51 protein-coding genes and 1 tRNA gene (1 of these 52 only partly in view) are annotated in these 57671 nt (G+C 68.9%); 29 read left to right on the forward strand and 23 right to left on the reverse strand.

Features of this window, described 5'->3' with window-relative positions; translation table 11 throughout:
* On the forward strand, positions 1 to 155 hold the 3' end of the coding sequence (locus tag G6N30_RS13535) for a DUF7715 family protein (RefSeq protein WP_134053574.1). The gene continues 220 nt to the left of window position 1, outside the view; only the last 155 of its 375 coding nucleotides appear in the window; the start codon falls outside the window, past its left edge; its stop codon occupies positions 153 to 155.
* A gap of 775 nt (positions 156 to 930) precedes the next feature.
* Here the strand turns inward: G6N30_RS13535 and G6N30_RS27455 are convergent.
* From G6N30_RS27455 to G6N30_RS13545, 3 genes are read right to left on the reverse strand one after another with little or no spacing between them, the layout of a single operon-like run.
* On the reverse strand, positions 931 to 1329 hold the full coding sequence (locus G6N30_RS27455; RefSeq protein WP_220097767.1) for a ubiquitination-like system serine protease family protein: 399 nt from the start codon (positions 1327 to 1329) through the stop codon (positions 931 to 933).
* Entirely contained in the window at positions 1326 to 2492 is a 1167-nt protein-coding gene (locus G6N30_RS13540) for a ThiF family adenylyltransferase (RefSeq protein ID WP_163687564.1), read from the reverse strand. Before G6N30_RS13540 ends, G6N30_RS27455 begins: the two co-directional genes overlap by 4 nt.
* Entirely contained in the window at positions 2467 to 2736 is a 270-nt protein-coding gene (locus tag G6N30_RS13545; RefSeq protein WP_134053578.1) for a multiubiquitin domain-containing protein, read from the reverse strand. Before G6N30_RS13545 ends, G6N30_RS13540 begins: the two co-directional genes overlap by 26 nt.
* Positions 2737 to 2881: 145 nt before the next feature.
* Between G6N30_RS13545 and G6N30_RS13550 the strand changes: the two genes are divergently transcribed.
* Both G6N30_RS13550 and G6N30_RS13555 read left to right on the forward strand, forming a co-directional pair.
* Entirely contained in the window at positions 2882 to 3259 is a 378-nt protein-coding gene (locus tag G6N30_RS13550; protein WP_134053580.1) for a helix-turn-helix domain-containing protein, read from the forward strand.
* A complete protein-coding gene (locus G6N30_RS13555; protein WP_197906142.1) occupies positions 3256 to 3837 on the forward strand; it encodes an ImmA/IrrE family metallo-endopeptidase in 582 nt (193 codons plus the stop codon). Before G6N30_RS13550 ends, G6N30_RS13555 begins: the two co-directional genes overlap by 4 nt.
* 616 nt (positions 3838 to 4453) lie before the next feature.
* On the opposite strand, the gene mobF is transcribed toward G6N30_RS13555, so the two are convergent.
* Positions 4454 to 7246 carry a MobF family relaxase gene (gene mobF / locus G6N30_RS13560; RefSeq protein WP_134055256.1) on the reverse strand — a complete coding sequence of 931 codons (2793 nt, stop codon included), beginning with the start codon at positions 7244 to 7246 and terminating at the stop codon, positions 4454 to 4456.
* Between the two features lie 476 nt (positions 7247 to 7722).
* On the opposite strand from mobF, the gene G6N30_RS13565 reads away from it, so the two are divergent.
* Genes G6N30_RS13565 through G6N30_RS13580 form a run of 4 tightly spaced genes read left to right on the forward strand, consistent with a single transcriptional unit; the run spans position 7723 to position 9957 of the window.
* Positions 7723 to 7902, forward strand: coding sequence for a helix-turn-helix domain-containing protein (locus G6N30_RS13565; RefSeq protein WP_134053582.1), 180 nt, complete (start codon positions 7723 to 7725; stop codon positions 7900 to 7902).
* Positions 7899 to 9245 (forward strand): site-specific integrase, encoded by a 1347-nt coding sequence (locus G6N30_RS13570; RefSeq protein WP_134053584.1) that lies wholly within the window; start codon positions 7899 to 7901, stop codon positions 9243 to 9245. The genes G6N30_RS13565 and G6N30_RS13570 overlap by 4 nt, the downstream gene beginning before the upstream one ends.
* Positions 9246 to 9280: 35 nt before the next feature.
* The gene (locus G6N30_RS13575) at positions 9281 to 9631 is read left to right on the forward strand and encodes a type II toxin-antitoxin system RelE/ParE family toxin (protein WP_134053586.1); all 351 of its coding nucleotides are present in this window, start codon (positions 9281 to 9283) and stop codon (positions 9629 to 9631) included.
* Between the two features lie 2 nt (positions 9632 to 9633).
* Positions 9634 to 9957 (forward strand): type II toxin-antitoxin system RelB family anti-toxin, encoded by a 324-nt coding sequence (locus G6N30_RS13580; protein WP_134053588.1) that lies wholly within the window; start codon positions 9634 to 9636, stop codon positions 9955 to 9957.
* Positions 9958 to 9994: 37 nt separating this feature from the next.
* On the opposite strand, the gene G6N30_RS13585 is transcribed toward G6N30_RS13580, so the two are convergent.
* The 6 genes from G6N30_RS13585 to G6N30_RS13610 form a co-directional block, all read right to left on the reverse strand.
* Positions 9995 to 11761 carry an AIPR family protein gene (locus G6N30_RS13585; RefSeq protein ID WP_163687567.1) on the reverse strand — a complete coding sequence of 589 codons (1767 nt, stop codon included), beginning with the start codon at positions 11759 to 11761 and terminating at the stop codon, positions 9995 to 9997.
* 543 nt (positions 11762 to 12304) lie between these two features.
* Positions 12305 to 12381: transfer RNA gene (locus G6N30_RS13590), tRNA-Met, on the reverse strand.
* Positions 12382 to 12566: 185 nt separating this feature from the next.
* Positions 12567 to 13955, reverse strand: coding sequence for an FAD-binding oxidoreductase (locus G6N30_RS13595; RefSeq protein ID WP_134053592.1), 1389 nt, complete (start codon positions 13953 to 13955; stop codon positions 12567 to 12569).
* Between the two features lie 103 nt (positions 13956 to 14058).
* The gene (locus tag G6N30_RS13600) at positions 14059 to 17496 is read right to left on the reverse strand and encodes an ATP-binding protein (protein WP_456093968.1); all 3438 of its coding nucleotides are present in this window, start codon (positions 17494 to 17496) and stop codon (positions 14059 to 14061) included.
* Positions 17497 to 17527: 31 nt separating this feature from the next.
* Positions 17528 to 20545 carry a UPF0182 family protein gene (locus G6N30_RS13605; RefSeq protein WP_134053594.1) on the reverse strand — a complete coding sequence of 1006 codons (3018 nt, stop codon included), beginning with the start codon at positions 20543 to 20545 and terminating at the stop codon, positions 17528 to 17530.
* A gap of 84 nt (positions 20546 to 20629) precedes the next feature.
* Positions 20630 to 21658 carry a YlbL family protein gene (locus G6N30_RS13610; RefSeq protein WP_163687570.1) on the reverse strand — a complete coding sequence of 343 codons (1029 nt, stop codon included), beginning with the start codon at positions 21656 to 21658 and terminating at the stop codon, positions 20630 to 20632.
* A gap of 91 nt (positions 21659 to 21749) precedes the next feature.
* On the opposite strand from G6N30_RS13610, the gene G6N30_RS13615 reads away from it, so the two are divergent.
* The 3 genes from G6N30_RS13615 (at position 21750) to G6N30_RS13625 (ending at position 25488) form a co-directional block, all read left to right on the forward strand.
* Positions 21750 to 23189, forward strand: coding sequence for a zinc-dependent metalloprotease (locus G6N30_RS13615; protein WP_163687573.1), 1440 nt, complete (start codon positions 21750 to 21752; stop codon positions 23187 to 23189).
* A 76-nt stretch (positions 23190 to 23265) separates the two neighbouring features.
* Positions 23266 to 24108 carry a bacteriocin biosynthesis cyclodehydratase domain-containing protein gene (locus G6N30_RS13620; protein WP_134055260.1) on the forward strand — a complete coding sequence of 281 codons (843 nt, stop codon included), beginning with the start codon at positions 23266 to 23268 and terminating at the stop codon, positions 24106 to 24108.
* 42 nt (positions 24109 to 24150) lie between these two features.
* Positions 24151 to 25488, forward strand: coding sequence for a macrolide-binding ATPase MABP-1 (locus G6N30_RS13625; RefSeq protein WP_134053598.1), 1338 nt, complete (start codon positions 24151 to 24153; stop codon positions 25486 to 25488).
* A 20-nt stretch (positions 25489 to 25508) separates the two neighbouring features.
* Here the strand turns inward: G6N30_RS13625 and G6N30_RS13630 are convergent, their stop codons facing one another.
* The gene (locus G6N30_RS13630; RefSeq protein ID WP_134053600.1) at positions 25509 to 25790 is read right to left on the reverse strand and encodes a WhiB family transcriptional regulator; all 282 of its coding nucleotides are present in this window, start codon (positions 25788 to 25790) and stop codon (positions 25509 to 25511) included.
* Positions 25791 to 26298: 508 nt separating this feature from the next.
* Entirely contained in the window at positions 26299 to 28422 is a 2124-nt protein-coding gene (locus tag G6N30_RS13635; protein WP_134053602.1) for an ATP-dependent DNA helicase UvrD2, read from the reverse strand.
* A gap of 73 nt (positions 28423 to 28495) precedes the next feature.
* Here G6N30_RS13635 and mrx1 point away from each other — a divergent pair, with 73 nt between their 5' ends.
* The gene (gene mrx1 / locus G6N30_RS13640) at positions 28496 to 28747 is read left to right on the forward strand and encodes a mycoredoxin Mrx1 (protein WP_134053604.1); all 252 of its coding nucleotides are present in this window, start codon (positions 28496 to 28498) and stop codon (positions 28745 to 28747) included.
* A gap of 15 nt (positions 28748 to 28762) precedes the next feature.
* Here the strand turns inward: mrx1 and nudC are convergent, their stop codons facing one another.
* Complete coding sequence (gene nudC / locus G6N30_RS13645; RefSeq protein ID WP_134053606.1) at positions 28763 to 29701, reverse strand: NAD(+) diphosphatase; 939 nt, start codon at positions 29699 to 29701, stop codon at positions 28763 to 28765.
* The gene (locus G6N30_RS13650; RefSeq protein ID WP_134053608.1) at positions 29698 to 30792 is read right to left on the reverse strand and encodes a potassium channel family protein; all 1095 of its coding nucleotides are present in this window, start codon (positions 30790 to 30792) and stop codon (positions 29698 to 29700) included. Before G6N30_RS13650 ends, nudC begins: the two co-directional genes overlap by 4 nt.
* A 46-nt stretch (positions 30793 to 30838) precedes the next feature.
* Between G6N30_RS13650 and G6N30_RS13655 the strand changes: the two genes are divergently transcribed.
* On the forward strand, positions 30839 to 31234 hold the full coding sequence (locus G6N30_RS13655) for a DoxX family protein (RefSeq protein ID WP_163687576.1): 396 nt from the start codon (positions 30839 to 30841) through the stop codon (positions 31232 to 31234).
* Here G6N30_RS13655 and G6N30_RS13660 read toward each other — a convergent pair.
* Complete coding sequence (locus tag G6N30_RS13660) at positions 31219 to 34494, reverse strand: ATP-dependent helicase (protein ID WP_134053612.1); 3276 nt, start codon at positions 34492 to 34494, stop codon at positions 31219 to 31221. The genes G6N30_RS13655 and G6N30_RS13660 overlap by 16 nt on opposite strands.
* Positions 34491 to 37631 (reverse strand): ATP-dependent helicase, encoded by a 3141-nt coding sequence (locus tag G6N30_RS13665; RefSeq protein WP_134053614.1) that lies wholly within the window; start codon positions 37629 to 37631, stop codon positions 34491 to 34493. Before G6N30_RS13665 ends, G6N30_RS13660 begins: the two co-directional genes overlap by 4 nt.
* 6 nt (positions 37632 to 37637) lie before the next feature.
* On the opposite strand from G6N30_RS13665, the gene G6N30_RS13670 reads away from it, so the two are divergent.
* Complete coding sequence (locus tag G6N30_RS13670) at positions 37638 to 38477, forward strand: alpha/beta fold hydrolase (protein WP_134053616.1); 840 nt, start codon at positions 37638 to 37640, stop codon at positions 38475 to 38477.
* 2 nt (positions 38478 to 38479) lie between these two features.
* A complete protein-coding gene (locus G6N30_RS13675) occupies positions 38480 to 38776 on the forward strand; it encodes an MGMT family protein (protein ID WP_134053618.1) in 297 nt (98 codons plus the stop codon).
* Here G6N30_RS13675 and G6N30_RS13680 read toward each other — a convergent pair whose 3' ends face one another.
* From G6N30_RS13680 to G6N30_RS13690, 3 genes are all read right to left on the reverse strand, one after another.
* The gene (locus G6N30_RS13680; protein WP_134053620.1) at positions 38777 to 39631 is read right to left on the reverse strand and encodes a TIGR02569 family protein; all 855 of its coding nucleotides are present in this window, start codon (positions 39629 to 39631) and stop codon (positions 38777 to 38779) included.
* 88 nt (positions 39632 to 39719) lie between these two features.
* Positions 39720 to 40901, reverse strand: a complete 1182-nt coding sequence (gene moeZ / locus G6N30_RS13685) for an adenylyltransferase/sulfurtransferase MoeZ (RefSeq protein WP_179965633.1) — start codon at positions 40899 to 40901, stop codon at positions 39720 to 39722.
* Between the two features lie 118 nt (positions 40902 to 41019).
* Positions 41020 to 42096, reverse strand: coding sequence for a DUF3152 domain-containing protein (locus G6N30_RS13690; protein WP_407664653.1), 1077 nt, complete (start codon positions 42094 to 42096; stop codon positions 41020 to 41022).
* Between the two features lie 165 nt (positions 42097 to 42261).
* Between G6N30_RS13690 and G6N30_RS13695 the strand changes: the two genes are divergently transcribed.
* Complete coding sequence (locus tag G6N30_RS13695) at positions 42262 to 42945, forward strand: HTH-type transcriptional activator FasR (protein WP_134053624.1); 684 nt, start codon at positions 42262 to 42264, stop codon at positions 42943 to 42945.
* On the opposite strand, the gene G6N30_RS13700 is transcribed toward G6N30_RS13695, so the two are convergent.
* Positions 42932 to 43186: a DUF3107 domain-containing protein gene (locus G6N30_RS13700; protein ID WP_134053626.1), complete on the reverse strand. Its 255-nt coding sequence runs from the start codon at positions 43184 to 43186 to the stop codon at positions 42932 to 42934. The genes G6N30_RS13695 and G6N30_RS13700 overlap by 14 nt on opposite strands.
* Before the next feature lie 263 nt (positions 43187 to 43449).
* Between G6N30_RS13700 and G6N30_RS13705 the strand changes: the two genes are divergently transcribed.
* Positions 43450 to 44373, forward strand: a complete 924-nt coding sequence (locus tag G6N30_RS13705) for a hypothetical protein (RefSeq protein WP_134053628.1) — start codon at positions 43450 to 43452, stop codon at positions 44371 to 44373.
* A 4-nt stretch (positions 44374 to 44377) separates the two neighbouring features.
* On the opposite strand, the gene G6N30_RS13710 is transcribed toward G6N30_RS13705, so the two are convergent.
* A complete protein-coding gene (locus tag G6N30_RS13710; protein WP_134053629.1) occupies positions 44378 to 45082 on the reverse strand; it encodes a ferritin-like fold-containing protein in 705 nt (234 codons plus the stop codon).
* A gap of 266 nt (positions 45083 to 45348) precedes the next feature.
* Between G6N30_RS13710 and G6N30_RS13715 the strand changes: the two genes are divergently transcribed.
* The 8 genes from G6N30_RS13715 to G6N30_RS13750 all read left to right on the forward strand — a co-directional run bounded on the left by G6N30_RS13715 (position 45349) and on the right by G6N30_RS13750 (position 52625).
* On the forward strand, positions 45349 to 46875 hold the full coding sequence (locus G6N30_RS13715; RefSeq protein ID WP_134053630.1) for a DEAD/DEAH box helicase: 1527 nt from the start codon (positions 45349 to 45351) through the stop codon (positions 46873 to 46875).
* A 21-nt stretch (positions 46876 to 46896) separates the two neighbouring features.
* Positions 46897 to 48108 carry an Rv3212 family protein gene (locus tag G6N30_RS13720; protein ID WP_134053631.1) on the forward strand — a complete coding sequence of 404 codons (1212 nt, stop codon included), beginning with the start codon at positions 46897 to 46899 and terminating at the stop codon, positions 48106 to 48108.
* A 71-nt stretch (positions 48109 to 48179) separates the two neighbouring features.
* Complete coding sequence (nthB, locus tag G6N30_RS13725) at positions 48180 to 48845, forward strand: nitrile hydratase subunit beta (RefSeq protein ID WP_134053633.1); 666 nt, start codon at positions 48180 to 48182, stop codon at positions 48843 to 48845.
* Positions 48842 to 49438 (forward strand): nitrile hydratase subunit alpha, encoded by a 597-nt coding sequence (gene nthA / locus G6N30_RS13730; protein ID WP_134053634.1) that lies wholly within the window; start codon positions 48842 to 48844, stop codon positions 49436 to 49438. The genes nthB and nthA overlap by 4 nt, the downstream gene beginning before the upstream one ends.
* Positions 49435 to 49773 carry a nitrile hydratase accessory protein gene (locus G6N30_RS13735; protein WP_134053636.1) on the forward strand — a complete coding sequence of 113 codons (339 nt, stop codon included), beginning with the start codon at positions 49435 to 49437 and terminating at the stop codon, positions 49771 to 49773. Before nthA ends, G6N30_RS13735 begins: the two co-directional genes overlap by 4 nt.
* The gene (gene pdxR, locus G6N30_RS13740) at positions 49751 to 51181 is read left to right on the forward strand and encodes a MocR-like pyridoxine biosynthesis transcription factor PdxR (RefSeq protein ID WP_134053638.1); all 1431 of its coding nucleotides are present in this window, start codon (positions 49751 to 49753) and stop codon (positions 51179 to 51181) included. The genes G6N30_RS13735 and pdxR overlap by 23 nt, the downstream gene beginning before the upstream one ends.
* 95 nt (positions 51182 to 51276) lie before the next feature.
* Positions 51277 to 51915, forward strand: coding sequence for an HD domain-containing protein (locus tag G6N30_RS13745; protein ID WP_134053640.1), 639 nt, complete (start codon positions 51277 to 51279; stop codon positions 51913 to 51915).
* A complete protein-coding gene (locus G6N30_RS13750) occupies positions 51912 to 52625 on the forward strand; it encodes an alpha/beta hydrolase (protein WP_134053642.1) in 714 nt (237 codons plus the stop codon). Before G6N30_RS13745 ends, G6N30_RS13750 begins: the two co-directional genes overlap by 4 nt.
* 3 nt (positions 52626 to 52628) lie before the next feature.
* Here G6N30_RS13750 and G6N30_RS13755 read toward each other — a convergent pair whose 3' ends face one another.
* Complete coding sequence (locus tag G6N30_RS13755) at positions 52629 to 53423, reverse strand: ParA family protein (protein WP_134053644.1); 795 nt, start codon at positions 53421 to 53423, stop codon at positions 52629 to 52631.
* 59 nt (positions 53424 to 53482) lie between these two features.
* On the opposite strand from G6N30_RS13755, the gene G6N30_RS13760 reads away from it, so the two are divergent.
* The 3 genes from G6N30_RS13760 to G6N30_RS13770 are packed head-to-tail and all read left to right on the forward strand — an operon-like array spanning position 53483 to position 55682.
* Positions 53483 to 54094 (forward strand): acid phosphatase, encoded by a 612-nt coding sequence (locus G6N30_RS13760; RefSeq protein WP_134053646.1) that lies wholly within the window; start codon positions 53483 to 53485, stop codon positions 54092 to 54094.
* A complete protein-coding gene (locus G6N30_RS13765) occupies positions 54079 to 55206 on the forward strand; it encodes an isochorismate synthase (protein ID WP_244964973.1) in 1128 nt (375 codons plus the stop codon). Before G6N30_RS13760 ends, G6N30_RS13765 begins: the two co-directional genes overlap by 16 nt.
* Positions 55203 to 55682, forward strand: coding sequence for a GNAT family N-acetyltransferase (locus G6N30_RS13770; RefSeq protein WP_134053650.1), 480 nt, complete (start codon positions 55203 to 55205; stop codon positions 55680 to 55682). The genes G6N30_RS13765 and G6N30_RS13770 overlap by 4 nt, the downstream gene beginning before the upstream one ends.
* Here the strand turns inward: G6N30_RS13770 and G6N30_RS13775 are convergent.
* Positions 55637 to 56059 (reverse strand): hypothetical protein, encoded by a 423-nt coding sequence (locus G6N30_RS13775; RefSeq protein WP_134053652.1) that lies wholly within the window; start codon positions 56057 to 56059, stop codon positions 55637 to 55639. The two genes, G6N30_RS13770 and G6N30_RS13775, sit on opposite strands and share 46 nt — an antisense overlap.
* 39 nt (positions 56060 to 56098) lie before the next feature.
* Here G6N30_RS13775 and G6N30_RS13780 point away from each other — a divergent pair, with 39 nt between their 5' ends.
* Together G6N30_RS13780 and whiB1 are read left to right on the forward strand one after the other, a co-directional pair.
* Complete coding sequence (locus G6N30_RS13780; protein WP_134053654.1) at positions 56099 to 57049, forward strand: diacylglycerol/lipid kinase family protein; 951 nt, start codon at positions 56099 to 56101, stop codon at positions 57047 to 57049.
* A 245-nt stretch (positions 57050 to 57294) separates the two neighbouring features.
* A complete protein-coding gene (gene whiB1, locus G6N30_RS13785) occupies positions 57295 to 57549 on the forward strand; it encodes a transcriptional regulator WhiB1 (protein ID WP_003893300.1) in 255 nt (84 codons plus the stop codon).
* Positions 57550 to 57671: the final 122 nt, after the last annotated feature.

A 57671-nucleotide genomic window follows, 5' to 3' on the forward strand; every position in this document is an offset into this window, starting at 1 on the left:
TGATCATCGCGATGCGTACAAGCCTGGCCGACGGCGGGTGGCCACAGGACTGGGCCTCAGACGTCGTCGACGACAACCTGACGATCGCTTCGGCGTTCCCAGCCGGGACGGTCATCGAGCGGCGACTGGAGGAGTTCCAAGCCCGGACTGCCTGAATGCCGGTACTACAGGGTGCCGACATCGGAGGCACGAGACCAAGATGTCGAAACGGCTCCCGGAGTGATTTCCGGGGGCCGTTTACCTGGTAGCGGGGACAGGAATCGAGCCTGCGACCTCTGGGTTATGAGCTGGCTTACGGGGATTTCTGGAGTGTCGCTAAGTCTCATATGCGCAGGTCAGAGGGGGTATGTGGTTCAGCCCGTATTGCCTCGTTGCACCGATTTCGGGGGGTTTCGTAGAGTTTTGTTCCCAAATCCGTTCCCAAATCGCGTTTGCTGGGGCGGTGTCGAGCCAGCAAACAAGTCGTCGCGGATGGTGGGGAAAGCGGGTCGGCAGAGCGTGACCGCGGCGGACAGGCTGAGACGTCGGCGCCGACCAGGTCTCACCGCGCAGCGCCTACGGAAATCGACGAATACGCCGCCATCACCACGCGGCTAGCGGCCTAGGGAACTCCGGGCTGCCGTGCGACCGGGACTCCGGAATTACTCACCGGTTGGTGGGACCGCATAGGACAATCCAGCGTTGAGGTCGCTCAGTTGCGGAGCCAGCCAGCTAGCCGAAGTACGGCACTGCGCGAACCCCCGACCGATCGATTCGGAACTGTGAGCTCAGACGTGTTCCGGAGACTGCTTGTTCTTGCTGCTCGCTGGTGGTATGAGCTCCGGGCTGATTCGTCCTCGGACTGGCCGGATCCGGTCGATTCTTGGTCTTGATCGCCGAACAAACGGAGACCGCGTCTGCGCTTCGGGCTGGTGTAGGCGACGCTAGGCGCTAGCCTCGGAACCGTCGCCAGATTCGCGCCCACCGATTGAGTCGCGCATTCTGAGTTGCCGCCCGCTGCGCCGCGGTTGCTCGTTGATCGGCCGATTGCGCTCGGGCGGTCTGAGTGGCGTCGAGCTTCTTGTGCCACTCGACTTGCCCCCGAGTGATGAAGTAGTGAGATTTGCACGGCAGCCCCGTGGCTGCGATCGACGGCTTCAGTGACACCTCTCCGTCAAAAATGATCTTGTATCGGGCAGGGGACAGCTTGGTGACCACCTCCCGACCGCAGCCGCAGGGACATATGTGCCCAGCGGTCGAATAGGCGGTCGAGATGTAGAGAACCCCCGGAGCCATCGACGCCGGGAAGGAGTCAACGAAGTGCGCAGTGTAATGATCGATAAGCCTCATTCGATGTCTTCATTACGCAGCTCGTTGAGGAACAACTTGTACACGCTCTGGTTATATGGCGTGTGCGTCGCGTAGAAGCCGATGTAACGCTTCCACCGGATGACCGCGAGTGTTGCGTTCAGCGCGTTAAGCTCGGCGACTTGGATGTTGCTGTTGTAGTCATCCTCGCCTGGCGGAAGCGCAGGCTTCGTCGGCAGTGTCATCTCGTCGCCCGGCAGGTATGCGGTGACCTTGGCCATGCCCGTAAGACCGCCCTCGCCTTCGCGAACGCTCATCCCGACGTCGATGAACGGTATTCCCCGGTCTCGGAGCGAGCGCATGATCTCCGGTCTCGCCTCAGCGTCGGCAGCGGCAAGAAATACGAAGGTTGCACCTTCGAGGAGGTTCAGGTTGTCGGCTGTCAGTGCGACGGGGTGGGCCGTGATCCCCGCGTGCATCCGGGAATATTCACGTGCGAAGTATTCAGCCTTGTTGTGTTTAGCCTCAAGTTCGTCATGCGCTACAGCGCCGGGGGCGCGGAACGCGTTGTGCGTCTCGAGTTGGTCACCGTCGATCAGGATGATCCGGTCGACCCAGGTCTTCGCGACGTGATCCAGGATGTAGCTCCCAGTGCCGCCGACACCCACGATGGCAATCGTGTGGCCCCGGAAGAGGTTGCTGAAATTCGCTAACCCTGCGCGGGTCGTGTTGGTATCCGCGTAGACCAGAGGCAGATCATCCGGCACGACTTGAAACGAGCCGCACGGTTTAGCGCGGACCGAAGCGTCGATCTGTCGGGCCGCATTAAGCAGGATGTGCGCGTAGTGCTGAATCTTTGCGTGTAGGTCGGTATAGGCGCCGCTGGGGGGCTTGAACGACAACATGTAGTCAGCCGCCTCGCCATTCCCGAAACCGCGCCCTTGGCCTCCACTTCCGAGCGGCTGACCTAGCCCGTCGCGCGGTTCCTCGCCGGCGAACCATATCCGGTGATCACCACTCGCATCGTTGACCACGCCGCCGGAGTAGGTCACCGGCAGAACGAGGCGGCCGTCCTTGCGGAGCCCGGAGGGTGCGGCGTACGGCAACTGGCGCACGACGAGGTGGCCGCTTGCGAGCACCATGTCGTAGCCGTCGGCCACCAACCGAGCGACCTGCTCGTCAGGAGCGGTTGGCGGGTTCGACATCGAAGACCATGCCCTCCTTGACCTCAACGTTCTTCCCCGGGCGCAGTGAGTGGTCTGGCCCGTGGCCGCGGCTGTACTCGACGAGCGTTCCCGCCGGGTCATAGGGCTGACCAGGGAAGGCGAGTTCAACAACCTGCTCGAAGCTGATCTTCTTCTCGGTCCACGACACCTCCCTGGTGTTGACGATGATCTTGAAGATCTTCGGTTTGTTCGCAACCGCGTCCGCAGCAGTCATGGTCTTCATCCAATCTCCGGGCACTCCGGGTCGGTGTTGTCTCAGATTCGCAACGCTGTTTCGACTGTAGGACACTGCGCGTCAACTTTCAAGCAGTGCACCGACAATGCAACACTTGCATAGGTCAGGGACAATTCGAGCGCGAGAGGACCGCATGGCGAGAACAAAGATAGACACGGCAGGGCTCTACGCAGCCCTCGATGCCGAGCGCATTGCGCGGGGCTGGTCTTGGCGCCAACTAGCGAAGGAGATCGGCACCAGCCCGTCCTTACTGTCGCGCATCGGCAACGAGCAGCGCCCCGACGCCGACGGCTTCGCAACGCTGGTGCGCTGGCTCAAGATGCCCGCCGAGACCTTCATGATCGATGCAGATAGGCCGACCAGCAGTCAGTCCGAGCCAGATCTTGTTACCCAGCTTGCGCCGCTGTTGCGGGCGCGCCAGGACCTAGACGCGAAGGACGTGGCTTACCTTGAAGAGGTCATTCGAGCGACCGTGAAGCACATGCATGCATCCCGGGAGGATCCGGCGTGACCGGCAAGCGCACCATCAATAAGGCAGCCTGCAAACGGCTGGCCGGTGAAGTACGCACCGAACTGGGGCTAGACACCATGCAGGCGCTCGATCCATGGCAACTGGCGGAGCTCTACGGTGTGCGAGTTCTTGCCCTTGGGTCGCTGCCGCTCGACCAGGCAGTCCGGGATCACTTTCACAACGTTCGCCCGCACGCATTCTCGGGCGCCCTGCTCCCGCACCGCAACGGTGCGATTATCATCGAGAACGACGCACACCCCCTCGCGCGCCGACGCTCGACGATGAGCCATGAGATGGCGCACGTCATCGGCGAACACAAGTTCGACACCAGCCTGGTGAACGAGCGCGGCTGCCGTACGGCGGACAGGCTTCAGGAGGACGAGGCTGCCGAAATCTCGGCCGAACTTTTGGTTCCCTCAGACGCGGCCCGCCGGCTCGCGCGCCAGAAGGCGTCCGACGACGAGGTGGCGCTGCGCTTCGGTGTTTCCATCGAGCTCGCTCGTTGGCGCATGAATGCTACCGGCGCCCGCATCATCGCGCGGCGAGCGGCCAATTATCGTCGCGCATCCGGTAGTTGATGTCTCGTGGTCGTAGCGAGACTCACGGCGAACGTGACCACCAGGCAGCTCCCGGACATGGGTCACGCCGAAGAACCCGCCCAGATCGCAAAACTATTAGTTCGGCGCCGATAACCGCAGCGAGTTAGAAAACGGCTGGTCTGTACCCATAAACCCTGCGGCACAATGCCTTCCGGGCATTCGACGCGTACCTAGGAGGATTACCCCAACCTGTCGATTCCGGCTCATTCTGGGTGCGTGAATGGCAAGTGAAATTCGCTCGTCCAACACTACTGGCGACGGCTGCTGCGTAACCGTCAACGCGGGCAAGCGCGTCGGCCCGCCACCTCACGAGGTCTTGGCGAGCCGACCTTTGCTCACGTATGAGGCGGGGCGGCGCAGTGCCAACGACTCCCCAGCTCGTCGGCCTTTTAGCTTGTTTGGGCGCGGCGACCCATAGTTTGGTTCGCGCGGGCAGCGGAAATCCGTCCAACACTGCATTACAGAGCACCGGTAGTAGGACCTGCCATCGCTGGCGGCGGGGTGTTCGGAGCCGCGCCTTACTAGGCGCACCGTCGCAGGAGCCGAGTTCGCTGCCGGGCAGGTTTCGTGGGCCGAGGAAAACGACACTCTGCAATTAGAGTTCGATACCCTGCTCAGGACGGAGGCCGCGGGAACGCAGGTGGAAGCGCGCGCGGGACATCGTTGCGGTCATCTGGTCAGCGAGCCGCGTCCAAACCACGTGAGCCTCTCGCAACCCCGCGATTGCAGCGCTGTGCTTGTCCATCATCTGTGCGGCGACCATTGGCAGTGCGCTCGGTTGAGTAGCCGAAGCCACTTGGTGAGCTGTGAGCGGCCGGTCGTCGCAGGCGAGAATCTCACCAACGAGTCCTGCTGCCTCCTGGCGTGAACCCTGCACCGGTAGATGCCCACGTTCTCCGGTGCGTGACCTACCTTCCGCGGTACGCCGTTCGTAGAGGTAGGCGTTGTTGTCGCAGCGGCCACGCGTCATCGCGACGTACAGCAAGTTGCGAGTAGCGCCGTCGCTAAGCACGGCGTGTGTCGTGTCAGCAGTGACACCTTGAGCGGAGTGGACAGTTACCGCGTAGCCCAGGCTGACATGCTCACGCAAATACTCAGATTCGAAGACCGCTCGCGCACCGTCGTCCAGCCGCTGGGCGGCCAACCGGTTCGTGGTGGGGTCGACCCCTGCGACACGCCAGCGCTGGCCGTTACGTACGGCGTCGAGGCTCGGCCGGTCGGGATTGGCGGCGCGCAGGGCGATTGTCGGATCGTTACGGCGGGTCAATATCAGATCGCCGACGGCGATGCGCTGCGCACGTACACCTACCACGGTGGAAGTCTCAGCGTCGCGGTGTTCGCGGTGCAGCCGCTGGTTGAGGGCGTCGGCCATCTCGATGGTGTCGCACACCAGCAGCGCATCTTTGCCGTCGGCGATATCGCGACGGTAAGCCGCGAGGGCGTCGGCGGCCATGGTGATCGGATCCCCGGTGTGAAGCCGACGGTGGTCGCAGTACCAGTCCACCGCGCGCCGGGCAGCGTCGGAGTCTCCGTCGCGCAGTGCCAGCGATGCTTGTCGTTCCTCTGGGTCGCGCATCCGCCACACCTCGGACAGCTCCTGCGTCCAGGGCAGGTCTTGGCAAAGTTGGGCGAACATCCCCCCACGGGCTTTCACTGGCGCCAGCTGGTGAGCGTCACCCACCAGGACAGTCTTGGCGCCCGCGGCGGTGGTGGCGGTCAGCAGTTGGCGCAGGTCGTCGGTGCCCACCATCCCGGCCTCGTCCACGATGACGAGCGTCGACGGGGCGAGTTCTAATTCGTTGCGCTGCAACATTAGTAACCCTTTGGCGATCGTGTAACCCGTGTCGCCGGCACCTTCACGCACGGCGACGTCGACGGCCTTGCCCGTCGGTGCGAGCACCACCACCGTCCCGCCGTGGCGCCGCTTCACCGCCGCGTTGAGGGAGCGCAGCGACGTCGTCTTACCAGCCCCGGCCGGCGCCGACAACGGTTGAACAAGCCAGGGCGAGCGACCAATGTTCTCCACCGCCCGCTTCTGGTCCGGGGAAAGTCCGGCAGTGTCTTCCTCTTTGACCCACAACAGTGCGCGGTCATTGCGGGCGTCGACCAGATCGAGGACGGCCCGTTCTTCGGCGAGGATCCGATCGAGGGTGAACCGTTCGTGACCTTCACGCTGATGCGCCGCCCTAGGGGCGGTCAACCGGATTCCCACCTTGTCGACCGCGGCCTCCAACAATTCGCGCGGCGACTGCTCGGTGTCGACAGGGAGCTGGGCGCCGACGATCTCCACCAGATCGGCCCGGGTGAACGCCGCCTTCTGGATCTTCTCCGCAGCATCGGCCAGGCGCGCACGGTCGAACGGGGTGCGCGCGGCCGCACGCCGCGCCGCGCGCGCCGCCTCGAACGCTGCGCGGTCCAGTTGCAGGCCGCGCGCATCGGCGCGCCACTGCTCCACCAGCTGTCCCCAGGCCAGTTCTTCGGGCTTGGTGGGCCGGGTGGCTTTCTGCGCGGCGGCGAGTTGCGCCGCCGACAAGGGCCTGTCGGCGACCTTGAGGTTGCCGGCGGCCCACTCCCGCAATGCGGTGGATCGCCGCGACCACGCGGTGATGGTGTCGCGGTCGACGCCGGCCAGCTCCGCCATCCCCGTGGATGGGTCGACCGGAGACCACTCGAACACCATGGATCGGTTGAGTTCCCGACGCAGGGTGGCTTGGTAGATGACCCCGGCGGCGCGGGCTTCGTGATACAGCGAGGTTCCGTCGATCGACACCAGCTGCCCGTCGGCGCGGGCTTGCCGGTTGGGGACGATGACGTGGGTGTGCAGATGCGGGTCCCCGCACCGGGACGTCTCGTGCTGGTAGGCCACCGCCACCAGACCGGGCAGCCGCACCAGATCCTTCTCCCCGGTCCGTGGGTTATGCACCCGCGTGTAGCCCGCGTGCGCGGCCAGATACTCCAGCGCCTCCCGTAGCGCGGTGTCATGCGCATCGGCGATCGCCTTCATCACGACGTCATCGACGCGCAATGCCCGCACCAACGACACACTTTTCGGTGCGCAGAACGTCAGATCGAAACCGTGCACCCCGCGCTCCCCGAACGCCCGACCGCGCGCACCGCTCGGGGCGAGCCCGTCATCGAGCCAGCGCGCCACGACCCCCGCGTCAGCCTCCCCGGCCGCGCGCTGGGCGTCTGTCAACCCGACCAACGTCGCTGCGGCGCGGGCGTCGCCCGCGCACAGCCACACCGGAGTGCGGGTCTCGTGTTCGGAGTAGTACTCCCCCAGCCCGCCGCCCGACCGGTTGCGATCTGTGGACGCGCGCTCGGCCGCCTGGGCGGTGTCGATGTAGTAGTTGATCGACCACCGCTTCAACTTGGCGATCGTCAACATGGTCTCGCCCCTCCAGCTGGCGCCTGGGGCACGTGCTGCGCCACAGCCATTCTCGCACCGTTGTGCAAATGTGCCATGCAGAAAGTGGGGGTGTCGGGGATGTGAGACGAAATGGAGAACCTGGGATAAGGGTAAGGGAGGCAGCGTGTTTGGAGACGCAACGGTATGCATGTGGATGCGTTTGACTGGAAAGGGAGGCGAAGGCGGCAGAGGGGAGATAGTGTGGCGTTAAATCCGGAGGTGTGAAACAGGTTGCGACATAGCGCACTCCGCGACTCATCGCGAGGCGATGCGCGAAAACTGTGCACAAACCTGTCGGTACCGCGAATTACAGTGATGTTGGGTGCGCGATGAACCTCAGCGCAGCCGAGCAGAACAGTCCGCGACGTGCCGTCGCGGCGACAATTCCACACACGCGCTGCAGCACGTCGCACGAGCCGTAGCCCACACAACTCCAGTGGAGGGTGGTGATCAAAATGGAAGACAACCCGTTCAAGGGACTCCCCCTCCTGCTCTCCGTGCCGCACGCCGCGCAGCTGCTGGGGATCAGCCGAGCAGCGGCGTATCGCCTCGTGAACTCCGGCGAGCTGCCGGTTCGCCGGCTGGGCGGCCGCGTCTATGTCGTGACCTCAGGTCTCCGTGAGCTCGCGTCATGAAGGGATCGGTGTATCACCGGGGAGCGAAGTGGTACTACAAGTTCCGCTCACCACAACGTGATCCCGCCACCGGCACCTATCCGTGGATCACCAAGGGCGGCTTCGACACCGAGCGAGAGGCGTGGAAGGCCTGCCGTGACGCGATGCGTGACGCGGACCGCGGTCGCATCGTCAAACCCTCCACCCGCACCGTCGGCGAGTTCCTCACCGAGTGGCTCACCGCGGTCGAACCGACACTCGACGCCACCACCTGGCGCAGCTGGAGCGACTACGCGCGGTGGTACGTCATCCCGCACATCGGCGGCGAGCGCCTCCAACGGCTCGACGAACCCACCCTGTTGAAGCTCTACGCGAAGCTGCTCGCCGAGGGACGCATCAAACGCGACAACGACTCGGTGATGTACGCGTACTGGTCGAAGCGGGCCGCGCGCGGTGCCGAGCCGACGCCGCGTGCGGTGTCCGAGGCGTGCGGGACCTCGATTCACGCCGCCCGCGCCGCGGTGCGCCGATACCGCTCCGGGATCGTGCCGGAACCGACGCCGCGAGGGCTCGCACCCAAGACGGTCCGCAACGTACACGCGTTCCTGCATCGCGCCCTGGTCGACGCGGTCGCGTGGAAGTTTCTCACCGACAACCCCGCAAGCAATGTGAAGCCTCCCCGTCGGCCGCGCACCCGCCGCCAGGTGTGGCGGCCGGAGGAGATCCAGACGTTCCTCGCGTCAGTGCGGCATGACCGGTTCGGCGCGCTCTTTCTGCTGGAGCTCACGACGGGGATCCGGCGCGGCCAGATCTGCGGGCTGCGGTGGTCGGCCGTCGACCTCGACGCCGGCCACATCGCGGTCCATGACAACCGGGTGGTGGTCGGTGGGCAGGCCCGCGACAAAGCGGGCGGCAAGACGCGCAACGCCGACAAGACCATCTCGATCGACCGCGCCACCGTGGCCGCACTGCGCCGTTGGCGTGAGGTCCAGGACGGCGAGCGCGCGTTCTTCGGGCCCGACTATCACCCCGGCGGCTATGTGTTCACCTACGAGGACGGCCGGCCGTTGCATCCGGATTCGATCCGGCAGCGGTTCGACCGTCTGTCGGCCGCAGCGGGCCTGTCGCGCATCACCTTTCACGACCTGCGTCACTCGTATGCCACCGGCGCCTTGCGGGCCGGGGTCAATCCGAAGGTGATCAGCGAGCGCATCGGCCACGCCAACGTCGGCTTCTTCCTCGAGACGTATGCCCACGTGTTGGAGAACGACGACCGGGAGGCGGCCGAGCAGGCGGCGGGGTTCCTGATCGGTGACGCGTGGGCCGACGACGACGAGGACGCCGACCCGACAGACCTCGACTGACCAAGCCCGACCGATATAACTCTGGGGTTATACTGATGGCGTGGGTAGTGCTCCTGCTGGAGGAGGTCGAGCGGTGGTACTTCACGCTGGACGACGACACGATGACGGCGGTGACCGGCGCCATCGACCTATTGGAGGCGGAGGGGCCCGCCTTGGGCCGGCCGACGGTGGACCGGGTGAACGGCTCGAAGTTCCACAACATGAAGGAGCTGCGTCCCGCCGGTACAAGTGTCCGCATCCTGTTCATCTTCGATCCGCAGCGCCAGGCGATCCTGTTGCTCGGCGGAGACAAGGCCAGGAACTGGCGAAGCTGGTACGACGAGAACATCCCGGTCGCCGACGAGCGTTACGCCAGATGGCTGGCGACCGGTGACGGAGGTGATTAGGCATGGCGCGCAATTGGCGTGGAATTCGGGCCGAGGCGGTGGAACAGGGTCGCGTCGACTCAGCGCGTGCGGACTCGGCCCGCAAGGAGATGCACGAAGCGGTCCAGGCGTACCGTCTCGCCGAGATCCGTAAGGCGCACGGTCACGCCCGTCAGGCCGACGTCGCGGCACTCATGGGGGTCTCGCAGGCGCGGGTCTCGCAACTGGAGAGCGGCGACCTGGCGCATACGGAACTGGGCACGCTGCAGTCTTACGTCGCCGCACTCGGCGGGCACTTGCGGATCGTTGCCGACTTCGGGGAGGACAGCGTCGAACTGACAGCCTGACGCGATCAGACTCGCGCATACGCGTACAGCAACTCACCTATCGAGCAGGACCCGGCCCGTCGTGGAGAGCTACCAGTAGATCCTGCTGAACTTTGCGAGCGCGGACGTCGTCTTTGCGGAGCGACCTGCCTTGGGCAGTCACGTCCGCGAAATACTTACCCACAATCGACACGCAACTTTCGATACTTTCTTCAATCTTTTCCTTCCAATTGCCAGTCGACCCCTTTTGCGCCACCGCATTCATCGCCTTCTGATCTCGATAATTGGCATGAATCTTCTCGACCTCAGGGAAGCACTTGGCAGCCACTAACATCGCGATATGATATTTCGCCGCCTTAAGGGCCTGAAGCTCGAAATTATCGCGGTACCGACGGAAGTAACTTTCTATGCGATAAACAATCCATGCTGACAGATAGTAGAGAGGCACTGGATATCCACCCCACACGTAAGAATCCTGTGCGGTTAGCTCATTCGGGGAGCCAATCGCACGCCATGACTCCCCAAAGATGCATGATGCAACCGACCGGTTCAGATCGGTGGTGGTCACCACCCTCAATCGAGTGAAACCAACGGGGTCTTCCGTGACCCCGCTTTGCCGCGCGTAGCGCAATCCATCTTGCCCAGATTGCTCGAAATACTGCTCGACATTCTTCGCATCTTGAGTGCTGCCTTGTATATCAGCTTGCGCTATTGAAGTTTGCAAATTCGTCGCAATCGTCACCTCCGAAACTATGTCGGAATCCGACGTCTCTATCAATTTCACCGGAATCCACACAGATGTCAGCAGGCTATCCTCCCCCGACTTCTGATCGGCGTCCAGGCTTTGGAACCACCGCACTAGTTGGTGGCTGGTTTGGCCGCCATTTACTATCTGATAGCCAGACATAGAAAATCGATCCGCTACATTAGTTAAGCTGCGTGCAACGATCGTCACCCCATTGTTGAGAAATGGGAACATATTTCGATTCTCAGAAGTGAGCGTCGAGTAAATGCGTTGGTTAACTCGATTTTCATTACCCTGGTTAAGGCGCACGTTGTCATCGAAAATGCCGGATCTCATCCCCTCCCCGTCCCATAAAATCTTGATCAACTCACTGGCTTGCAGGACGCCTGTATACGCTTGGTTAATCCCATCAACCTCTGGTATTGATTGCTTTCTCGGAAACCGGAACTCGATGTTCTGAGGGCCCTTGCGCTCCTTTTCCTTCGCGGAGATCTCGTTCCTACCGTGCAGTTTAAGTATCAGGTCATCACTGTAAACATCGAGATCTCTAAGCCGGTTGATAGCACAAACCACCTGGGTCTCACTCGCAGCTTCTTCGCTAGGCTGCTTCGCCGTGGTCACAAAATACATTTCGGCCGGTATTCTTGTTGTTCTGAATCGGTCGATGTTTTCAATGACTGCCTCCAAAATGGCTACAGTCTGAGAAAGCCCGGAATCGAGCGGGATTCTCGAACGCTTCGCCGCGGCGTTTGTGCACAGTTCCACACCGTGCAGAAACTTCGCGATGAGTTTTGTGTCAAATTTTTCGCTCGTCTTAGCCTGTATAAAAATAGCCCGGACATCGTTATCATCGCGGTCTTCAAGCGCTCCGGTTACGTCACCCGGATCAAGAATTATCTCACCGTTGATCACTATGGCCGCAACGTCAACGCCCTCATCGTCTCCGCCGCCAATCACAACGTCGTCGAGCAACTTAACATCACCACCGAGGTATCGCTGGAGATACACGCTGGCGACATAGAGTTCGAATAGGTACGACGATTCGCCGGAGAACCCGTTTCGCTCACTGAACGAACGCATTTTGCTCTCTGTAAGAATATCCATTGAGTCCTCTATCTGGTATATGGCGGAGCGGACGGGTTCACGGACCCAACGAGTATTCAACTTCCTGAACAGCACGTGTCAGGTGGGGCACCGCGCGTTGTCGCTAGGCGAACTACCCGCAGCAAGGCGAGCAACCTGACAGGCCTCGCATTGACACAGACGCTCGAACAACGACGATATCCCTGCGCATATGCCCCCCGTTCCGGTTCTAAGGTAGCTGAACGGTCGACGGGGTTCGAAGGACTCCCGTCGGCAACGACGCATCGTCACGTCTGACACTGGGGCTGCCCCGCCGCCTTGAAGTACCGCTAGGCCCACTAACGCGCCAGAGCGACGGCGCGCTGACTGGAACGACGCCGGCGGCGTCACCCAGGTGGCGCGCCGCGCAGAGTTTCGCGACGAGAGCTCACACGTTCCCAATCTGTTCCCAACAAGGTCTTTGCGTTGGAAATGTTCCCAAAAGTGTTCCCATCGGGCATGAAAACGGCCCCCGGAGTGGTCTCCGGGGGCCGTTTTACCTGGTAGCGGGGACAGGATTCGAACCTGCGACCTCTGGGTTATGAGCCCAGCGAGCTACCGAGCTGCTCCACCCCGCGTTGGTGAACATGAGGTTACCCAAGCACGGCTTGGTATTCCAAATCGGGCGTCTACCAGCACTTTGAGCGCCCTCATTCCGACGCGACCGTGCGCAACTGCGGACCGCGAGCGGCGCGTCGCGGAGCAGACGCGCACGCTCGCGGAAAGGGGTTGGGTGCGGAAAGGGGTTCGGTGCGGAAAGGGGTTAGGTGCGGACGACCTGGCCGGTGCGGAACACCCGCGCCGGGTCGTAGCGCTCCGCGAGCGCGGCCAGCCAGTGGCGGGCGTCCTCGGTGTAGACCCGCGCCGCGCGCCCCGGATCCATCGACGGCGCGAAGTTCGGCAGCTGCCCGCCCGTCGACCACCGTCCGAGCGCCCCGAGCACAGCGGCCGCATGAACCGGCACCACCTCGGCGATCGGCGGCATCAGCGCGCCGATCGTCGTCAGCGCGAACGCCGCGTCCCGATGGCACAGCGCGCTGCGGTGCCGCGGCTCCCGCGCCAGCGCCCCGCCGAGATGGCGCACCTCCACGATCACCTGCACCGACTCCGCACCCGGGCCAGCCACCGCCAGCAGCGCCTCGGCGGCCGCGGGATCGAAGCTGTGCAGCAGCGTGTGGTCCTCGTGCACCGGCATCGGATCGACCGGATCGGCGTGCACCGCCCCGATCGCCGCGTACGGCAGCACGCCGACGGTGTCCATGACCGGCGGCGCCACCGACCGCATCGGCGCCAGGATGCGTTCGGCTTCGGCGACGTCGCCGAGCGCCGCGTAGCGCACCGCCACGGTCAACCGACCGGCCAGTGGTTCGGGCACGCCGGGCAGCGGCGGAAGCTGTTGCAGCGCAATCGAGGTGTTCACCGTCTCCGGCAGGCCACCACACCAGTCGGCCCACGCCCGCAGCACCGCCGGCGCGTCCCCGCCGTCGAAGTAGACGGCGCCGCCGAAGAACTCCGGGATCGGCAGCAGGTCGAACTCGACCGACGCCACGATGCCCAGCGTCGCCTTACCGCCGCGCAGCCCCCAGAACAGGTCGGCGTGCTCATCGGGTGTCACCCGCAGCACCGCCCCTGTGCCCGTAACCAATTCGAACGCCCGCACGTGGTCCGACGACGCGCCCACCGTGCGCACCAGCGGACCGATACCGCCGCCGGTCAGGAACCCGACCACTCCGACCCCCGGCGCCGACCCGACGACCGGCGCCAGACCGTACGGGCAGGCCGCGTCGAGCACCTGCTGCCACCGCACTCCCGCTCCGACCCGCGCGGTGCGGTTCAGCGCGTCCACAGTGCAGGCGGTCATCCCGGAGGTGACGATCAGGATCGTGGCCTCGTCCACTCCCGTCGCGCCGTGCCCGGTGGACTGCACGGTCACCTGAAGGCCGCGGGCGGCGGCGAACCGGACGGTGTCGGCAATGTCGTGCGCCGAGGTGGCCAGGACCACCGCGGCGGGGCGCACCGCGGCGGCGACGTTCCACGGCGCGCACCGCTCGTAGCCCGCCTCCCCCGGCATCGCCACCGGGGCGGACACGTGGTCACGAATGGCGGCCACGGGGTCGGCGAGGTCGTCGCGGGCGACGTCGGTGATGGTCATCGATGGTCCTTTCACAGCGCTGTGCTCGAAGTCGGTGCACAGCGTGCGGCACCGCCCTTGGCGTCGGCTTGGCCCGCCGCGCCAAGGAACCTCCAAGCGCGGCTCATGCCAGCTTGCGGGCCAGGTCGGCCACCCCTCGCATGCCCAACGCGTCGGCGTCCACCGCCAGCGCCCGTGCCGCCGCCTGTCGCTTCGGACCCGACGGAGTGAGTTCGCAGCGCAGCAGCCGGCACCGCAGCAGGCTGGGGACCGCACCGGTGCGCGTGGCGATGTCCTCGGCCGTGGCGAGATCGGCCAGCGCGCGGTCGTCGTCACCCATCAGGGCGTACAACCGTGCCGTTGCCAACGCGACGGGCCCGACCACGCCGACCTGCCCGATCTCGGAGATGCGGTCGGCGAACGGCGTGAGCCGCTCCAACAGCTCCGGCGCGAACTCCGCGAAACCGTAGTCACACGCCAGATGGGCCAGCAGGGTCGCGTGCCCGAGCGTGGTCCACACGTGCGCCCGGTGCGGCGCGTCCCTCCACTCCTGCAGGCGCGCTAAGGCGTGCGCGCGAGCTTCGTCACCGCTGTCTACGGTGAGAAGCGCGGTGTGCACCAGGCCGACCATGCCCTGTCCCCCGCTCTCGGCATCGGCGCGCAGGCCGGGCCAATCCGGCGCCACCGGGCCGCCCTTCTCGCGGATCAGCGTCACCGCTGCCACCAGTCCGCTTCCCGCTTCGTACAATTCAGTCTGCTCGTGGACGTCGGCCGCGATCTGGTGGTGCCGTTCGGCCTCCGCGAAGTCCCCCCGCCACACCGCCAGCACGGCCTCCATCCAGCGCAGCTGGGCCCGCAGCACCGGCAGCTTGAGCTCCTCGCTACCCGAAATGCCTTCCCGCAGATGCTGTTCGGTGAGGTCGACGTGGGTCAGGTTCATCGCCGCCATCGTGGCCACCGAATGCGCGATGACCCGATCTTCGCGCAATCGGCTGTGGTCCAACGCCATCAGCTGTGTCACCCACTCCAGCATCCGGTGGCTGTAGGCGGCCACCCCCGAGTAGGTGATCAGCCGGCCCATCAGCACGTCGGCCACGATCTCGCGGTCACCGGTGGCGTCGGCCAACTGCGCGGCCCGCTCCAGGTACCCGGCCGACACCGCGGCGTCGGGGTGGTAGCAGTGCCCGACGGCCAGCGCGGCCAGCACCCGCGCGCCTGCGGCCGGTTCGGCGTCGGCCACCACCGCCGCCCGTTCCAGCAGCGACAGCAGCACACCCGGGTCGTGGCCCGGCGCCAGCCACGGCCACCCGCCGCTGGCCCGCAGCAGCGCGCTGGCCAGGCGCCCCGCCGTCGCGGCACGCCCGCTGCGAACGGCATCGCCAAGCTGTTCGGCCACGGTGTCGAGCACCAACCGGCCGCGCCCGGCACGCGAATGCGCCTCCAGCAACGACACGGTCAGCGCGTCACGCTCCTCTTCCGAGCGCGACGCCGCGGGCAGCCGGTCGTAGGCGTCCAGCGCCGCCTGCCACCATCGTGCCGCGATGTCCGAACTCCACCGGGCCGTAGCGTCTTCGGCCGCCAGCCGGCAGGCCGCCACCACCGCGTCAGCCGCTACGAGCGGCTGTGCGGCGATGAGGTGCTGGGCCCGGCGCGTCAACGCGTCCTCGGCGGTGCTGGCCTCCAACACGTCAGCGATCTTGGCATGCAGGCGTTGCCGGCGGGGCGCGGGCATCCCGGCGATGAGGTGTTCGCGCAGCAGCCCGTGGGCGAACGCGTATCCGTCACCGGTGTGCGCGGAGACCACGATGCGCTCGTCGGCCGCGTCGTCGAGATAGTCGGCCAGGGTGTCCACGTCCATCTCGGTAGCGCGGGCCAGCACCGGCACAGCGTCGGAATCGAGGGTGTCGCCGATGATCGCGGCGGTGCGCAGCACCTGCACCGCCGCCGGGTCGAGGCCGGCCAGCCGCCGGTCGAGCACAGACTTCACCGCAACCGGGATCTCGCTGCCCTCGCGGTCGGCGCGGGGCAGTCGCGCGTACTCGGACACGAAGAACGGGTTGCCCCCGGTCCGGTCGGCCAGGATCGCCGCCTCCGCGTCGGTGACCGCCTCGTCGGCCACCTCATTGGCCAGGGCCGCAACATCTTCGGTCGACAGCGCCGGCACCGCGACGTGACGGTTGCGATCCCCCCGCGCCACCGTGGTCACCAGGCGGGACACTTCCGCGCTGTGCTCGCCGTCGCGCACGGTGAGGATCATCGCCACCGGGTGATCGCGCAGCGCCCCGGCGATGTAGGCCAGGCACGCCGCCGAGGTGGTGTCCGCCCACTGCACATCGTCGATCACCACCGCCAGCGCGCGCGGCGCCGACTCGAGAAGGGCCTGAATGCGCTCGTAGACATGGAATCTCGCGGTATCGGGATCGGCGTCCGCCGGCACCTCCAGGACGTCGTCGGGGTCGGCCCCCAGCGCGCGGACCAACTGCCGCATCGGCCACCAGGGCGGGGTGGCCCGTTCGTCGGGACAGCTCACCCACACCATGTCGCCGCCGTCGTCGACCACACGCGCCGCGACTTCCTCGGCGAGCCGGGTCTTGCCGATGCCCGCCGGCCCCGACAGCACCAACCACCGTGCCGACCCGGCCGCCACATCGGCGAGGAGATTTGCGGCCACGGACACTTCGCGACCCCGCCCGATCAGCGCACCGCGGCGCGGCCCCACCGGCGCCGCCCCCTGCTCGACGGGGTGCGTGGCCGGGGTGACCACTTCACCCGCCCCCGTCCACTCGGGGGACCGCGGCCACGCCGCCAGCTCCGGCGCCTGCCGCAGGATCGCGGTCTGCAACTCACGGAGCTCCCGACCGGGCTGCACGCCGAGCTCGTCGTCGAGCAGCGCGGCGTGCCGGGTGTAGACGTCGAGCGCGTCGGTCACCCGGCCGGCCCGGTACAGCGTGAGCATGTGCAGCCAGCAGCCCCGGTCGGCCAGCGGTGCGGCAGCGCGCAATTCGGCCACCGCGGTCAGCGCCTGCGGCACCCGGCCCAGCGCCAGCAGCGCGGTGATCCGCGCGTCCAGACAGTCGATGCGCAACTGCTCGGCCTTGGCCGCCTCGTCGGCCGCCCACGACTCATCGGACAGGTCGGCCAGCAGCGGCCCGCGCCACAACGCCAGCGCCTCGTCGGCCGACGCCAGCGCCTCGTCCCACGCCCCGCTCTCGACGGCGGCGGCCGCCTTGGCGCAGCAGCCGGCGAATACGGCGAGGTCGAGCTGACCCGGTTCGACGTCCAGGTAGTACCCGGGTGGCTGCCGCACGATCGGGGAGGCCACCTGCGACTGACTGCCGTCCCGCAGCGCGCGGCGCAGATTCGAGATGTAGGCCTGCAGGCCGGCCGTCGCGCTCCCGGGGGCGTCGTCACCCCAGACGGCGTCGATCAGCCGGTCGACCGACACCACCCGCCCCGCCGCGAGCAGCAGGACGGCGAGCACCGCACGCTGCTTCGGCGGGCCGATGTCGACCGGGCAGTCCGCGTGCACCACCTGCAGCGGCCCGAGCAAGCGAAACTGCACCCGACGAGCTTAAGGGCAGTCCCGCGTTCGCTCAGCGCGTCTGCGAGTACTTGTTCATCGCGTCGTCCAGCCGCTGCAGCGCCTCGCCGAACTGGGCGAAGTCACCGTTGCGCTGGGCGTCCTGCAGACCGCTCATCGCCTCCTGGACGTCCTGCAGCGCCTCGGCTTTCGCCTGCGACAGCTGCTGCGGTCCCGTCGGCCCCGGCACGGCGGCCGCGGGCGGGGACGCGGGAGCCTGCCCGGCCTGGTTGGCCGGAGGCTGCGCCGCCGGCTGCTGGCCGTCGGCCGGGGGCCGCGCGGCGGGCTGCTGACCGTCGGGCAGGTTGGCCGGTGCGGGACCGGTCGCCGTGGCGTCGGCGCCCGGACCGAACAGGTCGGTGAGCGCGTCCCGCACCGTCGGGCCGTAGCCGACCTGATCGTTGTAGAACATGGCCACCCGGATGAGGCGCGGGTACGTCGACGCCGCGTCACTGGTGCCCGGCGAGGCGTACACCGGCGCCACGTACAGCAGACCGCCCGGACCGACCGGCAGCGTCAGCAGGTTGCCCCACCGGATGCGGTTCTGGTTGTCGCGGCCGATCACACCGAGGTCCTGTGACACCGCGGTGTCGGTGCTGATCGCGTTGAACGCCAGCTTCGGACCGTTCACCTGACCCGGGATGGTCAGCACCGTGATCCGCCCGTAGTTCTCCGGATCGGAGCTGGCGCTCATGTACGCGGCGAGGAAGTCACGGCGGAACCGGTTCATCGCGCTGGTCAGCTGGAACGCGGCCGAAGTGTTGTTCTCCGCGAGGTCTTTGGCCACGATGTAGTACGGCGGCTGGAAGCTGCTGGCCGTCGGGTTCGGGTCCAGCGGGACGTCCCAGAAGTCCGACGTCGAGAAGAACGTCACCGGATCGTCGACGTGGTACTTCGCCAGCAGCGCGCGCTGCACCTTGAACAGATCCTCGGGGTAGCGCAGGTGCTCCTGCAGCTCCTGGGAGATCTCGCTCTTCGGCTTGATCGTGTCCGGGAACACCTTCATCCACGCCTGCAGCACGGGATCGCTCTCGTCCTGGGCGTACAGCGTCACCGTGCCGTCGTAGGCGTCGACGGTGGCCTTCACCGAGTTGCGGATGTAGGACACCTGCTTGTTGAGCGCCAACCGGTTGACGGCGACCTCGTTGGAGTCCGCGGTGGCCGACGACAGCGACGTCAGCTCCGAGTACGGGTAGTTGTCCAGCGTGGTGTAGCCGTCGACGATCCACACGATCTTCTTGTTGACGATCGCCGGGTAGACGGTGGTGTCGGTGGTCAACCAGGGGGCGACGGCCTCCACCCGGTCGGCCGGATCGCGGTTGAACAGGATCTTGCTGTTCTCGCCGATGACGTTGGAGAACAGGAAGTTGCGCTCGGCGAACTTCGCGGCGAACAGGCTTCGGGTCAGCCAGTTGCCGATCGGCACGCCACCGGAGCCGGTGTAGGTGTAGTTGCGGGTCTCGACGTTGTTCTCGTAGTCGTACTCCCGCGGGCCGCCGTTCTCACCGACGATCGCGTAGTCCGATGCGGTGTTGGCGATGACCGGGCCGAAGTAGATGCGGGGCTGATCCAGCGGCGCGGGACCTGGTGAGGAGACGTTGCCGTTGGCGCCCACCACGCTGGCGAGGAACTCGGGGTAGCCGCCGTTCTGGTTCGGGTCGTTGGCGATCCCGCGCACGGTGTTCGCCGGGGAGGCGATGAACCCGTTGCCGTGGGTGTAGACGGTGTGCCGGTTGATCCAGTCCCGCTGGTTGTCGATCAACCGGTCCGGGTTGAGCTCGCGGGCGGCGACGACGTAGTCGCGCAGGTTCCCGTCGGCGTCGCGGTAGCGGTCCATCGCCAACTGGTCGGGGAAGAAGTAGAAGTTCTTGCCCTGCTGGAACTGGGTGAACGCGGGGCTGACGATGTTGGGGTCCAGCACCCGGATGTTCGATGTCGTCGCCCGGTCGGCGGCGACCTGCTGCGCGGTCGCGGGCGCGTTGCCCGGATAGTCGCGGTAGGTCACCGTCTCATCGGTGAGCCCGTAGGCCTGCCGCGTGGCGGTGATACTGCGCGCGATGTATTCGCTTTCCTTCTGCGCGGCGTTGGGTTTGACGCTGAACTGCTCGACGACCAGCGGCCAGCCGGCGCCGACGACCATCGACGACAGCAGCAGCAGCACCACGCCGATCGCCGGGATGCGCAGATCGCGCAGCACGATCGCGGAGAACACGGCCACCGCGCAGATCACCGCGATCGCCAGCAGGATCAGCTTGGCCGGCAGCACGGCGTTGATGTCGGTGTAGCCGGCGCCGGTGAACGGTTTGCCGCCGCGGGTGTGGCTGAGCAGCTCGTAACGGTCCAGCCAGTACGCGAACGCCTTGAGCAGCACCAGCGTTCCGACCAGCGAAACCAGCTGGATGCGCGCCGAGCGGCTGAGCGCACCGGTGCGGCCGGTCAGCCTGATACCGCCGAACAGGTAGTGGCCGAGCAGGTTCGCGACGAAGGCCAGGAACGTCGCGACGAACAGGTAGCTCAACACCAGCCGGTAGAACGGCAACTCGAACGCGTAGAACCCGAGATCGAGCCCGAACTGCGGGTCGGTGACGCCGAATTCGCCGCCGTGCAGGAACAGCTGGATGCGCACCCAGTAGCTCTGCGCGACGATGCCGGACAGGATGCCGATGAACGCGGGGATGCCGATGCCGAACAGGCGCAGCCGCGACATCACGGTGGTGCGGTAGCGGGCGATCGGATCGTTGGGGCCGACGGTCGGAACGAACACCGGTCGCGTCCGATACGCCAGCGCGAGGCCGGCGAAGACGATCGCGCCGATCACCAGGCAGACGATCAGGAACACGCTGACGCGGGTGAACAGCACCGTGGTGAACACCGAGCGGTACCCGAGTTCGCCGAACCACAGCCAGTTCACGTACGCGTCGATGAACCGCGGTCCGATCAGCAGCAGCAGCACCACTGCCAAGGCGATGCCGATCAGGATCCGGCTTCGTCGGGTCAGCTTCGGCATCCTCGCCGCGGGCCGCATACCCACTTGATGTCTCCAGTTTCGCTCACGGGAAAGGGGACGTCGTCACCGACGTGCCCCAACTCTACGCATTGACCGCGCAGCGTTTGATCAGCAGCGGGGTGGTTCGCCACCAGCGGAAATCGTATTGAGCGCGTCGACGGCTTCGGTGAGTGTGCCCACCTTCACCAGTTCCAGCCCGTCCTGCGGGTCCGACTTGGCTTCGGCGCAGTTGTCGGCGGGCACGAGGAACACCGTGGCGCCCGCGTCGCGGGCCGCCAGCATCTTGTGGGTGATGCCGCCGATCGAACCGACCTCCCCGTCGCCGGTGATGGTGCCGGTGCCCGCGACGAACTTGCCGTCGTTGAGGTCGCCCGAGGTCAACTTGTCGATCACCGCCAGGCTGAACATCAGGCCCGCCGAGGGACCACCGATATTGGCCAGATTGAAGTCGATGTCGAACGACGCCCACGGTGCGTCGATGACCCCGATCCCGAGGTAGCCGTAATCGCGGTCGGGATTGGTGCCGAGTGTGACGGTGGCGGTGCCGATCGGGTTCTTCTCGTCCTTGCGCCGGAAGTCGAGAACCACCTCGTCGCCGGGCTTGGTCGCCTTCAGCAGCGCCTGGAACTCGTCGACGTTGGCGACCGGTCTGCCGTTGACCGCGTCGATCGCGTCCCCGTCCTCCAGCTTGCCCACCGACGGACCGGGGTCGGTCACGTTCTCGACGGTCACCGCACGCGGGTACTTCAGAAACGACAGCGCGGCGTACGCGGCGTTGTCCTCGGAGTTGCGGAAGTCGGCGGAGTTGGCCTGATCGATCTCGTCCTTGCTCTTGTCGGGCGGGTAGACGAGTTCGCGCGGCACCAACTGTTCCCGGCCCGACATCCACAGCGCCAGCGCCTGGGCCAATGTGAGCCCGTCGCGCTGCGACACCGTCGTCATGTTCAGATGCCCCGAGGTCGGCTTGACCTCGGTGCCGGTGATGTCGACGACCTGCTTGCCGTCGACCTCGCCGAGGGTGTCGAAGGTCGGTCCGGGACCCAGCGAGACGAACGGGACCGTCACCGCAGAGAGCAGCACGCCGAAGGCCACGACCGGGACGAGCGCGATCAGCAGCGTCAAAATCCGCCTGTTCACGCCGCCCACAGTAAGGGAGCGCCCGACCCGTTCACTGAAAGCGTGACCCGGCGCACCGCACCACCGCGCACCGGTGAGTACCGTTGACGGCATGGCTGACCTGCCCTTCGGCTTCTCCTCGGGTGACGACCCGGAGCGAGACAAACGCAAGAAGGACCCCGACGGGGGGTCCGGCCAGGGCGGTTCGCCGTCGGATCCGTTCGGCTCGATGTTCGGGCAGGGCGGGGCCGGGTTCGACATGTCCGACCTGGGCCAGATCTTCACCAAACTCGGTGAGATGTTCAGCGGCGCAGGCAATGTCACCGCCGGCGGACCCCAGTCCGGACCGGTGAACTACGACCTCGCCCGACAGCTCGCCTCGAGTGCCATCGGGTTCGTGGCACCGGTGCCCGAACAGACCGCGTCGGCGATCGCCGACGCGGTGCGCCTGGCCGAAACCTGGCTCGACGGCGTCACCCCGCTGCCCGCGGGCACCAGCCGCGCGGTGGCCTGGACGCCCAGCGACTGGATCGACAACACCTTGGACACCTGGAAGCGGCTGTGCGACCCGGTGGCCGAGCAGATCTCGACGGTGTGGGCCTCGGCGCTGCCCGAGGAAGCCCGCGCGATGGCCGGACCGCTGCTGGCGATGATGTCGCAGATGGGCGGGATGGCGTTCGGTTCCCAGCTCGGCCAGGCGCTCGGCACGCTCTCCAAGGAAGTCCTGACGTCGACCGACATCGGGCTGCCGCTCGGCCCCAAGGGCGTGGCGGCGCTGCTGCCCGAGGCGGTCGAGGCGTTCTCCGAGGGGCTCGAGCAGCCGCGCAGCGAGGTCCTGACATTTCTCGCCGCGCGCGAGGCCGCACACCATCGGCTCTTCAGTCACGTGCCGTGGCTGGCGAGTCAGCTGCTGTCGGCGGTCGAGGCGTTCGCGCGTGGCATGAAGGTCGACATGAGCGGGATCGAAGACCTCGCCCAGGGCATCAACCCGGCCGCGCTCACCGACCCGACCCAGATGGAGCAGCTGCTCAACCAGGGCATCTTCGAACCCAAGGCCACCCCCGAGCAGGTCGCGGCGCTGGAACGGCTCGAGACGCTGCTCGCCCTCATCGAGGGCTGGGTGCAGACCGTCGTCACCGCCGCACTCGGTGACCGCATCCCCGGCACCGGCGCGCTGTCCGAGACGCTACGGCGCCGGCGGGCCACCGGCGGGCCGGCCGAGCAGACGTTCGCCACCCTGGTCGGCCTGGAACTGCGTCCCCGCAAGCTGCGCGAGGCCGCGGTGCTGTGGGAGCGGCTCACCGAGGCGGTCGGCGCCGACGCCCGTGACGGCGTGTGGCAACACCCCGATCTGCTCCCGTCGTCCGACGACCTCGACGAACCGGCCGCGTTCATCGACCGGATCGTCGGCGGCGACACCAGCGGGATGGACAGCGCGATCGAGGCGGCCTTCAGCGACCTCGAAGCCGACCTCGAAGCCGACCCCGACGTCGACCAGGACAAGGGCCGCGACGCGGATCCCGACCACGGTCCTGGAGACGCGAAGAACTAGTTATCCACAGCCCTGTGGATGAGCGCGGGGCGCGATGGCTGCCCCGTGGCAGAGTCCTTCCATGTCTCCTGCCGCGATGCCCCGCTACGTGCTCAACACCGCACTGCCGGTGCTGTCGCGGCCCGACGGTGCGGTTCAGGTGGGTTGGGATCCGCGCCGCGCGATGCTCGTGCGCCCGCCCGCCGGGCTGAGCGCCGCTGCACTGGCCGACCTGCTGCGGGCGCTGCAGTCCGGCATGACGATGGCCGACCTCTACGCCGAGGCGAGCCGGTGCGGAACCGCCGACCCCGCGGACCTCGCCGAGCTGGTCGCCGGACTCGTCGACGCCGGCGTCGTGACGGTCGCTCCGGTCGGCTGCGCCCGCACGCCGAGTGTCCGCATCCACGGCCGCGGACCGCTGTCGGACCTGCTGGTGGCAAGCCTGCGCTGTTCGGGGGCCCGCGTGGCGCACTCCCGGTCCCCGAAGGCGCCCGCCCCGCCGGACGCCACCGACCTGGTGGTGCTGACCGACTACCTGGTGGCCGAACCGCGGGTGGTGCGCGATCTGCACACCGCGCGCCTGGCGCACCTTCCCGTCCGGATGCGCGACGGCTCGGGGCTGGTCGGCCCGCTCGTGTTTCCCGGTCGCACCAGCTGTCTGGCCTGCGCCGATCTGCACCGCAGCGACCGCGATGCGGCGTGGCCGGCCGTCGCGGCGCAACTGCGCGGCACCGTCGGCAGCGCCGACCGGGCAACGGTGCTGGCCACCGCGGGGGTCGCGCTCGACCAGATCCACCGGGTACTGCGGGCGATCCGTGACACCGGCGACGCGGCGGGTGCGGCCGAAGTCGCCGTCACGGACACCACCTGGGAATTCGACGTCGGCACCCGCACCACCGTGGTGCGACGGTGGTCCCGGCATCCCCGCTGCACCTGCTGAAACCGGCTGCGGCCTGTTCATTCCAGTCCGCCGCGCGGCGTCGTGGATGATGGACTGGTGGCTGACGACATCAGACGCGGGCGTGCTGCCCGCAACGCGAAGCTGGCGAGCCTTCCGGTCGGCATGGCCGGGCGCGCGGCGTTGGGCTTCGGCAAACGGCTGACCGGCAAGTCCCGCGACGAGGTCAACGCCGAATTGATGGACAAGGCGGCGCAGCAGCTGTTCACCGTGCTCGGTGAGCTCAAGGGCGGCGCGATGAAGGTCGGCCAGGCCCTGTCGGTGATGGAAGCCGCCATCCCGGAGCAGTACGGCAAGCCGTACCGGGAGGCCCTGACCAAACTGCAGAAGGACGCGCCACCGCTGCCCGCCGCCAAGGTGCACCGCGTCCTGGACGCGCAACTCGGCACCAAGTGGCGGGAACGGTTCGCCTCCTTCGACGACAAGCCGATCGCCTCGGCCAGCATCGGCCAGGTGCACAAGGCCGTGTGGTCCGACGGCCGCGAGGTCGCGGTCAAGATCCAGTACCCGGGTGCCGACGAAGCGCTCCGCGCCGACCTGAAGACCATGCAGCGCATGGTCAGCGTGCTCAAACAGCTCTCCCCCGGCGCCGACGTGGAGGGCGTGGTCGACGAGCTCATCGAGCGCACCGAGATGGAACTGGATTACCGGCTCGAAGCCGACAACCAGCGGGCGTTCGCCAAGGCCTACCGCGACCACCCGCACTTCGTGGTGCCCGCGGTCGTCGCCAGCGCGCCGAAGGTGGTGATCGCCGAGTGGATCGACGGCATCCCGATGTCGCACATCATCCGCGACGGCACGCAGGAGCAACGCGACCTGATGGGGACGCGGCTGTTCGAGCTGACCTACGACGCGCCGCGCCGGCTGGAGATGATGCACGGCGACGCGCACCCCGGGAACTTCATGTTGATGCCCGGCGGGAAGATGGGCGTCATCGACTTCGGCGCGGTGGCACCGCTGCCGGGCGGCATCCCCGTCGAACTGGGCATGGCGGTGCGGTACGCGCTGGCCAAGGATTACGACAGGCTGCTGCCGACCCTGGAGAAGATCGGCTTCATCCAGCGCGGTGAACAGGTCTCCGCCCAGGACGTCGACGACATGCTGCGCCAGTACGTCGAACCCCTCGAGGTCGAGGTGTTCCACTACACCCGTAAGTGGCTGCAGAAGATGGCGGCGGTCAACATGGACCGCTCGGTGCAGCAGATCAAGACGGTGCGTCAGATGGACGTTCCGGCCAAGCTGGCGATCCCGATGCGGGTGATCGCGTCGAACGTCGCGATCTCCTGTCAGCTTGACGCCTACATCCCCACGAAAGCGCTTGCCACGGAACTGATTCCGGGTTTTGCGGAGGACGCGGCCTGACCGGGTGAACCCGGCGGCGGCTAGGCCGCCGCCGGATTCCGTTCGGCGTTCTTGCGCGGGCGGCCACGTGGCCGCTTACGCGCGACGATGTTGCCTCGGTCGAAGATCTCGCCACCCCAGACACCCCACGGTTCCTGGCGCTCGAGGGCGGCCGCCAGGCACTCCCGGCGGATCGGGCAATCCGCGCACAGCGTCTTGGCGCGTTCGAGATCGGCAGGGCTCTCGGCGAACCACAGGTCGGGGTCTCCGACGTGGCATGGCAGTTCCGGTAGCACCCTCTCGAGGCATGTCTCCACAGACATGAACTTCCTGCTTCCTGGTCGTTGTTTCCTCGGCCATCTGTCTTGGCTGGATCTGCGGACCAGGTCTTCGAGGAGAAAGTCCCCTGAAAAGACTGTGGCCACGGATCCGGCGACTGCGGGTCCGTGGCCTATCGGCTTGGTGGGGGCTTACCTAGATAAGACCCCGCTCCACGGACGTGCGGGTCGCGGCGGTAGCGGCACGGCGCTTGCGCTGCGCGGGAATGGCAGCGGCGGGCATCGCTGGAATACGGGCCGGGATGCCAGCCGACGCGTGCGCCGGAGCGTGCGCGGAATGCGCGGCAACGGAGTGCGGAGCGACGGCTCGAAGGGTGCGCCACATGCCGGCAACGGCTACGCCACCGAACTCGAAATTGCTGTCCATGATCCGGGCACCCTCCTCTCTTCTCTCCGCCCAACGTGTGATCTTGAGGCTAGAGCTTAGCAGCCGAACCGCACAAGTTATTTTCTACCAGCGGTTTTGGCGGAATCTTTGCGTTGCGTGGCAGCCTCAGCCGCGGGCGTTGACCAACGCGAGCACATCGGCGCCGTACTGTTCGAGCTTGCGCGCGCCGATCCCCGGGATGGCGACCAGCGCCGCCTCATCGGTGGGCAGCGACTCGGCGATCGCGATCAGCGTGTTGTCGGTGAACACGACGAAGGCCGGGACGCCGAGCTCCTTCGACGTCTTGAGCCGCCACTCTTTGAGCGCGCCGAGCAGCTGCTCGTCGATGTCCGACGAGCAGGTCTCGCAGCGGCGCAACATGATCGACGCGGGCGTGGTCAGCTGCTCGTTGCACACACGGCAGCGCGGAGTCGCGCCCCGCGCGCGGCGCGGTTTGTTCGGGGATGACTCGGCGGCCGTGTTGGGCGCCACGCCGTTGAGGAACCGCGACGGCCGCCGACCCTGGCGACCTCCGGGTGCGCGGGCCAGCGCCCAGCTCAGCGTGAGATGCACTCGCGCCCTGGTGATCCCGACGTAGAGAAGCCGGCGTTCCTCCTCCACCGGCTCACTGTCGGCGCCGTGGGTCAGCGCGTGCGAGATCGGCAGGGTGCCGTCGGCCAGACCGACGAGGTAGACCGCATCCCACTCCAGACCCTTGGCGGCGTGCAGCGACGCCAGCGTGACGCCCTGAACCACCGGTGGGTGCCGGGAGTCGGCCCGCTGACGCAGTTCGGTGACCAGCCCGCGCAGGTCCCGACCCGGACGCAGGGCGACTTCCTCGTCGACCAGGTCGGCCAGCGCGGTCAGCGCCTCCCAGCGTTCCCTGGCGCGGGTGCCGGCCGGCGCTTCGGCGGTGAGCCCGAGCGGTTCGAGCACCGCCCGCACGACAACGGCGACCTCGCCTTCGACGTCGCGTTCGGCGGCGCGCTGCAGGGCGACCAGCGCCTGGCGGATCTCCTGGCGGCTGAAGAACCCCTCACCACCGCGCACCTGGAACGCGATGCCGGCCTCGGTGAGCGCCTCCTCGTAGACCTCCGACTGGGCGTTGATGCGGTAGAGCACCGCGATCTCGGCGGCCGGAGTGCCTGCGGCGAGCAGCCGCTTGATGTCCTTCGCGACGGCAGCCGCCTCGGCGACCTCGTCGGGATGTTCGGCGAACGCCGGCGCGGGACCGGGCGGGCGCTGCCCGACGAGGTGCAGCTTGCTGCCCGCCATGCGCCCGCGTGCCGCCGCGATCACCCGGTTGGCCAGCGACACGACCTGGGGTGTCGAGCGATAGTCCCGTTCCAGCCGGATCACCGCGGCCTCGGGGAACCGGCGGGAGAAGTCCAGCAGGTAGCGCGGGGTGGCCCCGGTGAACGAGTAGATGGTCTGGTTGGCGTCGCCGACGACGGTCAGGTCGTCACGCGGGCCGAGCCACGCGTCGAGCACCCGCTGCTGCAGCGGCGTGACGTCCTGGTATTCGTCGACGACGAAGCAGCGGTACCGGTCGCGGAACTCCGCGGCGACGGCGGCGTCGTTCTCGATCGCGGCGGCGGTGTGCAGCAGCAGGTCGTCGAAGTCGAGGAGCGCCGTGCCGTCGTGGCGGGCCTTGAGCGCTTCATAGCCGGCGTAGACGGCGGCCACCTTCGCGGCGTCCATCGGGATGTCGCGGCCCGCCTTCGCCACGGCGGCGCCGTAGGCCTCCGGGCTGATCAGCGACGCCTTCGCCCATTCGATCTCCCCGGCCAGGTCCCGCACGTCGTCGGTGGCGGCCTGCACGCGGGCGCGGTTGGCGGCCTGGGCGACCACCGAGAACTTGCTGTCGAGCAGCTCCCACGAGGTGTTGCCGACGACGCGGGGCCAGAAGTAGCGCAGCTGGCGACGGGCCGCGGCGTGGAACGTCATCGCCTGCACCGCACCCGTGCCGACCCCGCCGGCCTCCTGGTCGAGGGCACGCAACCGGGCGCGCATCTCCCCCGCGGCACGCGAGGTGAACGTCACGGCCAGCACCTGCCCGGGCGCGACGTGGCCCGCCGCGACGAGGTGGGCGATGCGGCGGGTGATGGTGCGGGTCTTCCCGGTACCGGCGCCGGCCAGCACGCACACCGGGCCCCGAGGCGCCAGGACGGCCTCGCGCTGCTCCTCGTCGAGGTCGGCGAGCAGCCGTTCCCGCGACGAGGTGGGGACCTCGACGGACATGGGACCCATCTTGGCAGGGTGCACCGACAACCGCCCGGTCCGTGTCGGGCATGTCGTGGGCATCGGATACGTTGCATGACTTATGAGCGCTGACACCGCACAACTGACCATGTACACCACCACCTGGTGCGGCTACTGCGTCCGGCTCAAGAAGGCGCTGCAGGCCGAGGGCATCTCCTGGACCGAGGTCGACATCGAACGCGACCCCGCCGCCGCGGACTTCGTGATGTCGGTCAACGGCGGGAACCAGACGGTGCCCACCGTCAAGTTTCCCGACGGTTCGGCGCTGACCAACCCGAGCATCAAGGACGTCAAGGCCAAACTCGCGGGGTAGGTCCGCGCAGTCGGGTCAGTCCAGCGCCGCCCAGGACTCGATGATCTCGCGGGCGATCGAGATGGATCCGGGCAGCAACAGCCGCGACGACGACGTGCCGTTCGTGGCGGCGTTCCAGTCCCCCTCCGCCAGGGCGGTGCGGATCTCGGCGCGAGTGAACCACCCCGCCTCGGCGATCTCGCCGTCGTTGAACGAGAACGGCTGCTCGGGGTCGCCGATCGCGTGGAAGCCGACCATCAGCGACCGCGGAAACGGCCACGGCTGGCTGCCGAGGTACCGCACATCGGTCACGGTCAGCCCGACCTCTTCGGCGATCTCCCGGGCCACGCAGGTCTCGAAGGACTCCCCGGCCTCGACGAAGCCGGCGAGGATCGAGAACAACCGCTCGGGCCAAACCGCCTGGCGGGCGAGCACCGCCCGGTCGTGGCCGTCGTGCACGAGGCAGATCACCGCGGGGTCGATGCGGGGGAAGTGCTCCTGGCCGGTGAGCGGGTTCACCCGCGCCCAGCCTGCCCTGGCCACCTTGGTCGGCGTGCCGTCGACCGGGCTGAACCGCGCCTGATCGTGCCAGTTGAGCAGCGCGGTCGCGGTGGCCACCAACTGCGCGCTGGTGTCGTCGAAGATCTCGCCGGCCCGCCGCAGGTCGAGCACCTGGGCGTCGGATCCGTCCTCCGGCGGCTCCAGCGGCGCCCGGACACCCCACACGTGGCGGCCGTCGCGCAGCCGGCCGAGGAAGACGGCGTGCTCGGGCGGGGCATCGCCGAGCGCGCTCGCCGGCCCCAGCACGACCTGCCCGCCGGCGATCATCACCTGGTTGCGGCGGTCCACCCGCAGCAGCAGCGCATCGGGCCATCCGGCCGCGGCCGCCTCCACGTCGGTGCGGAGCAGGTCGGCGCGGTCGGCGCCGACCCGCGACAACAGGGGAATGTTGCGCAGCGCGTCGAAACCGCTCATCGCTCCCCGTCGGCGCTGCGGATGTAGAGCAGCCGGTCGCCGGTCTCGAGCGCGTCCACTTCGGGCGCGTCGACGCGGACCAGTCCGCCGTTGCGCACCACCCCGAGCACGATGTCGTGCAGATGGCGCGGCGAGCCGCCCACCTCTTTGGGGGTGACCTCGCGTTCGGCGATCGCGAATCCGGCGTCGGGGGTGAGCAGGTCCTCCATCATCTCGACCACGCTCGGGGTCTGGGTGGCGATGCCCAGCAGGCGGCCGGCCGTCTCCGACGACACCACGGTGGAGTCGGCGCCCGACTGGCGCAGCAGGTGCTGGTTCTCCGCCTCACGGGCCGCGGCGATGATCTTCGCGTTGGGCGCGAGTTCGCGGGCGGTGAGGGTGACGAGCACCGCGCTCGCGTCGTTGTCGGTGGCGACGATGATCGACTTCGCGTGCTGCGCACTGGCCAGCCGCAGCACTTCGGCCTTGGTCGCGTCGCCGTGCACGGTGACCAGACCGGCGCTCTTCGCCCGTTCCAGCGCGGTCGAGTTCTCGTCCACGACGACGATGTCGGCCGGCGCGACCTCGTCACCGACCATCGCGGCGACCGCCGTTCGGCCCTTGGTGCCGTAGCCGATCACCACGGTGTGATTGCGCACTCTGCTCCTCCATCGCTGGATCTTCAACGCCTGGCGCGACTGGCTGGTCAGTGTCTCCACCGTCGTACCGATCAGCACGATCAGGAAGGCCACCCGCAACGGCGTGATCACCAGGACGTTGATCAGCCGGGCCGATTCGGTCACCGGTGTGATGTCGCCGTAGCCGGTGGTCGACAGCGACACCGTCGCGTAGTACACGCAGTCGAGGAATGACAGCGGATCGCTCGCCTCCGGTGAGCTCTCGATGTCGCGGTAGCCGTGCCGATCGAGGTAGACGATGATCACCGCGGCGAACAGGGCGCCGGCCGCGTAGATGATGCGCCGGATGATGCGCTGGGTCGGGCTGATGAACGGCTCGGGGATCCGCAGGATATCCACCAGTGCCGCATCCGGCTGGCTCGTCAAATCTTGCTCGATGGCGGCGAGGCGTCGCCGCAGTCGTCCCTTAGCCACGAGGGTCCGTCACCGGTTGGGGCTCCCGCACCAGCACAATGTAATCATGACCTCTCCCTCAGCCGTACTGCAGCGCGACGCCGGGTCCAAACTGGCCAAGCGCATGGCGGCGATGCTGGTCGGCATCGGCACCCTGCACTTCGTCACACCCAAGCCCTTCGACGGCATCATCCCGGCGGAGTTGCCCGGCAGCCCGCGGTTCTACACCTACGCGTCGGGAGTGGCAGAACTCGGTGTCGCCGCGGCGCTCGCGGCGCCGCAGACCCGCAAGGCCGGCGCGCTGGCCGCGATCGCGCTGTACGTCGGAGTGTTCCCCGGCAACGTCAACATGGTCCGGTTGTGGTGGGACAAGCCGTGGCCGATGCGGATCGTGGCGCTCGCACGGCTGCCGCTGCAGGTTCCGATGATCACCCAGGCGCTGAAGATCTACCGCGCTTCCTGACCCGCCGGCTGCGGCCCGCGCAGCAGTGCCGCGAGGTGGTCGACGTCGGGCAGATCCGCTGGGCGCACCGTCCGGCCTGAGCGGACGTAGTGGAACGCCGCCCGCACCCGCTCCACCGGGCAGCCACTGAGCGCGGCCCACGCGAGCCGGTAGACGGCGAGCTGGATCGCGGCGTGCTGCGCGGCGGCCGGGTTGTCCGGCGGTGCCCCGGTCTTCCAGTCGACGACCGTGGCGCCGCCGTCGTCGTCGGCGAACACCGCGTCGATGCGGCCCCGCACCATGGTCTCGCCGATGACCATGTCGAACGGCACCTCCACGTCGAGCGGTGTACGAGCGGCCCACGGGGACACCATGAACGACGTCTGCAGTTCGGTGAGCTGTTCGGCTTCGACGCGCCGGGTGTCGCTGTCGACCGCGCCGGGCAGATCGTCGAGGTCGAACAACCGCTCCGCGCCGAAGTAGCGCTGCACCCAGTCGTGGAACGCCGTCCCCAGCGAGGCGTGGGGATCGGGGCGCGCGGGCACCCGCCGGTTCAACCGCGACAGCACAGCGTCGGGATCGGTGCTCAGATCCACCAGCGTGCTGACCGACACCTCATTCGGCAGTGTCAGCGGCGTCTTCTGGGCTGCGCGCTCACGTTCGGCGAGCAGCGCGTCCACGTCGGCTGCCCAGCCGTCCACATCCTCGGCGGTCACGGTCGGGTCCGCCATCGCGCGGGCCACCAGTTCGGCGCCCCGGTCCACCACCGCCCGCCGGTCACCGGCCGGGTCGGCCGGCCAGAGCACCTCTTTGACGTTGTCGCGCAACGGGTTTCTCTCGCCGTCCGGCGGTGGCGGTGCCCACTGTTCGACGACCCCGCACGGCTGACCGTCCTGATCAGCCTGCTCGATGATGCCCTTGAGTTCCTCGAGGAATTCCGACGGGCCGCGCGGCTTGCCCTCCGTACCGCCCCAGTGGTGTCCCGAGAGGAGCAGCGTGTCCTCGGCGCGCGTCAGCGCCACGTACAGCAGCCGCCGTTCCTCATCGACGCGGCGCTGCTCGAGGTGACGTTTGTGATCGTTGATCCTGTCGCCCAGCATCTTTCGATCGTTGACGTCGGAACTGTCGAGCACGGGCACGCCGTGGTCGGTGGTGGTCGCACGGTCGCCGCGCAGCAGCGGGGGCAGCTCGGCCGGGTCGGACAGCCACGTGCGGGTCTGCGCGGTCGACGGGAAGATACGACCGCTCAGGTGCGGCACCGCCACGACCTGCCACTCCAACCCCTTGGCGGCGTGCACGGTCAAAATCTGCACCCGCTCCGTCGAGACCGCGAGCTCCGCTGGCGCCAGGCCGTTCTCGACCTCCACCGCCGCATCGAGATAGGCGAGCAACCCGTCGATCGTGGCGCCCGGGCGGCTCGCGTAGTCCGCGACGACGTCGACGAACGCGTCGAGGTGCTCGGTGCCCGACCAGCCCGCGGCTACCGGCATCCCCGCGCGGGCCTCGGCATCGACACCGAGCACCCGGCGCACCTCCGCGACGAGATCGGGCAGCGGCAAGCCGAGATGGCCGCGCAACGAGGTCAATTCGCGGCCCAGGGCGACGATGCGGCGATACCCCTCCGCCGAATACCGTTCGGCGGGTCCGGGATCGCAGATCGCATCGGCCAGGCACGCGGCGTCGGCATCCGGTGCGGCCCGCGCCACGATCTGCGCCGCGGTGGCATCCGGACCCGCGCTCCCGGCGCCGTCGATGTCGACGGCGCGCCGCCACAGCGCCGCGATGTCGCGGCCGCCGAGCCGCCACCGCGGACCGGTCACGGTGCGCACCGCCGCCGCCCCCGCGGTGGGATCGGCGACCAGGCGCAGCATCGCCACCACGTCGGCGACCTCGGTGATCCCGAGCAGGCCGGCCAGTCCGACCACCTCGACGGGAACACCGCGGGCGGTGAGCGCATCGGCCATCGGTGCCGCATCGGCGTTGCGGCGCAGCAGCACCGCCGCCGTGGGTGGCGGCTGCCCTTCGGCGCGCGCGGCGTGGTAGCGATCCGCGACCGCATCGGCCACCCAATCGCGCTCCAGTGCAACGTCGTTGAGCAGGGCGAGCCGGATGGTCCCGGGTTCGGCACCGGGACGGGGCCGTAACGACCGGACCGCCACCGACCGCTGCCGCGCCTCGGCGGACACCGCGTTGGCCAGGTGCAGTGTGCTCGGCGGATTCCGCCAACTGGTGCGCAGTTCCAGCGTGGGCGCGGGGCTGCCGTCGGAGCGCGGAAAGTCGGTGGCGAAGCGGGGCAGGTTCGTCGCGGACGCGCCCCGCCAGCCGTAGATGGACTGGATCGGATCGCCGACCGCGGTGAGGGCCAGAGCGTCGTCGACACCGCCGCCGAACAGCGCCGACAACGCCACGCGCTGCGCGTGTCCGGTGTCCTGGTATTCGTCGAGCAGCACCACGCGGTACCGCTCCCGCAGTTGCACGCCGACCTGCGGGAAGGCGGCGGCGAGCCGGGCGGCGGCGGCCATCTGCATCCCGAAGTCCATCACCTTCTCGTCCTGCATACGACGGTGCAGCGCGTCGATCAGCGGGATGAGCTCGGTGCGCTCGGTCTGGGTGGCGAGCATGCGCAGCAACCACTGGCTGGGCCCCCGGTCCCGCTGATGGGGGCCGGCGGGCAACGTGTGCACCAGGCGCTCGAGTTCGACGTGGGTGTCGCGCAACTCGTCGGTGTCGACGAGGTGTTCGGCGAGTTGACCGGCGAGGCGCAGCACCATCGAGGTGACCACCGCCGGAGTCTTGTCGATCTCGAGCGGGCCGGGATGCTCGCAGACGACCCGGTGGGCCAGCTGCCACATCTCGGTCGCCGTGATCAGGCGGGTTTCCGGTTCGATCGGCAGCAGCAGCCCGTGTTCGCGCAACAGTGTCCCGGCGAACGCGTGATACGTGCTGACCGTCGGCGGGTCGTCGACGGCGTCCGACCCGGCCGCGCCCGCGGGCACCAACCCCGCCCCGGCGAGCCGCGCCAGTCGCGTGCGCACGCGGCGCAGCAACTGACCGGCGGCCTTGCGGGTGAAGGTCAGCCCGAGGACCTGCCCCGGCGTCGCGTATCCGTTGGCGACCAGCCACACCACCCGTGCGGCCATGGTCTCGGTCTTTCCCGCCCCGGCACCGGCGATCACCACGACCGGCCCCGGCGGCGCGGCGATCACCGCCGCCTGCTCGTCGGTCGGGGCGAAAAGGCCGAGCGCAGAAGCCAACTCGGCGGGACTGTACCGGTCGGTCATGCGCGCTCTCCGGCAGCCTGGGCGGGGCAGCTGCTGCGCACCGGGCAGTGCGAGCAGCTGTCGTTGACCCGCGCGGCGAACGAGGGTCCCCGCGTGGCCGCGGCCGCCGCGCCGACATCCCTGCGCCACTGCTCGGCGGTGTCGGCGGTCAACGCGTCCTGCTCCCGCTCGGTCGGGCCTGCCGCGCCGCACTTGCCCAGATAGACCAGCTTGCCGCCGCCGGGCACCTCACCGTCGGCGAGCAGTCCCGCCGCGACGGCCAGCTGGTACATCGCCAACTGGGCGTGCCGCTGGGCGTCGTCCTTGGTGACCGGGCTCTTCCCGGTCTTCATGTCGACGACCACCAGCCGGCCGGCACTGTCGCGCTCCAACCGGTCGAGGCGGCCGCGCACGCGGACGGCGGGCACACCGTCCGCGGATTCGCAGATGACGCCGTCGACGTCGATCTCCGTGCCCACCTCGGTCAACTCACGGCGGGTCTGGGCACGCCACTGCTCGAACGCCGACAGCATCGCCTGGTGGCGCGTCAGCTCGTTGGCGGCGAACCACTGCGCCTCGAACGGCAGATCGTCCCAAACCCTTTCGAGGTCGTTGAGCAGCTGGCTCTCGGTCCTGCCCGATTCGGACACCAGCGCGTGCAGCAGCGACCCCACCGCCGACCGCACGTCGCGGCCGTCGCGCCCGCCGTGGCGCTCGAGCAGCCAGCGCAGGGGACAGTCGGCGAGCGTCTGCAGCGTCGACGGCGACAACGTGACGACCTGCTGATCGTCGCCCCACAGCGGCTCCTCGGTGGACAGCGCCGTCATCGCGTGCCACTGGCCGGGATCGGCGCCGGGCACACCGGCGGCCGCCAACCGGGCCAGCTGCGCCGCCGCGCATTCGCGGGCCGCATCCTCGACGGCGCCGTCAGGCGCGCACACCACCGCCCGCAACCGGCCCACCAGCGCGGACGGTGCGAGCACCCGCGGCGCCCGGACGGGAACCGCCGGACCGTCGCCCGGATCGGTGGCCAGCGCCGTCAGCTCCTGACAGAACGGCGACGGCAGCATCGCCTCGTCACCGCAGTCGCTGTCGACCGCGGTCACCAGGACGCGACGGCGGGCCCGCCCAAGGGCCGCGATCAGCAACCGGCGTTCCTCGGCGAGCAGCGGTGCGCGGGTGGACACCGCCCGGTCGGCGGAATCGATCACCCCGTCCAGCACGTCGACAAGGCGCTGGGTGCCCAGGACCCCGCCGCGGGGAATGGTGTTGGGCCACAATCCTTCTTGGAGCCCCGCGATCACGACGACCTCCCATTCGCCGGCCAGTGCGGCATGTGCACTGAGCACGGCGACGGCCTGCGGGGTGCGCTGCTCGCCGCGGCGCGCGGGCGGCAGCCCGAGCGTGTGCACGTGATCGAGGAGACCGCGCAGCGAGGCGCCCGTGGTACGGGTGACGTACTGGTCGGCGACGTCGAACAGCGCGGTGACCGCGTCCAGGTCCCGGTCGGCCTGTGCGCCCGCGGCGCCGCCGCGCTCGCTCGCCGCGAGCCACCGCCGCTGCAGCCCGCTGCGATGCCACGCCTGCCACAGCGTGTGCCGCGGGTCGAGCCCGTCCTCGACGCTGCGGCGGGCGGCCGACAGCACAGACCGCACCCTGCGCAGTGGTCGCTGCAGTTCCGCCGAGACCTCCGGCGGCGGACCGGTCAGCGCGGCGACGAGCAGGTCGGCGAACTCCCGCGGTGGCCGGCTGCCGTCGGCGCGGCGCAGCGCACGACGGAGCTGACGCATGGTGACCGGATCGACTCGGCCGATCGGACCGGCCAGCAGCGCCTCCGCGTGGGCGCCGGTCACCCCGTCGGCGGTGGCCTCGAGCACCGTCAGCAGCGCACGTACGGCCGGCTCGTCGGCCAATGGCGCGGCGGCGGGCAGATCGACGGGCACCCCCGCCGCGGTGAGCGCACGCGCCAGCGAGGCACCGGCACGGGGCAGCGAGCGCACGACGACGGCCATCTGTGACCATGGGACGCCGTCGACCAGGTGCGCGCGGCGCAGCGCATCGGCGATCAGCGCCGATTCGGCATGGGCGGTGGCGGCGATCCGCACCGCGACCGAACCGTCCTCGGGTCCCGAGCCCACGAGCTCGGCACGCTGACCGGGCAGCCGCTTGGCGATACCGGTGATCGCCCGGGCCACCGCGGGTGCGCAACGGTGGGACCGCGTCAGCGTGACCGCGAGTCCGTCGTCGGCGCGCAGGAGGGCCGGATCGGCACCGCGGTAACCGAACACCGACTGGTCGGGGTCGCCGGCGAGCACCGTGAGATCGGCGCCCGCGGCCAGTACCCGCACCAGCAGCGCGGCCTGCGGATCGAGGTGCTGGGCGTCGTCGACCAGCAGCAGGCCGATGCGGGTCCGCTCGGCGGCGAGCAGGTCGGCATCCGTCGCCAATGCCTCCAACGCGGCGCCGACCAGTTCGGCGGCCCCGAGGGCCGGTGTGGTCGCCTGGGGTGCGGCCATGCCGACCGCCGAGCGCAACAGCATGATCTGCTCGTAGGCCTGGGCGAACCGGCCCGCCGCCGCCCACTCCGGGCGACGCGACGACCGCCCGAGCCGTTGCAGTGCAACGGGATCCACACCGCGTTCGGTGCACCGGGCCATCAGATCGCGCAGTTCGGTCGCGAAACCCGCGGTGGCGAGCGCCGGGCGCAGCGCGGCCGGCCACGCGACCGGCGATCGGTCACCGTCCTCGAGGTCACCGGCGAGCAGTTCGCGGATGATGCCGTCCTGTTCGGCGCTGGTGATCAGCCGCGGCGGCGCATCACCGTTGCGCTGGGCGGCGAGCCGCAGCACCGCGAACGCGTACGAGTGGATGGTGCGGACGAGTGGTTCACGGACCACCTGGCGGGCGCCGCCCTCGAGCAGTCTGCGGGTCACCGCGGCGCGTGCCGCCGACCGCAGGGACGCCGAACCGGTCAGGAGCAGAACCGATTCCGGATCGGCGCCGGCGGCGATGTGCGCGGCGGCGGCGTCGACGAGCAGCGTCGACTTTCCGGTCCCCGGACCCCCGAGGACCCGCACCACACCGCGCTGCCCGGGCCCCAGCAGCGTGCGGGGATCGGTGCGGTCGGTGACGGGCGACTCGACGTCCGGTGCGGTCATGAGGGCATGACATCACGGGGGTCCGACAAGTCCCCGTCGGTGCCGGCTGGCACCATCGTCGAGGTGAGCCTGCATGTGCACCGCTACGGTCCCTCCGCACCCGCGCAGCTGCTGGCCGTGCACGGTTTGACCGGCCATGGTCAGCGCTGGCAGACGCTGGCGGAGCGGTACCTGCCCGAGTTCGCCGTGGCCGCACCGGACTTGATCGGCCACGGCAGGTCGACGTGGGCGGCGCCGTGGACGCTGGACGCCAACACCGAGGCGCTCGCCGCCCTGCTCGACGCCGACGGAGGCGGGCCGGTCGTGGTGGCCGGCCACTCCTTCGGTGGCGCGGTCGCCCTGGCCCTGGCGGCCGCGCGTCCGGACCTGGTGTCGGGGCTGGTGCTGCTCGACCCGGCGGTGGGCCTCGACGGTGAGTGGATGCGCGAGATCGCCGACGAGATGTTCGCCTCCCCCGACTACACCGACCGGGCCGAGGCGCGGGCGGAGAAGGTGTCCGGGTCGTGGGGGGAGGTCGATGCGGCCGAAGTGGACCGCGAACTCGACGAGCACCTGATCTCGCTGCCGAACGGCCGCAGCGGATGGCGGATCAGCATGCCGGCGATGATGTCGTACTGGAGTGAGCTGGCCCGGCCGGTCACGCTGCCGCGCGACGGGACGCCCACGACGCTGATCCGCGCGACGCGCACCGACCCGCCGTACGCCACCGATGAGCTGCTCACCGCGCTCGATGCCGCACTCGGACCGGATCTGACTGTGCTGCAATGGGATTGCGACCACATGGTGGGTCAGGCGAAACCGGCGGAGACGGCCGCGGTGATCCGCGAGCACCTCGAACGGCGCTGACCGTGGCGGCCATCACCGACGAACAGGTGGAGGCCGTGCGCGCGCTGGTGGCCCGGATCCCACCGGGACGGGTCGCGACCTACGGCGACATCGCCGACGCCGCCGAGTTGTCGAGCCCGCGCATCGTCGGCTGGATCATGCGCACCGACTCGTCGGACCTGCCGTGGCACCGGGTGATCGGCGCGAGCGGGCGGCCCGCGCCGCACCTGGCCACCCGCCAACTCGAACTGCTGCGCGCCGAAGGGGTGCTCGCCGTCGACGGCCGGGTGCCGTTGCGCGAGGTGCGCCACACCTTCTGATTAGAGCACCAGCCGCACCAGCGCCGCGGTCCGCGCCAGACCGGGGAACGCCGCGGCCGTCGACCGCGGGTGCAGGGCATGGACGGCGAGCCGGAATATCAACGCGCGCAACAGCATCTGCGGCCACTCCGGCAGCGACGCCCAGCGCTCGATCAGGCCGTCGTCGGCTTCACCCCACGACAACGCGTCGACGACCACCACGCCCGCCGCCCACGATGCCGGCCGCCAGTACGGCGTGATGTCGGTGATCCCCGGCGCGGCGGCACCGGCGAACAGCACCGTCCCGTAGAGATCGCCGTGCACCAGCTGGCTCGGGCTCTTGGTGACCCGCCGCAGGGTGGCGAGCTGATTGATCAGTTCGATCGAGCGTTGCCCGTCGGACGAGCCAGGTGCCACCCGCGCACCCGGCGGCAGGGAGTGCAGCGGACGCTCCTCCCAGGCCGCGCGGTCCGCGGCGATGAACACGTCGACGTCGGCCCACGGCGCCACGGGCGGCTGGGTGAGGAACCGCGGCCGCTCGAGTTTCGCGGTGGCCTCGTGCAGCCGCACCGCCGCGGACACCACCTCGTCATGCCGGGGTTCCGGAGTGCCGGCGACGAACGTGTCGGCCCGCCAACCGGCCACGACATAACGCCCGTCGGTGGATCGCACGGGCCGCGCCAGCCGCACCCCGTCGACGAACAGCGTCTCGCGCACCTTCGCCGACCAGGCGGCCCGGGCGTGGTCGGCGATCATCGACAACACGACCTCGCCGCAGCGCCAGCCGCCCTCCCAGCTCGATCCGAGCGGTACCGGGCGCACGCCGACGAGTCCGAACGCGGCCAGGACGTGGTCGGGCGGGCGCTCGGTGCTCACAGCGTCAGGTTACCGGTGACAGTGCCGACAATTGACGCGCTGACCTGCTGTGTCGCCGAGCCGTTGCCGGGCTGAGATCAAACGCCGATCAGTACATCACCATGTCGGGCTCGAGTTGCCGGGCCCACGCCACGATGCCGCCCTGCAGGTGCAGCGCATCGGAGAACCCGGCCCGCTTCACCGCGGCCAGCGCCTCCGCGGAGCGGACCCCGGTCTTGCAGTACAGCACCGGGATCCGGTCGTGCGGCAGCTTCGCGAGCCCGTCGCCCGCCTCGATCGCCGACTTCGGGATCAGCTCGGCGCCCTCGATGTGGTTGATGTCCCACTCGACCGGCTCGCGCACGTCGATCAGCGCCACCGGCTTACCCGCGTCGATCAGCTCGCGCAGTTCCCGCGGGGTGACGGTGGAGTCGGCGGCGGCCTCGGCGGCCGCCTCGGAAACCACGCCGCAGAAGGCCTCGTAGTCGATCAGTTCGGTGATCTTCGGCGTCGCGGGATCCTTGCGGATCTTGATCGTGCGGTACGTCATGTCCAGCGCGTCGTACACCATCAGGCGGCCGAGCAGCGGTTCGCCGATGCCGGTGATCAGCTTGATGGCCTCCGTGCCCATCACCGACGCGATCGACGCGCACAGGATGCCCAGCACGCCACCTTCGGCGCAGGACGGCACCATGCCCGGGGGCGGCGGTTCGGGGTAGAGGTCGCGGTAGTTGAGGCCCCGCTCGTTGCCGTCCTCGTCGGCCGGCGCGTCCTCCCAGAACACCGACACCTGGCCTTCGAACCGGTAGATCGAACCCCAGACGTAGGGCTTACCGGCCAGCACCGCGGCGTCGTTGACCAGGTAGCGGGTGGCGAAGTTGTCGGTGCCATCGAGGATGAGGTCGTACTGCGAGAACAGTTCGACGGCGTTGTCGGGCTCCAGCCGCACCTCGTGCAGCCGCACCTCCACCAGCGGGTTGATCTCGAGCACCGAATCGCGCGCGCTCTGGGCCTTGGACCGCCCGATGTCGGACTGGCCGTGGATGATCTGGCGCTGCAGGTTGGATTCGTCGACGACGTCGAATTCGACGATGCCGATGGTGCCCACCCCGGCCGCGGCCAGGTACAGCAGCGTCGGCGAGCCCAGGCCGCCGGCGCCGATCACGAGCACCTTGGCGTTCTTGAGCCGCTTCTGTCCGTCGACACCGAGGTCGGGAATGATCAGGTGACGGCTGTAGCGTGCGACCTCTTCGCGGGTCAGTTCGCCCGCCGGCTCCACCAGCGGAGGCAATCCCACATTCCCGGACACCGGTATCTCCCTCAGAATCTGCGGTGCGTCGACCACAGCGGTCGAGTCACCTTCACAATAGGCACCTGGCACAACACCGGAGATGCCCGCAGGCTTCCCGTCAGGCGATCGGATACGGCCAGGGATTGAAGCGGCACGTCAGCCCGTCGGCGCGCACGGTCTCCGGGTCGAACCGCGCGGCGTCGTCGTTGGCGGTGGAGAACGTCTGCTGCATCATGATCGGCGCCAGCGCCCCGTTCTCGAGGCAGGATTCGTGGCGCTGGTAGCCGATCGCGTGACCGACCTCGTGGTTGATGACGTACTGCCGGTAGGACCCGATGTCACCCTGGAACGGCACCGCGCCCCGCACCCAGCGCGCCTCGTTGATGAACACCCGGGGCTGGTCGCCGAGATAAGCCGGGTTGTAGCAGGACGCCTCGAGCGGGATGTCGTAGCCGCAGCCCTCGCGGATGGTCAGCGGTGAGGTCAGCGACACCCGGAAGTCGGGCACCCCGGCGTCGATCCGGGTGAACGCGAACTGAGGGTTGTGGGTCCAGCTCTTCGGATTGGCCAGCGTCTGGTCGACCATCCGAGCGAAACCCTCGTCACCGCCGAACCCGGTCGTGTCGAGTCCGTCCTCCACCTCGACGGTGTAGGTGAAGTTCTTGGTGGTCCCCTGCCCGACCTGCGGCGAGGTGCCGGGAACGATGTGCCAGGTCCGGGCGCCGGCCTCGGTGAACGGCCCGCCGGCGGGCAGGATCCCGGTCGGCAGGTTGGCGTCGAACTGGGTGAGCCCGCGGGGCGGCGCGCCGACGATCGCGGTGCTGGCCACGCCGATCGTCGGGGGGCCCTGGACCGGGCCCTCCTCATCGGCGGCCTGCTGCGGCACGCTGGTGCCGGTGACGGTCTGATAGATGACGACGACGGTGAGCACCGCGAGCACCGGCAGCGCGTACGCCCGCCACCCGTACGTCGAGACGAACCGGCCGACCCACGTCTGTTTGCGCCAGTGTCTGCGCTCGTCGCGGTTGGACCGGGCGCGCCCGCTGTCCTCGGTCAGCGGGTCGCGCTGAGCGCGCAGCGGATCGCGGTGGGCGCGCCGCGGATCCTGCCACTCCGTGCGCACCGCCGGGACCCGGCCGTCCCCGCGACGCTCAGGACCCGTGGGTCCGCCACGCGCCCGGGGGTCGTAGGTCACGAAAACAGGATGGCACAGACCCGTGGACTTGAGTTTCCGGCGCGCCACCGCCTGCACGGCAGGTGTGGTGACGCGCAGCTCGGACCATCGGTAGTAGTGTCGAAACGATGCGCGCCTGGGCTGAGCACCACCAAGCGTGCCAGCCGAATCCAGATTGAGGACTTGATGAGCGATCTCGCCAACACCGCTGAGAGGAGAGGCGACAAGCCCGCCAACGGCACCGGGCCCAAGGGCACCACCGGCAACAACCGGCGCGGCAATCGACTTCCTCGCGACGAGCGCCGCGGGCAGTTACTGATCGCTGCGAGCGAGGTTTTCGTCGACCGGGGCTACCACGCCGCAGGCATGGACGAGATCGCCGACCGCGCCGGAGTGAGCAAACCGGTTCTCTATCAACACTTCTCGTCGAAGCTCGAGCTGTACCTCGCGGTTCTGCAGCGCCATGTCGACAACATGGTCTCCGGTGTGCGCCAGGCGCTGCGAACCACGACCGACAACCGGCAGCGGCTGCGCGCGGCCGTTCAGGCCTTCTTCGATTTCATCGAGCACGACAGCCAGGGCTACCGGCTGATCTTCGAGAACGACTACACCACCGAGCCGCAGGTGGCCGCTCAGGTGAAAGTGGCCACCGAGGCCTGCACCGACGCCGTGTTCGACCTGATCAGCCGCGACTCGGGGCTGGAGGCGCACCGGGCCCGGATGATCGCGGTGGGCCTGGTGGCCATCAGCGTGGACTGTGCCCGCTACTGGCTCGATGCCGAACGACCGATCTCGAAAGACGATGCGGTCGACGGCACCGTGCACTTCGCGTGGGGCGGGCTGTCCCACGTGCCGCTCACCCGTTCTTGATGGCCTCCGCGCCGACCACACCGAACCCGACCCGCCGCACGTCGGCGGCGCCGATCTCCACATAGGCGATCCGGGTCGTCTGCACCAGGTACCGCCGGCCCTTCTCGTCGGATAGAGCCAGCACGCCGCCCGCACCCCCCGAGAGTGCGTCGGTCACCAGTTTCTCGACCTCACTGGGCGTCTGTGCGCTGTTGAGGACGAGCTCGCGTGGGCTGTCCGAGACACCGATCTTGACCTCCACGCTTGAACCCTTTCGTCGTACCGTCGCTGACTGCTTCGCTATCCGGAAAGGCTAGTGGACGGCCTCCGCCCTGCGCCGCCCTGGTGATTACGCGCTGCGCGAAGCCGTGCCGCGCACCACCCGGCGGCTGTTTCGCGACGGTCACAGGCGGCGACCGAACCGACGCCGGACCGTGACCGAATCGGATGCTCTGCGACCTCATCTGTCACTTTCGCCCCGCTAGCATCGGACGCAGAGCCGCTGAACGCTACCGGAAAGCCATCATGACCAGGCAATATTCGCCTCACACGCCGTATTCGCGCACGCGCACCGAACGTCTGGACCGTGCGCGCGCCGATTACCGGGGCTACGGCGAACCACCGAGCCACGAGCCCTACGACGGCTCCGAGCACCCGGGCTACCGCCAGTACGCCGAGTCGGCGATCGGGTCCGACACGTACCGCGCGCGCGAAAGTCACGGCGGCTACACCGGCTACACCGGCTACTCGGGCTACCCGGGTTACGGCGACTACCGGCCGCCCGGCGACCGAACCTCCGCGGAGCCCGCGGACCTCGAGGACGACACCGAGGATTACGAGGACTACGAGGCGTACGTCACCGCCATCGACAGCCGCTGGAAGTGGATCGCCGGAGCCTCGGGCGCGATCCTGCTCGTGGCGGTGATCTGCACGGTGGTGATCCTCGGCGGCGGCGACAGTGGATCGGTGTCCGCGACCGTCGCGCCTCCCGCGCCGAGCCGTCCGCCGGCCACCGCGGCACCGCAGGACACGGCGGCCCCGCTGCCCCCGCCGGTCGCGTCGCTGGCGCCCGAAACCGTCACCACCGTGACACCGACACCGCCGCCTGCGCCGTCCGAGAGCGTCGCACCGGAGCCGGTGCCCACCGCGGTCGCTCCCCCGCCGCCCCCGGCGGCCAACTCCCGCACGATCACCTACACCGTGACGGGCAACCGCCAGATCATCGATCTGGTGACGGTGATCTACACCGACCAGCAGGGCGCCCTGCAGACCGACGTCAACGTGGCGCTGCCGTGGTCCAAGACCGTGGTGCTCGACCCCGGTGTCGAACTGAAGTCGGTCACCGCGACCAGTGTCGGCGGTCAGCTCAACTGCGCGATCACCGACGCCGCGGGCACGGCGCTGGTGGCGCAGAACAACAACTCGATGATCGCCACCTGCACGCAGTAGCCGCTCAGGCCAGGCCGAGCTCCTGCATCCGGGCGTGATGGGTCTGCTGCAACCGATCGAAGAACCCCGCCATCTGGGTCAGCCCCTCACCGCCGGCCATCACCAGATCGACGAGTTCGTCGTGATCGGCGAGCACGTACTGCGCCTGGGTGATCGCCTCACCGAGCAGCCGGCGTGACCACAGCGCCAACCGGTGCCGCTGGCGTTCACTGGCGCTGACCGCGGCCTGCACCTCGGCGACCACGAACTGCGAATGCCCGGTCTCGGCCAGCACACCGCGCACCACCGAAGCCACCTCGTCGGGCAGGGCGCCGGTGATCTCGGCGTAGAAATCCGCGGCCAGCGCATCGCCGATGTAGGTCTTGACCAGCGCTTCGAGCCAGGTGCTCGGGGTTGTCAGCCGGTGGTAGTTCTCCAGCGCCGATGCGTACTTCGTCATCGCCGGCACCACGTCGACGCCGCGGCGCTCCATGGCGTCGCGCAGCAACTCGTAGTGGTTCATCTCGGCGGCCGCCATGCTCGCCATGTTGATGCGCCCGCGTAGGTTCGGCGCCATCCGCGCCTCCTCGGTCAGCCGGTAGAACGCGGCCACCTCACCGTAGGCGAGCAGCGCGAACAGTTCGTCGACGCCGGGATGGTCGGCCGACACACCTGCCGTCTCAGCAGTGACCGTCTGCTCTCCCGCGGCTGCAGGTTGCGTCGAATTCATGGCCCAACTGTAATGGCCGCCGAGCGCCGCGCAGCGCCGGCAAAGCCATCCAGGGTATGATGACCGCAGGCAGCGGCTCCCATGAGACCGGCCGCTTCCGAAAGAAATGTGCGTACACGCGTTGGCCCGCCTCCGAAAGCGCAGGGCCCAGCGGATCGGCACCGCCCGTGACGGGCGACGAGGCCGCTTCATCGTCAGACTCGTGTGCGCGTGGAAAACCACGAAGCCGACCACGAGGTCGACTATGAAAGGCCACGTTCACCCGCATGACTCCATTGACAACACCTGTTGACATGACATTCGCCAGCCTTGGCGTCCGCGACGAAATCGTCCGCGCACTCGCCGAGGAAGGCATCCACCAACCGTTCGCCATCCAGGAACTGACGCTGCCCATGGCGTTGGCCGGCGACGACCTCATCGGCCAGGCCCGGACCGGCATGGGCAAGACCTATGCCTTCGGCGTCCCGCTGCTGCAGCGCGTCACGACCGACCCCGAGAAGGAGCTGAGCGGGATACCCCGCGCCCTGATCGTGGTGCCCACCCGCGAGCTGTGCCTCCAGGTCCACAGCGACCTGTCGCTGGCCGCCAAGTACCTCACCGCAGGTGACCGCAAGCTCTCGGTCGTCTCCATCTACGGCGGACGGCCGTACGAGCCGCAGATCGAGGCGTTGCGCCGCGGCGCCGACGTCGTCGTCGGCACCCCGGGCCGCCTGCTCGACCTGGCTCAGCAGGGCCATCTGCAGCTCGGCGGCCTGTCGGTGCTGGTGCTCGACGAGGCCGACGAGATGCTCGACCTGGGCTTCCTGCCCGATATCGAGCGCATCCTGCGTCAGACCCCCGACACCCGTCAGGCAATGCTGTTCTCCGCCACGATGCCGGACCCGATCATCACGCTGGCTCGCACGTTCATGAACCAGCCCACGCACATCCGCGCCGAGTCCCCGCAGTCCTCGGCCACGCACGACACCACCGCACAGTTCGCCTACCGCGCCCACGCGCTGGACAAGGTCGAGATGGTCAGCCGGATCCTGCAGGCCGAGGGCCGCGGGGCGACGATGATCTTCACCCGGACCAAGCGCACCGCGCAGAAGGTGGCCGACGAACTCGCCGAACGCGGATTCAAGGTCGGCGCCGTCCACGGCGACCTCGGGCAGGGCGCGCGCGAGAAGGCGCTCAAGAGCTTCCGCACCGGCGATGTCGACGTACTGGTCGCCACGGACGTGGCGGCCCGCGGTATCGACATCGACGACATCACCCACGTCATCAACTTCCAGATCCCCGAGGACGAGCAGGCCTACGTGCACCGCATCGGCCGCACGGGGCGCGCGGGCAAGACCGGCGTCGCGGTCACCCTGGTCGACTGGGACGAGCTGCCCCGCTGGTCGATGATCGACAAGGCGCTGGGCCTCAACACTCCGGATCCCGCCGAAACCTATTCCAGCTCACCGCATCTCTACGAAGAGCTTGGCATCCCGGCCGACGCCGGCGGCTCGGTGGGCCAGTCGCGTTCGAAGGCTCCGGCCAAGCGCGCCGACCGCGGCGAACGCGCCGAGCGCCCCGAGCGCGACGGTGAGGACAAGCCGGCGCGCAGCCGCTCACGCAGCCGTCGCCGCACCCGCGCAGGCAAACCCGTCACCGGACACGTCGAGGCGTCGGCCGAGCAGGACTCGCCTGAGGTGCCGGCCGTCGAGGACGGTGGCAGCGGAGACGCCGAGGCCGGCGGTGAGGCCGACCACGCCGGGCGCCGGCGCCGCCGTCGGCGTCCGCGCAAGGCCGCGTCCACCACCAACTGACCGGCACGGTCAGCGTCATCCGTGGTCAAACCGGAGCGCCGCACCCGCGGTGACGTGATGGCCGCCGTGGCGATCGCCGCTGTGATCGCGGTCGTCGCGGCCCTGGTCTGGTGGACCAGCGACGCCAGGGCCACCATCAGTGAGCCGGCTTCGGCGGCGATACCCGATCCCGAACCGGCGACCCAGGTGCCGGCGTCGCTGCGGGAGCTGTGGAGCGCGGCGAGCCCGAAGACCCGGCTCCCCGTCGTCGTCGGCGGCAGTGTGGTCACCGGCGAGGGTTCGACCGTGCTGGGCCGCGACCCTGCCACCGGCGACACGGTGTGGACCTACGCGCGCGGAGTCGAGTTGTGCGGTGTCACATCGGTGTACCACTACGCGGTGGCCGTCTACCCCGACACCCGCGGCTGCGGGCAGGTCAGCACCATCAACGGCCGAACGGGCAAGCGCGGCAACGCACGTACCGGTTACGCCGACCGCGAGGTGATGCTGAGTACGGACGGCACGACCGTGCTGTCGGCCGGTGAGACCCGACTCGAGGTGTGGCGTTCGGACATGGTCCGCATGCTCAGTTACGGCGCGCTGGACGCGCGGATCAAACCCGACGTGCCCGCGGCGCCGCTGTGCCGCTTCACGTCGGCCGCCGCCAGTTCGTCGGCCGTGTCGGTGCTCGAGGCGTGCCCCGGCGAACCCACGCTGCGGCTGACCCTGCTGCGGCCGTCCGACGAAGAGGACACCCCGGACGTCAAGTTCGTCGAGCTGTCCGACGTGCCCGCCGACTCCGACGCCCGGGTCATCGCGGTGTCGGACACCACGACGGCCGTCTATCTCCCCACACCTCAGCCGACCGTCAACATCGTCGACGAAACCGGGACGACCGTCGCCAGCACGCTAATGACCGCACCGGCCTCACCGCACGCGGTCGCGACGCGCGCCGGCGACCTGATCACCTGGTGGACCGGCGATTCAGTGATGGTGTTCGATTCGTCCGGCCTGCGCTACAAGTACACGGTCACCCCCTCGGGCGGGAACGTGCCGCTGGGCCCGGCGGCCGAGATGGCCGACCGGTTGCTGGTGCCCGTCACCGACGGCTACGACGTCTTCGCGCCCGGTACGGGCGCCGGCGAACGCCACATCGCGCTCTCCCGCCCTGCCGTCGACGGCGCGGTCATCCCCGCGGTCAGCGGCGACCACGTCGTGGAACTGCGCGGCGGCGAACTCGTCGGGCTCGGCTGAGCGCGAAGAACCTCCCCACCTCGCTGGATCGCGGTCCTAGACTTCCCCCAGAGGTCTTTTGGAGGTGCGGTATGGACGGCATCGCCGACATGGGCGGCACCGAAGGATGGGGCCGCGCGCAGCGACCACAACCCGATGAGCCGGTGTTCCCGGAACCGTGGCACGGCCGGGCGTTCGCGCTGAGCCTGCTGGCGAACCGGTTGGCCGGCGGCAACCTCGACTCGTTCCGGCACGCGTTGGAGCGGCTGGACCGCGGCGCCTATCTGGACGACGGCTACTTCGGGAGATGGCTGAACGGGGCCGAGCGGATCCTCACCGAGAACGACCTGCTGGCGTCGTCGGCGGTCGACGCGCGCGCCCGCACACTGCGCGGCGAGCGGGTCGAGGAGCCGCCGAGCCCCCAACCGGCCGCCCGCGAGGCACGTTCCGCCGCCCCCGGCTCACGCCGCGAAGTGCAATCCGCGCCCGCGTTCGCCGTCGGTCAGCGGGTGCGGGCCAAGAACCTCTCCCCGGCCGGGCACACCCGGTTGCCACGCTACGTCCGCGGCCACACCGGGGTCGTCACGCTGGTCGAGCCGGCCTTCGTGTTCCCCGACACCAACGCCCACTTCCGGGGCGAGGATCCGCAGTACGTGTACACGGTCGCGTTCGACTCGCGGGAACTGTGGGGCGAGGACACCGAGCCGTTCACCCTGACGATCGAGATGTTCGAGAGCTACCTCGAGGAGGCCGGATGACCGCCAGCCAGTCGGACCGCGACGTCCCGCCGGCGTTGCGCACCGAGGCGCTCGAGCAGTTGCTCACCGAACGCGGCCTGATCGATCCCGCCGCGTTGGAGGGGATCATCACGACCTATCAGAGGCACGTCGGACCGCTCAACGGCGCCACGGTCGTCGCCAGGGCGTGGACCGATCCGCAGTTCCGGCGCAGGCTGCTCGACGACGGCACCGCAGCGATCGACGAGATGGGCTTCCTCGGACCCCAGACCGAACACGTCATCGCCGTGGAGAACACCCCCGCCGACCATCACGTGGTGGTGTGCACCATGTGCTCGTGCTACCCCTGGCAGCTGCTCGGCCTGCCGCCCAGCTGGTACAAGGATCCGGCCTACCGGTCGCGAGTCGTCCGGGAACCCCGCCGGGTGCTGGCGGAGATGGGCCTCGACCTGCCGCCAGAGGTCCGCATCACCGTGCACGACTCGAGCAGCGAGGTGCGCTGGCTGGTGGTGCCGCAGCGGCCGCCGGGCACCGAACACCTGACCCAGGAACAGCTCGTCCCGCTGGTCACCCGGGAGGCCATGGTCGGCGTCGCGCAGGTGCAGGCGCCGTGACGATCGCCGACCTCGACACCGAAGGGCCGGCCGCGCCACCGCGCGCCAACGGCGAGCTCGTGTTCGAAGAGCCCTGGGAGAGCCGGGCTTTCGGCATGGCGGTGCTGCTGTCGGAGGCGGGCGTGTTCACCTGGCCGCAGTTCCGCGACGCCCTGGTGGCGCGCATCGACCGCTGGGAATCCAGTCATGACGGGGGTGGCTGGCACTACTACCGGCACTGGCTGGGCGCGCTGGAGGACGTGCTCAGCGCACACGGCACCGTCGCGACCGACCGCGTCACCGTCCGGGCCCGCGCGCTGGCCCTGCGCCCCGATGGCCACGACCACCGGCACTGACCCCCGCCCCGCCGCCGAGCACCCGGTGGCCGGGTTGGACCTGCATCTGGACCGGCCCGACGGGCGGGTCCGCGACAGCCTCATGGAAGCGTTGCGCGACGCGATCCGGTCAGGGCGGCTCGCACCGGGCACCCGGCTTCCGTCGAGCCGGACGCTGGCCGCCGATCTGGGCGTGGCCCGCAACACGGTCGCGCGGGCGTATTCCGGCCTGGTCGCCGAGGGCTGGCTGGCCTCGCAGCACGGGTCCGGGACCACGGTGTCGCCGCGAGCTGCCGGAGTGCGCCGCGTCCAGACCGCGCGACGCCGGCCACCGCCCCCGCGCCAGCCGGACCACGACCTGCGGCCGGGCCACCCCGACCTGTCGTCGTTCCCCCGCTACGAGTGGAGCCGCGCGGTGAAGCGGGCGCTGCAGGCCGCCCCCACCGAGGCGTTCGGTTATGCCGATCCACGCGGCAGGCCGGAGCTGCGTGAGTCGCTCGCCGAGTACCTGGCCCGAGCGCGCGGCGTCCGGTCGGACCCCGACGACATCGTCGTGTGTTCCGGCGCCGCCCAGGGCCTGGACCTGCTGGCCGCGGCACTGGCCGACACAGGCGTGGAGGCGGTCGCGGTCGAGGAGTTCGGCCTGCCGACCCAGCGCCGGTCGCTGGCCCGGGCGGGACTGCGGTGCCCGCCGTTGGCGGTCGACGCCGATGGCGCCGACGTGCATGCGCTCGAGGCCATGCCCGGTGTGGGCGCCGTCGTCCTCACGCCGGCGCATCAGTTCCCGCTCGGCGTCCCCCTGCACGCCGACCGGCGCGCCGCGGTCGTCGACTGGGCCCGCCGGACCGGCGGCGTGATCGTCGAAGACGACTACGACGGTGAATTCCGCTACGACCGCAAACCCGTCGGCGCACTGCACGGCGACGATCCCGAGCGGGTCGTCTACCTCGGCACCGCGAGCAAATCGCTGGCCCCCGGACTGCGGCTCGGGTGGCTCCTCCTGCCCCGCCGGCTCGTCGAGGCGGTCGCCCGTCAGAAGGGGGAGACCGAAGAGACCTGCGGGTTCGTCGAACAGACGGCGATGGCCGAGTTCATCCGGTCCGGATCCTACGACCGACACATCCGCACCATGCGTGCGCAGTACCGGCGACGGCGTGAACAGCTCGTCACGGCCGTCGCCCACACGTCGCCGGGCACTGCGGTCACCGGTCTGCCCGCCGGCCTGCACGCGGTCCTGACGTTGCCGGGCGGCGGTGAGAGCGCGCTGGCAACCCGTCCGTCGTGGCGACGTCTGGCCGTCGAAGGACTCGACCTCTACCGCCACCCTGAGACCCGTTCCGACCGCGACGGCGTGGTGGTCGGGTTCGCCGCCCCGGCGCCGAGCGCATGGTCGGCCGCACTGGCGGCACTGGTCGCCCAGCTGCCCTGACCGTCACTGGACCCCGTTCATCGCGCAGAAGTGGCCCACGAACGGGCGGACGACGGCGCTAGCGTCGAAGACAGTCGGCGGGTGAGAGGTGGACGATGACGAGAACCGTTGCGGGAATCGAGATCCCGGACTCGGCGATGGCGCGGGAAGTCACGGAACTGGTCCGCGACGCCGCCGACGACCTGCTGTTCGGCCACTCACTGCGGTCGTATCTGTGGGGCATGTTGCACGGCCGCCACCGCGGCCTGGCACCGGACCCCGAAATGCTCTATGCCGCAGCGATGTTCCACGATCTGGGTCTGACGCCCCGATACCGCAGGGTCGATCAGCGGTTCGAACTCGACGGCGCCGATGCGGCGCGCGACTTCCTCGTCGACCACGGTTGTTCGCACGCCGCGGCCCGCACCGTCTGGCTCGCGGTCGCGCTGCACACGACGCCGGAGATCCCCGACCGTCTGGAACCGGAGGTCGCGCTGCTCATCGCCGGCGTGTCGACCGACGTGGTCGGGGCCGGGGCCGATGCCCTGACACCGGAGGAGATCGCCGAGGTGTGTGCCGCACAGCCGCGGACGAATTTCGCCGACGGGATCCTGCACGCCTTCCACGCCGGGATGAAGGATCGGCCGCAGACGACCTTCGGCACGATGAACGTCGACGTGCTGGCGCATTTCGACCCCGAGTTCACCCGCGTCGACCTCGTCGACCTGGTCGTGAAGAACCCACTGCCCCAGTGAGCACGCATCCGACGAGCCAGGGGCTCCCGTCACTGGTGCTCGTGCACGGCGCCTGGCACCGCCCGGAGCACCTGCAGCCGCTGGTGGCGGAGCTGCGTGGGATCGACACCCACACCGTGGCGCTTCCCAGCACCGGACACGATCCGGCGACCCTGGGCGACATGTACGCCGACGCCGACGTGATCGCCGCGGCCGTCGCCGCCGTCGGCGGCCCGACCGTCGTCCTCGCGCACTCCTACGGCGGCGTTCCCACCACCCAGGCGTTGCGCGACGCGGGCAACGTCCGGCGGATCGTCTACCTCGCCGCCTTCCAGCTGGACGCCGGTGAGTCCCTGTTCTCCGTCAGCGGCGGCTCGCCGATGACGTGGTCATCGGTGCACCGGTCGGCGGCCGGCGACTACGTCGACGTCAGAACTCCCGTCGACGTGTTCTACGACGATGTCGACCCCGTCACCGCCGACCGCGCGGTCAGCCAGCTCGGCTACCTGTCGTACGCGGCCGGGGAACAGGTGGTGACCGAGGTGGCGTGGAAAGAGGTGCCCAGCACCTACGTCGTCTGCACCGCGGACAAGGCCCTTCCGCCCGCGGTGCAGGAGCGGTTCGCCCGGCGGGCCGACGAGGTGCGACGGATCAACGCCTCGCACTCCCCGTTCCTGTCGCAACCCGCGCAGCTGGCCCGGCTCATCACGGACGTGCTGGCACGCGCCTGAAGGTCAGATCTCGGGGGTGTAGGTCGGCATGTCCTTGCCGTTCTTCCAGTGCTTGAGCAGCGCGGCCGCCAACTCGCGGTAGGCCAGCGCACCCTTGTTCTTGCGCCCGGCCAGCACCGACGAGCCCGACGCGCTGGCCTCGGCGAACCGCACCGTGCGCGGGATCGGCGGCGCCAGCACGGGCAGCTGGTAGCGGTCGACGACGTCGAACAACACGTCCCGGCTGTGCGTGGTGCGGGAGTCGTACAGCGTGGGCAGTGCGCCGAGCAGCTGCAGGTCGGGATTGGTGATGGCCTGCACGTCGGACACCGTGCGCAGGAACTGGCCCACCCCGCGGTGCGCCAGCGTCTCACACTGCAGCGGCACGATGACCTCATCGGCGGCGGTCAGCCCGTTGAGGGTGAGCACGCCCAGCGACGGTGGACAGTCGATCAGCACCACGTCGTAGGTGCCGGACAGCTTCGCCAGCGCACGTTTGAGCGCGTGCTCGCGACCGGCGCGCATGAGCAGCATCGCCTCGGCGCCCGCTAGGTCGATGTTGGCGGGCAGCAGGGACATCCCCTCCGGCGTGTCGACCAGCGCTGCGTCGGGCTCCACCTCCCCCAGCAGCACCTCGTGCACCGACACCGGCAACTTGTCCGGATCGTGGCCCAGCGAGAACGTCAGCGAACCCTGTGGATCCAGGTCGACGAGCAAGACCCGTTTGCCACTTTCGGCCATCGCTGCGCCCAGCGACGCCACCGTCGTCGTTTTGGCGACCCCACCCTTTTGATTGGCGACCGCAAGTACCCGCGTCACCCGGCCATCCTGACACGCGCACCGCCTACACACACGGACGTGCGGCAGAATCGGCGGGTGTGGGCCTCACCGACCATCGACTGCTGCTGATTCGCCACGGCGAGACGGAATGGTCCCGCGCTGGGCGGCACACCAGCCGCACCGACCTGGAACTGACGGAGACCGGCCGCGAACAGGCGGGGCGGACCGCCGAGGCCCTCGACCGGCTCACCCTCGACAACCCGCTGGTGATCAGCAGTCCACGTCGCCGGGCGCGCGACACCGCCGCGCTCGCCGGCCTGACCGTCGACGAGGTCTCCGACGTCCTCGTCGAATGGGACTACGGCGACTACGAGGGCCGCACCACCGCCGAGATCCGCGAATGCGACCCCGAGTGGCTGGTGTGGACGCACGGCTGCCCCGGCGGCGAGAGTGTCGAGGCCGTCAGCGAGCGTGCCGACCGCGCGGTCGAGTTGGCGTTGAGCCACCTCGAATCCCGTGACGTCATCTTCGTCGGCCACGGCCACTTCTCCCGCGCCGTGATCACCCGGTGGGCGGAACTGCCGCTGCCCGAAGGCATCCGGTTCGCGATGGTGGCCGCGTCGATCGCGGTCTGCGGCTGGGAGCACGGAGTGCGCCAGATCAGTGCGCTGGCACTGACCGGATATCCGCATCCGTGCCTGCCGACGTGACCACCCCGGCGCCGGCCGAAGCCGAGCCGACGTTCGTTCTGACCGGTGCGCAGGGCGTCGTCGTCGCCGACGGTGTGCACACCACCTATCCCGCGCTCCAGACCGCACGCGCCGCCCTGGCAGCCGGCAGCACGCCAATCATGGTGGGAGCGTTGCCTTTCGATCTGTCGGCGCCGACCGCGCTGTTCCGGCCGCAGTCGGTCCGATTCGTCGACGCGCTGCCGGACTGGTCCGCGACGACCATGCCGGCCGTGCGGGTCGCGGACTTCCTTCCCGCGCCACAGGACCACCGGGCGCGGGTGGCCGCTGCGGTACGCGCCCTCAACCATCCGGACACCGGGTTGCAGAAGGTCGTGCTGGCGCGGGCGCTGCACCTGACCGCCGACGCACCCATCGACGCGCGGACCGTGCTGCGGCGACTGAACTCCGACGACGCGAGCGCGAACGCGTATCTGGCGGACCTGAGCGCGGCGGGCGGCGCTTACCGCGGCGCGGCACTGATCGGCGCCAGTCCTGAACTGCTGGTGGCCCGGCGCGGTGAGGTGGTGACATGCCAGCCGTTCGCCGGTTCGGCGCCCCGATTCGCCGACCCCGAGGCGGACCGGGCCAGCGGTGAAGCACTCGCCGCATCGGCCAAGAACCGCCACGAGCACGCCATCGTCATCGACGAGGTCCGCAAGGCCCTCGACCCGTTCTGCGCCGACCTGCAGATCGCGCCGGCGCCGCACCTCAGCGCCACCGCCGCCGTCTGGCATCTGAGCACACAGATCACCGGCCGGCTGCGCGAAACATCAACCACGGCGTTGGATCTCGCCGTCGCGCTGCATCCGACCCCGGCGGTCGGCGGCGTGCCCACCGACGCGGCCGCCGCGCTGATCAAGCAGATCGAAGGCGACCGCGGCTTCTACGCCGGTGCGGTGGGATGGTGCGACGCCGCGGGTGACGGCCGCTGGGTGGTCTCCATCCGCTGCGCCCAGCTCGCGGCCGACCGGCGCAGCGCCACCGCCCACTCCGGCGGCGGGATCGTCGCCGAATCCGATCCGGACGACGAAGTGGCCGAGACCACAACGAAATTCACCACGATCCTGTCCGCACTGGGAGTTGCGCAATGACTGTGAACATCCGCCGGGTCGAACCCGGCGACGAGGTGGACCTCACCGCGATGGTGCACGAACTGGCCGCGTTCGAGCGGGCGTCGGCCGAATGCACGGTCACCGAAACGCAGATGCGCGACGCGCTGTTCGGAGCCCAACCCCGGGTGTACGGCCACATCGTCGAGATCGACGGCGAACCCGCGGCCGGTGCGCTGTGGTTCTACAACTTCTCCACATGGGACGGCGTCGCGGGCATCTACCTCGAGGACCTCTTCGTCCGCCCGCAGTACCGCCGCCGCGGACTTGCCCGCACGCTGCTGTCGACGCTGGCCCGCGAATGCGTCGACAACGGCTACAGCAGGCTGTCGTGGGCGGTGCTCGACTGGAACGAGAACGCGATCGCGCTCTACGACGCGGTCGGCGGAAAACCGCAGACGGACTGGATCACCTACCGGGTGTCGGGTCCTGAGCTCTCCGCGCTGGCGGGGTCCTGAGCGCCCAGCCACTGCAACGCCGACGGACTGAACAACAACAGCAGCGCGGTCAGCGCGACCAGGGCGACCGGGATGCCGTAGAACCACTGGTGCGAGCCGACCGCGACGTACCAGGTCACCGGTAACAGCAGCAGCTGCGCCATCACCGCGATGCCGCGGCCCCACCGTCGCCCGGTCCACAGCGCCCACGCCGCTGCGAGCACGGCACCGCCGACGAGTGCGAACCAGACCGCCGTACCGAATTTGTTGAGTCCGGCCTCCTCGGCGCCGGAGAAACCGCTGACGAGATAGACCAGCGCAGCCACCACACCGGCGGCACCCTCGAGGGCCACCAGCACGGCGGCCTGACGCACGGTCGACGGCGCGGGAACGGTCACGACGTCGAGCCTAGATGCTCGCGGTTAGGCTCATGCCTCGTGCGTGCCGTGCTGATCGTCAACCCGAACGCCACGTCGACCACCGCGGCAGGCCGAGACCTCCTCGCCCATGCGCTGGAGAGCCGTGTCGACCTGACGGTCGCCCACACCGACCACCGCGGCCATGCCATCGAGATCGCCCGCGACGCGGCCGCCGACGGGGTCGACGTGCTCATCGTGCACGGCGGAGACGGCACGGTGAACGAGGTCGTCAACGGCGTCCTCAGCGGCGGCCGGCGCGCCGGCGCCCCGGCCGTCGGCGTCGTGCCCGGCGGCTCGGCCAATGTGTTCGCCCGGGCACTGGGCATCAGCCCGGACCCCATCGAGGCCACCAACCAGCTCGTCGACCTGCTGGGCGACCACCGCCGCAGCGGCGTGTGGCGGCGGATCGGCCTGATGGACTGCGGGGAGCGCTGGGCGGTGTTCACCGCGGGAATGGGTGTCGACGGCGACGTGGTGGCGGCCGTGGAGGCGCAGCGGGCCAAGGGCCGAAAGGTCACCGCCTCGCGGTACATCCGCGTGGCGGTGCGTGAGCTGCTGGCCAGCGTGCGCAAAGAGCCGACGCTCACGCTGCACAGGCCCGGCCGTGAACCGGACGCCGGAGTGCATTTCGCGTTCGTGTCGAACTCCAGCCCGTGGACCTACGCCAACACGAGGCCGATCTGGACCAACCCCGGTACCACCTTCGAGACCGGCCTGGGCGTGTTCGCCACCACCAGCATGAACGCGTGGGCGAACCTGCGGTTGGCCCGGAAGATGTTCGCCCGCGAACCCGACCCGGTGGCCCGCCACCTCATCCGGGACGACGACCTGCCGTGGGTGCGGATCACCTCGGCGATGCCGGTGGCCTGCCAGATCGACGGAGATTACGTAGGCCTGCGCGAAACCATGACCTTCACGTCGGTTCCGGATGCCCTCGCAGTGATTGCGCCACCGCCGCCGACCCTGTGAGCTGCGCCGACAGGTTCGTGGAAGAAATTTTGGGCGCGAGTGTGTTGATTCTAGTACAACGGGGTAAGCGCTCGGCTAACGCGGTCACCTAGTGACGTTGCACACGTGTTAACGCGCTTCCCTTGACATCCGTCGAGCCTGTGAAAGCATCGGATGCAACAGTGCAGAAACAAATTGTGTGCACGCGTTAACAGCCGAAAAAAAGCTCGTGCGCTCTGCTGCGCACATAGTGAGGAGTCAAAAGAATGGATTGGCGCCATAAGGCCGTCTGTCGCGACGAGGATCCGGAGCTGTTCTTCCCGGTCGGGAACAGCGGGCCGGCCCTTGCGCAGATCGCCGACGCGAAGCTCGTGTGCAACCGTTGCCCCGTCACCACCGAGTGCCTGAGCTGGGCATTGGAGTCCGGCCAGGACGCCGGCGTGTGGGGTGGCATGAGTGAGGACGAGCGCCGCGCTCTCAAGCGCCGCAACGCCCGCACCAAGGCGCGCACCGGAGTCTGATCGCTTCACAGCAACAGTGAAGGCCCCGACTTGGTCGGGGCCTTCACTGTGTTCTACGCCATTATCGGGTGGCAAATGTATTGCAGATCGCTTGCGGTGAATTTCGTCTCGTGTCCTACTGC

The sequence above is a fragment of the Mycolicibacterium litorale genome, assembly GCF_010731695.1.
Taxonomy (GTDB): domain Bacteria; phylum Actinomycetota; class Actinomycetes; order Mycobacteriales; family Mycobacteriaceae; genus Mycobacterium; species Mycobacterium litorale.

Excerpts from the sequence above, each read along its gene's own strand:
- G6N30_RS13575 (WP_134053586.1), top strand. The coding sequence starts at position 9,281 with ATGGCGTGGGTAGTGCTCCTGCTGGAGGAGGTCGAGCGGTGGTACTTC.
- mobF (WP_134055256.1), bottom strand. The coding sequence starts at position 7,246 with ATGTTGACGATCGCCAAGTTGAAGCGGTGGTCGATCAACTACTACATC.
- G6N30_RS13570 (WP_134053584.1), top strand. The coding sequence starts at position 7,899 with ATGAAGGGATCGGTGTATCACCGGGGAGCGAAGTGGTACTACAAGTTC.
- G6N30_RS13585 (WP_163687567.1), bottom strand. The coding sequence starts at position 11,761 with ATGCGTTCGTTCAGTGAGCGAAACGGGTTCTCCGGCGAATCGTCGTAC.
- whiB1 (WP_003893300.1), top strand. The coding sequence starts at position 57,295 with ATGGATTGGCGCCATAAGGCCGTCTGTCGCGACGAGGATCCGGAGCTG.
- G6N30_RS27455 (WP_220097767.1), bottom strand. The coding sequence starts at position 1,329 with ATGAGGCTTATCGATCATTACACTGCGCACTTCGTTGACTCCTTCCCG.
- nthA (WP_134053634.1), top strand. The coding sequence starts at position 48,842 with ATGACCGCCAGCCAGTCGGACCGCGACGTCCCGCCGGCGTTGCGCACC.
- G6N30_RS13635 (WP_134053602.1), bottom strand. The coding sequence starts at position 28,422 with ATGGGTCCCATGTCCGTCGAGGTCCCCACCTCGTCGCGGGAACGGCTG.
- G6N30_RS13620 (WP_134055260.1), top strand. The coding sequence starts at position 23,266 with ATGCCCCGCTACGTGCTCAACACCGCACTGCCGGTGCTGTCGCGGCCC.
- G6N30_RS13595 (WP_134053592.1), bottom strand. The coding sequence starts at position 13,955 with ATGACCATCACCGACGTCGCCCGCGACGACCTCGCCGACCCCGTGGCC.
- G6N30_RS13655 (WP_163687576.1), top strand. The coding sequence starts at position 30,839 with ATGACCTCTCCCTCAGCCGTACTGCAGCGCGACGCCGGGTCCAAACTG.
- G6N30_RS13695 (WP_134053624.1), top strand. The coding sequence starts at position 42,262 with ATGAGCGATCTCGCCAACACCGCTGAGAGGAGAGGCGACAAGCCCGCC.
- G6N30_RS13705 (WP_134053628.1), top strand. The coding sequence starts at position 43,450 with ATGACCAGGCAATATTCGCCTCACACGCCGTATTCGCGCACGCGCACC.
- G6N30_RS13550 (WP_134053580.1), top strand. The coding sequence starts at position 2,882 with ATGGCGAGAACAAAGATAGACACGGCAGGGCTCTACGCAGCCCTCGAT.
- G6N30_RS13670 (WP_134053616.1), top strand. The coding sequence starts at position 37,638 with ATGACATCACGGGGGTCCGACAAGTCCCCGTCGGTGCCGGCTGGCACC.
- G6N30_RS13615 (WP_163687573.1), top strand. The coding sequence starts at position 21,750 with ATGGCTGACCTGCCCTTCGGCTTCTCCTCGGGTGACGACCCGGAGCGA.
- pdxR (WP_134053638.1), top strand. The coding sequence starts at position 49,751 with ATGGCCACGACCACCGGCACTGACCCCCGCCCCGCCGCCGAGCACCCG.
- nthB (WP_134053633.1), top strand. The coding sequence starts at position 48,180 with ATGGACGGCATCGCCGACATGGGCGGCACCGAAGGATGGGGCCGCGCG.
- G6N30_RS13660 (WP_134053612.1), bottom strand. The coding sequence starts at position 34,494 with ATGACCGACCGGTACAGTCCCGCCGAGTTGGCTTCTGCGCTCGGCCTT.
- G6N30_RS13745 (WP_134053640.1), top strand. The coding sequence starts at position 51,277 with ATGACGAGAACCGTTGCGGGAATCGAGATCCCGGACTCGGCGATGGCG.
- G6N30_RS13710 (WP_134053629.1), bottom strand. The coding sequence starts at position 45,082 with ATGAATTCGACGCAACCTGCAGCCGCGGGAGAGCAGACGGTCACTGCT.
- G6N30_RS13665 (WP_134053614.1), bottom strand. The coding sequence starts at position 37,631 with ATGACCGCACCGGACGTCGAGTCGCCCGTCACCGACCGCACCGATCCC.
- mrx1 (WP_134053604.1), top strand. The coding sequence starts at position 28,496 with ATGAGCGCTGACACCGCACAACTGACCATGTACACCACCACCTGGTGC.
- G6N30_RS13545 (WP_134053578.1), bottom strand. The coding sequence starts at position 2,736 with ATGAAGACCATGACTGCTGCGGACGCGGTTGCGAACAAACCGAAGATC.
- nudC (WP_134053606.1), bottom strand. The coding sequence starts at position 29,701 with ATGAGCGGTTTCGACGCGCTGCGCAACATTCCCCTGTTGTCGCGGGTC.
- G6N30_RS13540 (WP_163687564.1), bottom strand. The coding sequence starts at position 2,492 with ATGTCGAACCCGCCAACCGCTCCTGACGAGCAGGTCGCTCGGTTGGTG.
- G6N30_RS13630 (WP_134053600.1), bottom strand. The coding sequence starts at position 25,790 with ATGTCTGTGGAGACATGCCTCGAGAGGGTGCTACCGGAACTGCCATGC.
- G6N30_RS13715 (WP_134053630.1), top strand. The coding sequence starts at position 45,349 with ATGACTCCATTGACAACACCTGTTGACATGACATTCGCCAGCCTTGGC.
- G6N30_RS13580 (WP_134053588.1), top strand. The coding sequence starts at position 9,634 with ATGGCGCGCAATTGGCGTGGAATTCGGGCCGAGGCGGTGGAACAGGGT.
- G6N30_RS13565 (WP_134053582.1), top strand. The coding sequence starts at position 7,723 with ATGGAAGACAACCCGTTCAAGGGACTCCCCCTCCTGCTCTCCGTGCCG.
- G6N30_RS13770 (WP_134053650.1), top strand. The coding sequence starts at position 55,203 with ATGACTGTGAACATCCGCCGGGTCGAACCCGGCGACGAGGTGGACCTC.